This window comes from Embleya sp. AB8 (assembly GCF_049739465.1).
Lineage (GTDB): Bacteria > Actinomycetota > Actinomycetes > Streptomycetales > Streptomycetaceae > Embleya.
The window spans coordinates 114,120-160,891 of sequence record NZ_JBMHHY010000025.1; the positions used below are offsets into that span (position 1 = coordinate 114,120).

Consider the following 46,772-nt stretch of genomic DNA (forward strand, 5'->3'; position numbering starts at 1 on the left):
CGCCGCCCCGGCGCACCGCGGCCGCACCGATCCGCCGCGCCGTGTCCACCGAGAACACGGTCACCACCTCGGGGTCCGCGCCGACCACGAAGTCCTCGCTGCCCCGGTGCGGTTGCACCAGGTGCCCGACGTGCCCGACCGGCAGGCCGTGCCGGGTCGCCGCCGACAGACAGGCGGTATCCACCGCGACGACCGGGCCGAGGCCGGCCGCGATCGCCGTCCGGGTGACGTCGGGGTTGCGCCCGTACTGCTTGGCCATCACATAGGTGGCCAGCCCGCGCGCCCGCGCCGCCTCGGCGATGGCCGCGGCGTTCCGGGCCACCGTGTCCAGGTCCACCACATAGGTGTTGGCGAGCAGGCGGCCTTCCTGATGGGCCGTCAGCACGGCGTCGATCAGCGGACGGTTGTGCACGAGCAGTCGATCGAGGAACATCGCGGGGCCCTCCTTGGGACGAGCAACAACGGCAAACGACAAGGACAACCGGGTCAGGTCGGCACGGCCTGCGCCCGCGCCTGGACCTGAGCCTGGGCCTGGGCCTGGGTGACTTCCGGACCGCCCTCGCCGGGATCGTCCTCGAACACCCGCCCCATCGCGGCCAACACCTCCGGCCGCGACCGATGCGCCCACACCAGGTAGCCGGCGCCGAGCAACATCCAGCCGACGATCACGTACGGCACCAGGTTGTTCGGATGATCCGGCACCGGCCACAACTGCCCGTAGATCGGCAGCAACATCAGCAACACGGTCGCGCCCGGCAGGATCCCGTGCCGCACCATCGAGAACTCGGCCCGATGTTCGCGCAGGTAGAAGCGGATCACCGCGACGCTCATCAGGATGTAGATGAGCACCATGCCGAGCCCGAGGATCGTGCCCGCGAACCCGTACACGCCCAGCGGGCCCAGATCGCCGCCGAAGCCGCTGCCCAGGACCAGCGCGAACACCAGCGAGAAGCCCAGGTAGGCGGTGATCGCCGACTGCGGCACCTGGCGATCGTTGGTCCGCCCCAGGAAGCGCGGCAGCACGCCTTCGCGACCCATCGAGAACAACACCCGCACGGCCGCGTTCGACCCGGAGATCACGTTGGCGAACTGGCTGGCGATCACGGTCAGGGCCAGCACCCACGTGACGCCCCAGTACCGATCGACCAGCGTGGTCAGCGGCGCCGCATCGCCCGCCAGTTCCGAACCGTGCCCGGAACCGAAGCCGATCGAGGTCGAGTAGGCCATCAGTACATAGAACGTGCCGATCACCGCGACCGCCGTGAACAACGCGAGCGGAATGCTGCGCTTGGCGCCGCGCGCCTCCTCGCCCAGGGTGGCCACCGACTCGAAGCCGATGAACATCAGGATGCCCCACAACATGCCGGTGCCAAGCCCGCTGAACCCGTCGATCGAATTGGCCGGATCGAACGGCGCCACCGACAGGCCCGAGTCGCCGCCGTCGCCGAGGATCACCCCGGCCAGGCCGAGCAGTACGCCGACCTCCAGGACCAGGAAGATCAACGCGGTCTTCGCCGAACTGGACACGCCGAGCGAGTTGACCCCCCACACCACGGCGGCGAACACCAGCGACAACACCTGCCAGGGCACCCGGATGTCGAACTGACCGGCCAGGAAGTCGTGGCTGTACCCGCCGAGCGCGGCGAACAACATCGGCCCGACCATGCCGTAGGTCAGCAGCAACAACCACCCGGACAGGAAGCCGCCGGACTTGCCGAAGCCGTGGCTGTTGTACGTGTAGGCGAAGCCGGCCGCCGGCAACTTGCGGGCGAACGCGGCGATCGTGTTGGCCACCAGGAGGCTGGCCACCATGGCCAGCACGATGGCGAGGGGCAGCGCGTATCCCGCGCCCGCGGCGGCGGGTGGCGTGTTGAACGCGACGCTGGTGGCGGGGCCCATGAAGGCCATACACATCGCGACGGCGCCGAACACGGACAACGTGTTCCGGCGCAGGGACCCGCCTTTCGCGGGTTGTGCGGTGGACATCGGTGGTACTCCAGGCGGTTCGGTGGGGTGGGACGGACCCCGGAGGGTGCGGGGTGGGCGGGTCGCGCGGGGGAGGGCGACTCGCGGGGGGACCGGTCGGGGCGTCCGCGCCGGGGGGTCAAGGCGTCCGGATCGTGAGGGCATCCGGGTCGTCAAGGCGTCCGGGGGGTCAGGGCATCCGGGTCGTCAAGGCGTCCGGGGGGGCAGGGCATCCGAGTGGTCAGGGCGTCCGGGGGGTCAGGGCGTCCGGGGGGTGAGCAGCGCCGCCAGGTCCAGGTCGGCGCGGACCGCCGCCGCCGCGTCCGGCGCGACGTCGAAGCGCATCCGCAGCGCGGTCAGTCCGCGCGAGAGCGCGCCCAACGCGCCTGCCAGATCGGCCAGTTCGGAGTGGACCAGGTCGGGGCAGGCGGGCAATCGTCGGCGTACGCGCTCGCGCAGCCGGGTGGTCATCGCGGTGTCGATCGAGGCGGAGACCCGGCCGCCGAGCACGACCAGTTCGGGCTCGTAGGCGATGGTCACCGCGATCAGCGCGACGCCGAGCGCACGTTCGAATCGGTCGACCACGGCCCGGGCGGCCGGCTCGGCGGCGACTGCGACGAACACATCGGCCGCGGTGGCCACATCCAGGCCGGCTTCCCGGGCGGCCCGCATCAGGCCCTCGGCACCGACCAGTTCCTCCACGGTGCGGTCGTCGGCGTCCACCGGCAGGAAGCCGAACTCGCCGACCAGGCCGGTCGGTCCGCCTCGGACATGCCGGTCCACGGCCACCCCGGCGCCGAAGCCCGCGCCGACGGTGAACATCACCGCGGTGTCCGCGGTACGGGCGGCGCCGTGCCGCAGCTCGCCCTCCAGGGCCAGGTCGGCGTCGTTGCCGAAGGCGACCGTGCCGTCCAGGGCGCGGCGCAGCCGGCGGGTGAACAGGTCGCCCTCGATCTGCGGGAGGTTGGTGGCGCCGCGCACGGCCAGACCGTCCGCCGCAACCGCGCCGGGCAGGCCTATCACGCCCGCGCGCAGCACGTCGGGCGCGGGCTCGGGTCCGGCGTCGGATCCGACGTCGGTTCCGACGTGGGGCCTCGCGTACAGCGCGCGGACCCGCTCGGCGAGCCAGTCCGCGAGGTCGTCGGCGGCCAGATGCCGGGGGGTGGGCTCCTCGCGGTAGCGCGACGCGCGGCCGAGCAGGTCGGTGGCCAGGAACCGGCACGTGGTCCCGCCGAGGTCGACGCCGACCGCGACGCCGCGCTCGGCGGCCACCTCGATCACCACGGCCTGTCGGCCGCGCCGGCCGGTCTGCAGGACGGCGCCCTCGCGGACCAGGCCCTCGTCCAGCAGCCCCTCGACCACGCGCGACACGGTGGCGGCGCTGAGCCCGGTCTGTTGGGTGAGCCCGGCGCGGCTGTGTTGCCCGCCGGCCAACAACACCGCGAGCAGGCTGGAACGGTTGGCCCATCGGGCGTCCGCCGTCTCCGCCATGTTCACCTCTCAGAGTGAAAATATTTCAGAGTGAGAGCAAATTAAGCCCGCCTCGGAGAGGTGTCAAGGGTTCGTCAAGATCAAAAGGATCCGATCGATCGGTTCTACGTGAAACCACACTTATGCGTCGCGCCCGAGTATCCGCCGCCACACCGGCACACCGGCACACCGCCACACCGCCACCGAACAGACCACGGCCCGGGTCGGCAATCGCGCCGACCCGGGCCGTACCTGCGCCTGTACCTGCGCCTGTGTCTACGTCTTGTCTACGTCTTGTCTACGCCTGTGTCTACGTCGCCTATCCGCCGGATCCCCGGCCGCTCAGCCCTGATGCCGACCGGTCTCGAGGTACGCCCGCAGATGGTCGAGCCCACGTTCGAGCACCTCGCCCACGGCCAGGTCGGCGTCCGTACCGGTCTCGCGGTGTCGGGTCAGCGCGTCCACGGGCAACGCCTCGCGGCCCTGCTTGCCGCCGAACTGCCCCGCGTCGTGCAGACGCTCCCGTTCGACCGCGGCCAGGTCGAGCGGATCCTGCCCGTCGTCGACCATCACGGTGACGATGCTGTCGATGTCGCTCGGGCCGTCCTGGACGATCACGATGCCGGTGTACGAGGTGCCGCGCACGGCCCATTCGATCCGGGTTCCGGGGCCGTCCCGGTCCAGGTCGACCTCGACCGCGACGGAGTGTTCCGCCTCGCCGGCGGTCACCACGACCGCGCTGCCGGAGGTGGCCCGGACGGCGGTCACCGGCGGGAGGTATTCAGGGAGCTTGCCGGTGTCGGACAAGAGCATGTACACCCGGTCGGTGGACGCGGCGACCTGCACGGAACGCGTGTGAAGAACCATGCGCGTACTGCTATCCGTTAGACGACGGTTCCATTCGCGATCATGACCCGGCCCGGTCGCGATGACCCGGCCCGGTCGCGCACGTCGCCCGGTTCGCGGTCCTCGTCGGTGCGTACCGATGCACCGATCGGCCATTGCACATCGGCGAGCCGCAGGTGAAGCCTGAGTCCGCCGCGGCCATCGCCACCGCCCGGCGGCGGCGAACGCGGATCGGCGGACAACGGATCAGCGGACAAGGAGTCCCCGTGCCCCACACCCCACCCGGCCACCCCCGCCCCCTCGCCGTGTTCGACCTGGACGGCACCCTCGTGCGCGGCGACTCGTTCGGCCGCTTCACCCGCGCGCTGCTGCGCCGCAGCCCGTGGCGCGCCGTGGCCGCGACGTTGTGCGTACCGGTTCTCGCACCCCTTTACGCCTTCCATCGCACCCGGCGCCACGCCTTCGCCCTCCTCCTGCGAGTGGCCACCATCGGCCTGCCCGCGCGGCGATTCGAGTCACTGGCCGCCGAGTTCGCGATCGAACGCACGAGCGAGAGATACCGGATCACCGACACGGTCGAACGTGCCCGAGCCCACCTCGCCGCCGGCCACCGGGTCGTGGTCGCCACCTCGTGCGCCGAGCCGCTCGCCGGCGCGATCTGCCGCGAACTCGGCCTGGCCCCCGTCGACGTGGTCGCCTCCCGCCTGGTCCGGGGTCGGGCCGGGATGCGACCGCTGCCGGCCTGTCGGGGTGCCCGCAAGGTCGAACGAATCCGCGCGGCCGGCATCACCGACCCGATCACCCATGCCTACACGGACAGTTCCGTCGACCTACCGCTGTTGGCCGCGGCCACCCACCGCTACGTGGTCGACCCCTCCCCCGAACGATCGGCCCGGATCCGGGCCCGCCTCGGTGCCGACTTCGTGGTCCTGCCATGACCGCCGGCATGGGCATCCGAATCACGCCGGCCGAGGTCGCCGACGTCCACGACGGCCCCGACCCAACCATGGCGATCTTCCGCCGACCCGTCCCGACCGACGGGGCCTGGTCCCGCTGACCGGCGGTCCGCCCGATCGACCCCTTACCCTGCCACCCATGGATCTCAGCGCGCGTGCCGCCGGTGCCGTCGTCGGTTCGGCGGTCGGGGACGCGCTGGGCGCGCCGTTCGAGTTCGGCCTCCCGGGTGCCTTCGCGACCCGCTTCCCCGAGGCAGCGCCCGGGAGTTCGCGGTCCGAGGAGCGTTACGCCAACGAGATGTGCGGCGGAGGCGGCTGGGATGCCGGCGAGGCCACGGACGACACGCAGATGGCGGTGCACGTGGCGTACTCGCTGCTTGAGCGCGGCGGGTTGGACCTGCCCGACATGTTCGAACGTTTCCAGCGGTGGGCCCGCTCCGAGCCCAAGGACATCGGCATCCAAACCCAGGACGTGCTCACCAACGGCATGCCATGGGACCTCGCGGCGGCCATCCACTTCCAGGTCAACCTGCGTGCCGCCGGCAACGGTTCGCTGATGCGCGCGACCACGCCCGCCGTGTACTTCGCGCCCGACGGCCGCACGGCCACCATGGCCGCCGCTCGCCGGATCGCCGCATTGACCCACGGGGACCGGGCCGCGTGGGAGGGCACCGCGATCTTCCACGAGCTGCTCCGGGTGGCGTTGGCCGGCGGCGATCCGCTTGCCGCGCTGCCGGGGACGCTCGCCGAGGTGCCCGCCGACCACCGCGACCGCTACGCCGTCGTACTGGCACCGACCTGGCAGCCGACCGACGCGACCGAGTTCAACGGCGCGGTCTGGCCCTGCCTGGGCTCGGCGGTCTGGGCACTGCGCACGACGACTTCGTACCAGGACGCCCTGCGCGCCGCGATCGACCTCGGCGGCGACACCGACACGGTGGCCGCGGTCACCGGCGCCCTGGCCGGCGCCCGCTACGGCATGGCCGCGATCCCCGCCCGCTGGACCGACCGGCTGCACGTCCCGCTGCCCGGTTCGGCCGGCGAAGTCCTGCGCCTCCCCGAACTCCTGCGCCTGGCCGACGACCTGGTGAACCGCACACCACGCCGGGCCGCGGCCTGACCGGCACGCGCTGAGCCGGTGGACGTCGGCCGGCGGCGACCCGCACAAGCAACCCCGTGGGCCGCCGGCCGGGCGTGAGTGTCGAACTCGGCTCAGTCCGGGTTCGGTCGGGTCCGGCGGGCGTAGGCGCGGGCGGCGCGCACTCGGTCGCCGCAGCGGACCGAGCACCACTGGCGGGATGCGTGGGTGCGGATCAGGAAGCGGCGGCAGGGGGTGGCGCCGCAGGGGACCAGGCGGGGGGCGTCGGGGCCGGTGAGCAGGTCGGCGGCGTCGGCGGCCAGGATCGCGATCGCGTGGTTGACGATCTGGTCGATCGGGTGTGCCTGGGCCCGGTAGGGACCGCGCGTCTCGTCCCAGTACAGGAGCGCGGCCGACGGGGCGCTGGTAAGCGCGTCGTTGATCGCGCGGACCGCCGCGGCCGGCGCCGGGAGATCATCGATCCGAGCCGAGAGCAGTGTTCGCACTTCATCACGAAGGGCCCGCACCCGCCCCGCGCACACCTCGTACAGCCGGGTATCCGGCGGCACCAACTCCCGCTCGACCAGCCACTGTTTCACCGCCTCCGGCGAACCGAGCAGGTCGAAATCGCGACCGCCGGGCACGGCGAGATCGCTGTTGGCCAGATCGAGCGCCAGGTATTGCTCCGCCCCCGGTGCGGGCGGGGGCACGGCCGGCGCGGTGTCCTTCGTACCTCTCACCTTTCTCCCTTCGTACCTCTCACCTTTCTCATGTTAAGGGTTGCCGTTCGCCGTGAGAATGGGCTAGCTTTTCTCACGGCAAACACAACGATTACCCGTGAGGTGTTGCAGTGACCGGCATCAACGCCACCAACGAGCAGATCGCCATCCGCGTCTTCGGTGGCCCCTCCGCCCTGATCGAGTACGGCGGCCTCAGCTTCCTCACCGACCCCACCTTCGACGCGCCCGGCACCTACCCGGTCGGCGTCGACCGGTTCCTCACCAAGACCGCCCCCGCCACGATCGACCCGGCCGACCTGGGCCCGATCGACGTGGTGCTGCTCTCGCACGACGAACACCCGGACAACCTCGACCACTCCGGCCGCGCGCTGCTCGCCGACGTACCGCTCGTGCTGACCACCCCCAGCGGCGCCGGCCGGCTCGGCGGCACCGCCCGCCCGCTCGCCCCGTGGACCACGGTGGACCTGCCCCGCCCCGACGGCGGCACCGTCACCGTGACCGGCACCCCCGCCCAGCACGGCCCCGAGGGCTGCGAACCGATCACCGGCGAAGTGGTCGGCTTCGTACTGACCGCCGCCGACCTGCCCACCATCTACGTCAGCGGGGACAACGCGTCGCTGGCCGTGGTCGAGGAGATCGCCGCACGCTTCGGCCCGGTCGACACCGCCGTACTCTTCGCTGGCTCGGCCCGCACCATCCTCTTCGACGGCGCGCTGCTCACCCTCGACAGCGCCCAGACCGCCGAGGCCGCCACGATCCTGGGCGCACGCCGGGTCGTCCCGGTCCACTTCGACAGCTGGGGCCACTTCACCGAGGGCCGCGACGCACTGATCGCCACCTTCACCGCCGCGGGCCTGGTCGACCGCCTCCAACTGGCCTGACCCACCACCGGTCCCCGGGAACCCACCCCTCCCGGGGACCGGTTCGGCCGACCGCATGCCACCATGGCGGGCGTGAACCCGTCCCCTGGCACCACCGACAACGCCGCCCTGGTACACGAGCGTTGGCGCGCGCGGTTGGCACCGTACGGCGACTTCATCGTGTTCGGCGACGGCTCGCTGTCGGTGATGAGCCTGATGCGCTACGCCCACCCGGACCGCCCCGACGACCTGCGCACAGAGCGCTGGCACTGGTGGGAGGTATTGCGGGCCACCGCCTGGACCCCCACCGAATGGATGGACGTGGACGGCATGTTCGCATCCTGCTCCTACGCCGGCAGCCGCGCCCTGGCCGGTGAATCCGCCAACCACGGCAGCTACGGCTGGGTCGCCCTGACCCGGGACGACGTCGAGGACACCGGGGACACCGAAGGCACCGGCGCGGACCGCCGCTCCCTGCAATGGCTCGCGGTCTCCTGCGAGTCCAACCCCTTCGCCGAGGTCACCCTGGACAACACCTCGGTGACCGCCACCAGCACACTGGGCCGGATCTGGACCTTCCCCAGGGACAACCCACAGCAGGTGGAGATCACCGAGGACCCGGACTACCCCTGGCCGGGATAACGCCGAACACCCGACCGAGGCCGGGGCCGAGGCAGAGGCCCGGGCCGGGGCCGGAGCCGGCGCTGCGGCAGATGCCGAGGCAGCGGACTCCCCTGTCCCCCGAAGGCCCCCGCACCCCCATTACCCCCTTCACCTCTGGACGCCACGCGCCCCCGCCATGGACGATGAGGCCGGACCGGGGTGAGGGGGGAGAACATGACGAACGCCCGGCTGCCCGAACCACTCGAACCACCCGCACGACCCGAACGACTCGAACGACCCGAACGACTCGAACGACTCGAACGACTCGAACGACTCGAACGACTCGAACGACTCGAACGACTCGAACGACTCAACCACGATCGACCACCCGAGCGCCCCGAGCCACCCGGCCGGCTCGAACCGCCCGCCGCCACACGGGCGTTACCCGGGCGCAGGCCGCGATCCCAAACCCTCGTCGCACGTCCCGCGCCGGACCGCGTGCCCATGCCCTACCCGGGAACCCACGACATCGTCCCGCAACCCCACCGACCCGGCGAGTTCCCGCTCGACCCTTCACGGGTCCCCCGGCAACAGTGCTGGGACATGCTCGGACCGACCGTACGGGCCCGACTCGAGGAACGTGCCGGCTACCTCCTCGAGTGGTGGGCCTGGCTGGACCCGGACGGCCGACCCGCCGCCGTCGTCTTCGGACCACGCGGCCTGTGCCGAGCCGCCTCGGTGATCAGCAACGGCAGGCGGGTCTACCTCGTCGAACGCCTGCGCCTGGACCCCGCCACGCCGGCCCGCCGAACATTCGACCGCACCGCACCGACCGACCGGCCCCGAACCGTCGCCCGCCTCCTGCGCCGCACCCCGAGCACCGACGGCCCGACCCCGCCACCGGCCCACCCGCCGCCATTGGACCTGCACGACGAGGATCGGCGCATACTCGGGAACTTCCCCACCGACGTACGGGACTTCCTACAGCGCCCCTTCCTCCCCGACGACCGCGCGGTCACCGCCGACTGGTACCACGAGGAAACCGTCGAACTCACCCAGCGCAGGCTGATCGTGCTCTTCTGCCTGACCGCCGACCACAACGTCACGCTCGCCTCGGCCACCCGAACCGGGTCCCGAGCCCGCTCGGCCGGACACGCGAGGTGGACGATCCAGTGCTACCACGCCCGAATCCGCCGACCCCGCGCCACCCCACCCCCCGGGTAGGTGGGCCGCGACCCGGGGGGCGATCATGCCGAGATGACGAATCCATCCCCCGCGGGCTCCGCCTTCCCCACGGCGCGGCTCGCCACCTACACCAGGACCGAACAGCGCGAAATCCTGGGCGACTCCGCAGACCCCTACGGCGTCGCCGACACCGGCCTGACCTGGCTGCCCAAGAAGGAGCACTTCGGGATCCGGCACGAGGGCCGACTCGTGGCCCACACCGGCCTGTTGCGTCTGCCCATCTCGATCGGCGGCGTCGAGACGGAGGTGGTCGGCGTCGGCGGCGTGGCCGTCGCCCCCGACCTGCGCGGTCACGGCCTGGCCCGGGCGATCGTGGCCGCCGCCCTGGACCACGCCCGGACGATGGGCCCACAACACGCCATCCTCTTCTGCCGACCACCCCTCGTACCGCTCTACCGCCGACTCGGCTGGGAGCGAGTCGACCGAGACGGCGAGGTCGAGGTCGAGGTCGTGGTCGACCAGCCCGACGGCCCGGTCCCGATGCCGCTGCACACCATGTGGACGCCCCTGCGCGACGGCGCCGCATGGCCGACCGGGCCCGTCCGCCTACTCTCGCTCCCCATGTAGTGAGGTAGTGGGTAGTGAGGTAGTGGCTTGACGCTTGTCTTGACGCGTGTCGTGAGATCGTGGCTCGGCGCTGCGGTGTGTGATGACCGGTGCCGCTCAGCGAATGGCGCGGTCGATCCGCGCGGTGAGGGTGTCCCACGGACGGCAGTCGACGACGGGCAGCCCATGCCGCCGGGCCTGTGCCACCAGCCACCGCGAGTAGCGCACGCCGACCTCCGCGCGGTGCGCCTGAACCCCGCCCTCCGGCTCACGATCCGCGTAGTTCGCGGTTATCCGTACGGCATCGTCCTCGTGCAGAAACACCGCCCGCACGCTACGCCCGACCACGGCCCCCTCCCGAATCGCCCGCGCCGCGGCGGCCGGAGTGAGGTAGTCGCCCTCGACCACGGCCGGTACGTCGACCGTCAACCGATTGCGGACAACGCCGACGACAGCGGGCTCCAACGCCCGGGCGGTGGCGATCTGCAGTTCCAGAACCCGATCGACACCGAGTTCGGCGGTGTCCACGATCCCGTCGAAGAGATGCAGCCCGGGATGCCCCTCGACGCTGGTGATCTGCTGCACGGCACTCACCACGTCATCGAACTCGACCACGAACGCACCTGCCGCCAGGGCCAGTTCCCCCGCCACCCGACTCTTCCCGACCCCGGAAGCCCCACCCACCAACAACACGTCCCACGCCACCCCGGTCACCAACCGACCGTACCGCAGCCCCCACGACAACCGGCTCGCGCCTCCGACGATTTGATGGCCCGATGGAACGCATCGAGGTCGAACTGTTCACGGACGCGAGCAACGACGCCGTCCTCCGACTGCCGGGGCGTCGCCATCCCGGCGTACTCATCCAAGGTGACTCTCTGTCGATCCTCCGCGCCGAGGTCGCGAGCATCGTCGAGGCCTGCGATCAGGGCGACCCGACCGAGGCCCGGGAGACCGCCGCCCTGCTGCTCGGCGACCTCGACGAACTGCTGACGCGGTACGACACGGCGTTGGCGGCTCACGGCATCCCCCGCCCCTACTGAGCCTCCGACACCGAGTGCGAGGGGCTTGGTTGTCACGTAGCGTGTTCGATGGCGTTGCGTCTGTGATGTGGGGTGGTCCTCGCGGCACGGAGTGCGTTGCGCCATGTGGGGTTGGTTCGGCCGGTTGCCTGCGGCGATCCCGTCGCCCCATCGGTCCGGACGACCGCTGCCGATCGGCGACAGGGGATTCGAACTCGTGTTGTGCTCATCCTGCGGCGCCCGCTCGGCCCTGCCGGACCGCTGTACGAACTGCGGTGACCGGGAGTACGCCCCACCCGTCGAGGTCGTGCCGGCCTTTCGGTCGCTGCGCGGATGGGCCGCGGCGGTCCACGCTCTGCTCGGGGTCGCCGCCGTCGCGTCCCTGTACGCCGCCATCGCCTCCTTCCACCAGGCCGCCCTGATCGCCGACACGCTGCGGCACCGGCGGGCCGCTGCCGATCCCACCGCGGCGAATCACGCGATCGGGGTGTGGTGGGGGGCGACGGGCCTGACCGTGCCGGCCGTCGGCGTCGTGTTCGTGATCTGGTTCCACCGGGCCCGGCGCAACGTCGATACGTTCCCGCCATCGGTGCAACGCCTCTCCGGCGCCTGGGCGATCGGCGCCTGGTGCTGCCCCGGGCTCAACCTGTTCGTCCCGCCGCTGATCGCCCACGACATCTGGCGGGCCAGCGATCCGCGCACCGACACCCGCGGCGGACATCCCCTGGTGTGGGCCTGGTGGTGGACCTACCTGGCCGCGAATGCCATCCTCGTCCTCGCCCTGACCAGGCGCGCGACCGCCGGCGGCGACGAGTCCTACCGCGCCGCCGACACCGCCGCGGGCTGGGCCTTCCTCCTCCTGATCGCCGCCGCCGGCCTCGCCGGCACGGTCGTGGCCCGGATCACCGGACTCCAGACCGAGCGGAACCGGGCATCGTCGCTGCTCCCGAGGGCCAGGGGCCCGATGGAGTCGAAGCCGCCGGCACGGGCCGGGCGCACCATCCCCCGGCAACCGCCGCGCCGGCGCCCGCAACGCCCGCCGGCCCCCGGCTGAGCGCAGGGCCACGGAGTCGGAGCAACGGAACCCGACTCGACCACCGACTCGACCACCGACTCGACGTGCTGTCCGAGCGCCCCGTTAGTGTCGTCCTTCCGGTAATCGAACAAAGATTCGATCATCGATCAATCGGCGATCGATCGACTCTCCGCGTCGAGTTCTCGGAAAGGGCCCGCTGTGAAGGTTCGGATAGCACGAGATCGTCTCGTCGAAGGCATCACCTGGGCCGCGCGCGCACTGCCCGCACGGCCCGTGGTCCCCGCGCTGGCCGCACTCCGACTGGAGGCGGCCGGTGGGACGTTGGCGATCTCCGCGTACAACCACGAGGTATCGGCCGGCATCGAGGTCGCCGCCGCCGTCGATCGGCCCGGGGAGATCCTGGTCCCGGGTCGGTTGCTGGCCGAAATCGCCCGTTCGTTGCCCCGGGAACATTCGGTGGAACTGGTCGTCGAGCCGCATCGGGCCCGGGTGACCTGCGCCGGGTCCTACTTCACCCTGCCGCTGCCGGCCCTGGCCGACTATCCGGCCACACCGCTGTTCCCGGACCTCGCGGGCACCGTCGCCGCGTCCGTGTTCGCCGAGGGCGTCGCCCAGGTGGCGATCGCCGCCGCGCGGGACGAGACCGTACCCGTACTCACCGCGATCCGCATGGGGCTGACCCACGACGGCCTGATCCTGGCGGCCACCGATCGATATCGGCTGGCGGTACGGCGGTTGCCGTGGCGGTCGGTCACCGAGGACCCGACCCGTTCGATCCTGGCCCCGGCGCGTGTCCTGGCCGAACTGGCCAGGTACGCCGGGACCGGCGGCGGGGACCTTCGGCTCGCGCTCGGTGCCGAGGACGGCCGCCACGGCCTGCTCGGCCTGGCGGTCGATCGGCGGCAGGCGACGACCCGGCTCCTCGACTACGAGTTCCCGGGCTACGAGCGGCTGTTCGACAACGAGGTGACCGGCGTCGCGACGATCGACACGGCGGCGCTGATCGAGGCACTGCGCCGGGTGTCACCGGTGGTCACCCGCAACACCCCCGTCCGACTGTCGTTCGGGCGGGACTCGCTGCGGATCGAGGCGGGCAGCACGGACGAGGCCGAGGCGGGTGCGGCGCTGCCGGTCGAGCTGACCGGTGAGCCGACCAGGGCCGCGTTCAATCCGGCACATCTCCTGGACGGGCTGAGCGCGTTGCGGTCGCCGAGCGCGCGGATGTCGTTCGGTACGACGGGCAGGCCGACCGTGCTGACGGAGGGTTCGGATCGTGCGGATCATGCGGATCAGCCGAACGGTTCCGACACCCCCGACTATCGTTACCTGCTGATGCCGATGCGCGGCGCCTGAGCGGCGGCGCTGCCCGGCCCGGCCCGGCCCGGCCCGAGTCCCGTTACCGGGTCGGGGCCAGGAGCGCCGCCAACACCTCGTCGGTGTCGGCGAGATCGGTGAGGACGACGTCGGCCCCGGCCTCGGTCAGGGCAGCCGCGCTGGTCGTACCGGTCGCCACCGCCACACACCGGGCGCCCGCCGCACGTGCGGTGGCGACGTCGCGCAGGGTGTCGCCGACGATCACCGTGTCGGCACCGACGTGCCGCCGGCCGAGATGCTCCTCGGTACGCGCGAAGGCCCGCGCGGGCAGGTCGATCCGCTCGTACGCGTCGTCCCCGTACGCGCCGACCCGCAGGTCCACGTGCTCGGTGAGGCCGAACACGGTCAGCTTCAACTCGGCGAGCGCGTACAAATTTCCGGTCAACACCGACTGGCAGACGCCCGGTACGGCGCCGATCGCCGTCAACGCCTCCTGGGCACCTGCCAGGACCCGGCCCTCGGCGGCCAACTCGGCTTCCCGCTGTCGTAGTTCGGCCACGATCAGCTCCAGGAAGGCGTCCAGCATGCCGCCCTCCGTCGGGAGGCCGTGCGCCCGGAGCACCTCGCTCGCCGCGGCGAGTTCGGTACGCCCGTCGAACTGCCAGGGCTGGTCCAGCGAACGCCCCGAAACCTGCCGAAATGCCGCCGCGTACGCCCGCCGCGACACGGTGCCGCCGTCGATCAGGGTGTGATCGATGTCCCACAACACCAGTCGGGAGTCGGATCCAACAGTCGTCATGAACACTCCGATCATCGACAACCACCCCACGCGGCCGTTGTCCCGAGCATCGCATTCGGTCGGCGGGAGGCCGTCGACGGGGCAGTCGAAGAGGCGGCCGAAGAGGCCGTCGAAGGGCGGCGAGGGAACGCGGGACGACCGTGCGGCCCTCTTGTTTCGGATCCACATCGACTACAAAAGCCGGCTTACCTGCCCTTTAAGGTGATTTTCACTCCCGCTGCTCGGTCGATTTCCGGTCGATTTCCGGTCGATCGGAGCCTGCGGCGGGCTGCGGCGGGCCGCGGAAAGGGATTCGGGGCCGGGGCTGAGCTGGTTCAGGGTCGCATCGAAGGCGGTTCGCGGTGCTTCCCGAGTGACTCTCGCACGCCTTCCTCGGGCCACCTCAAATGGCCTTTGACCTGCAACTTGCATGGCGATCGGTAACGGGATCTGTCCGTGAGGATGTGCGGCTCTCTACAACCCAACGTGTTCGTTAGCCCGCATGGCTGTATGGGCGGGTGTGTGGGCGGGTGTACGGCGCGAACGACGGATGCCCGGAGTCGTGGGCGGTCGGAGCGATGGGCGAAACCACGGCGCGTGCGGTGGAGGCGCCGCTGGATCTCGCGGCGGCTCGCACGGTGGGTGTCGCGGCCGATGGCACGGTCGGTCGAGCGATGGGTCATGCGGTGGGTCGAGCGATGGGCCGAACGGCGGATCGCGCGCTCGATCGAGCACTGGATCTCGCAACGGAGCGCACGCTCGGCGTCTGGGTATTCATGCGTGACAGGGGATGGGCGGGCGTGTGGATCTTCCGACATGCAGATCGAACACAACGGCAATGCCTTATTTTCTGGGCTTTTGCGCCATTGTTGTGCCGGCTTCACTGCATCGAGCGACACGCCGACTCTCCTGACAGGAAGTTATTTGCCGGAGATCGCGATAGGCTTCGGTCGTTGACACGAAAGGACGGTCATGGCCACTTCCCGGGAGCGTTGGACCGTGGCGAGGCTCGCGGCCATCGCGGGTCTGCCCAGCAAGGTGGGCTACGAGGCACGGGACCGAAACGTGCTGCACCCGACGGTGCTCTCGCCCAGCGACGTCTTGCCCCTGCTCACCTTCGAGGCCCTGCGCAGGATCAGCTGGCCGGGTGAGAACTATGCGCGCAATACGCCGCAGCGCCTGCGCCTGTGGGAACACCTGGCCATCGAGCACTCACGGGTGGGCGACCTCGGCGACGTCGACCCGATGACCGGCCTCTACGTGCACCCCTCGGGTGCCGACCTGGCCGTTCGCCCCAGCGAACACGCGGCGCTCGCACTGCGGTTCGTCGAAGAGAACACGCCGTACCAGTACCTCACGCTCGGCGCGTGGGCCCAGCAGGCACTGCGGGCCCTGGCCGCCGAACAGGAGCAAGTCGGACGACGACACGGTGCGGCCTGACCGCCCCGGACGCTCGGCCGAGCAGATCCGATCAACGCACAAGTCCACACCGAAAAACGCCACAAAAGCAGAGCGAGTGGCCTAGGAGTCCAGCCCTAGTCCACTCGCTCGCAGCTCAGCGCCCCTAGGGACGCCGTCGGAGAAAGGAGGCCTGCCGGCCGCTTACACAACCGAACAGTGAGACCCAGCCGTTCCGGTACTTCCACGCGCCGAACGGTCGGGTCACCCCTACCTCTTTCTCTTCACCAGCTTCAGGAGCAGATCATACCTGCGATCCCCGAGGCAGGCCCAGTGCTGTCTTCAGCCAGGTCCTTGCCCTCTTCAAGTGTGCCCGAATCCTCTGGATTCACGATGCAGGCTCGGGTACGTGCCGCCTTGCGCGCGGCGCGAGTTCGCGTCGGCGGCGCGCGAGGCGTCGATCCGACCATGCCGGACTCGGTGCGCCGCGCCTCGGTCAAGGTCCCCCTGCGGGTGGTGACCGGCGAGGCGTACAGCGACCTGGCCTTCGTCTTCGCGGCCAAGGTCGGCCACCTGGCGGCCGGCCCGAACCAGCCCGGCTGCATCGCGGACCTGACCACCATCGCCCGCTACCTGGGCCTGACCGTGCGCTCGGTGACCCAGCCCGACGGCAAGGTCGCGCTCAAGGCCCCGTCGTCGCTGTACGCCGCGCAGAAGCAGCTCACCGCCGGCGAGGAACTCACCGTGGTCCGGCGCACCAAGCCGTCCGGGACCGGGACTTCGGCCGTTCGCCGACTGCGCACCCCGGAAAAGGGCGAGCCGTGGGTCATGGTGCCCGTCGCCCTGCTGGGCGCGGTACCACACCGGCATGCGCGGGCGTACGCGGTCATCTGCTACGCCCGGGCCCGCGGCCACCACCTGACCTACGCCGAACTCGCCGAGGTACTGCGACACCAGTCCGGCCGCCGGATCGGCGAGCCGGTGAGCGTCCGTGCCGCCCGCGGCGTGGTCTCCGACCTGGAGCGGTGGGGCTGGGTCGAGGTGGGCCGCCGCGAGGGATGGCAGGGACGCAACATGCTCGTACCACTACGGCCGTTCGAACCGGCCGGCGAAGCGGAGAGGGAGGTGGGAGAGAACTCCGAGGCGGATGGCGGGACCGGTATCGATATCGGTGCCGGTATCGGTTCCGGTGTCGGTTCCACAGATGTCGCTGCTGTTGCGGGTGTTGCGACCGAGGTCGTCGAGACGGTGGATCTTTTCGCGGCGGACATTCCCGAGGAGGCAGCGGAGGAGGTTGTCCGGGAGGTCGCTCGGGACGTCGCTCCGGAGACTGATCAGGAGACTCCTCGGGAGCCGGTCGGCGAGGTCGTCGAGACGGTTGGCGCGGTGACCTCGGAGGGCATCGTCGACAACCCGTCCGAGCCTGCGGAGAACGGCATTTCGGCAGGTGGGAGCCTATGTGCGGAGGGTCAATGGACGTCGGGTGCGCAGGGGGTTGGGACCTCCGTCACGTATAAGGAAGACACTCCGATTGACCTACAGGTGAACGCGTGCTTCCCGGGGGGTTCCGCCCGCAGGGCGCCTTCGGTGGTAGACGCGCGTGAGCCCGCGACGAACCCACGATCGGCCGGCTCGACGACCCCTGCGCACCAGGCGCCTGCGGCGGAACCCCGACGATCGCGACAGGTGACGGTTTCGAACCACCGGACCACCATCTCCGCGACGGCGGCGCGGGCATTCGCCGGAATCGGGCCGCTGGTGGCCAGGATGAGCACCGGCCAGCGGGTGCTCGCGGCCGGGCTGGTGGATCGGGCCGTGGCCGAAGTGGGCGACGCGGACCGGGTCTTCGCCCGGTTGGCGGACCGTTGGCGGACCCAGGAAGGGGCTGTACGGAGCCCGGTGGGCTGGCTGGGACGCCGTGGGCTGCCCCGACGGGGATGCGAGGACCCGAACTGCGAGGACGGCCGCCTGTGGTTGCCCACGGCCGGTCCGGGCGTGGGGGTGGCCGGTGACCCGTACGCGTGCCGCAACTGCGCCCGGCGGGACCAGGATCGGCGCGTGGCGGCGGACGGTCGTTTCGGGGCGGAGCGGCGGGCGGCGAACCGGGTTCGGCCGGTGGACGTGCCGGCGGCGCCGGTGTTCCCGGCGGCCGGCCCGGCGCCGATCGGTACCTGCGAGGACTGCGACCGGGCGGTGCGCGGGCTGCGGGCCGACGGGGTGTGCGCGGACTGCCGGGAGGATCGGGAGCTGGCTGCGGAGGCCGCCGGGGCTGCCGGTGCCGGAGCGACGCCTGGGACGCTTCAGGAGGCGTTCTGAGCGCCTGGGAGGGGCTGCGGCTCCGGTGGCGCGGCTCGTCGGACGTAATGCCGCCAGCGGGGCGCTCAGGGACTCGGAGATGGTGTGCCGATGGAATGTCGAAGCGGGCGAACTGGACTATTCGGCCGGGTGCTTCGGGTTCGCGGCAGGTCGGGTCGACGTGCCCGCACGCGGTGTCGTGCGGCGTACGCGGCCGGGGCCGCGGGGCCGGATCGTGCGGACGGGGCGGGTCGTGGCCGGGGATCGTGCCAGGGCACGGGGCTGCCGCGCGGTCCGCTTCGGGGCCGGGTTCGTGCCGTTCGGGGCCGGCTCGAAGGTGTGCCGTCGGCGGGCGCGGGGGACTGGATGGCCTCCGCGCCCGCCGACGGCGGGTTACTGCTGGGGCGAGAAGATCTCGGGGCGGCCGAGGGCACCCTCGGCGTCGAGGCGTTCGAGGAACAGTTCGACGGCCGCCGAGAACAGGTACACGACCAGACCGCGCTTCTCGGTCGCGGTGAGCTCGGTGTCCAGGTCGCGCGCGAGTTCGTACACGGCCGGGCTGACCCGATAGCTGGACGACTGGCTGGGGTCGGTGATGCCACCCCTGGCCCGCAGGAACGAGCGGATCATCTCGATCTGCTCGTCGTTGTCGTCGGGGAGTTCGAGCAACGCGGCGTTGAGGTAATGCCCCAGCGCCAAGCGCCGGTTCTGCGACGAGCGCTTGTCGGCGGTGAGCCGCTTGCCGAGGCGCGCCTTGACGTCGGGCAGGAGCCGGAACCCCCAGGTCTCCCAGCCCTTGGAGTTTATCCGGGCGTCTAGAAAGCTATCCAGCAACGACGCGTGCGCCGACCGCTCTTCGGCGGGGGCCGAGGCGGGAGTGTTGCGCCTGGACGTACGGGCCGCCGGGGCGGCCTTCGCGGGGGCGGCTGCCTTCGCGGGCTGGGCCCGGGTGGGCTCGGCGGCGCGGGGGGCGGGCTGGATGGCCGAGGGGAGGGTCTGCACCTCGATCGGGGCCGGTGTGGTCGGCTCCGGGGCGTGCACGGGCTCCGGAGCCGGCTCGGGTCGGCTCGGCTCGAGGTGGGGTTCCGGGGTGGGTTTGGGCTCCACGGGAGGCTGAACTTCCGCCTCGGGGCGGGGAGTCGGCGCCGCGGCCGGCGCCGGGATGGCGACCGGCTGCGGCGCCGGAGTGGGTTCGGACTCGACCACCGCTGCCGGAGCCGGTTCGGGGGTCGCCTCGGGGACCGACGGTGCCTCGACGCGCGGGGCCGCCGGGGCGGGGGTCTCCTCGACCGCGGGTGCGGCGGCGGCATGGACCGGCTCGGGCTCTGGGGTCGGGGCCGGTGTCGGCGCCGAAGTCGGAGCCGGAGCCGGTTCGGGCGCCGCGGCCGGGGCCGGTACGGCGGGCTGGGCGGCCTTGAACGGCGGCCCGGAGACCAGGCTCCCGGACCCGCCGCCGCCTCCGCCCATCTGTGCGAGCAACGCCGCCGTCGAGTCGGTGCCCGAATTGAGGAAGCTGCCGTTCATCGCGTCCTGGAGCGCCGCGGCCAGGACGGACGACTGGACGGCGGGTGCCTTTCGGGCTTTCGCCTTGGACTTGGGCGCGGGCTTCTCGTCGGTCATCAGGCTGCCTGCTTCACACGGTCGAACAGTTCGATGGCCAGCTCGGTGTAGGCAACGCTCGCGGCGATGTTCGGTTGCTCTATGCAGACGGGGCGCCCGATCTCGTACGCCTGCGAGATCCGGCTGTCCCGGCGGATCTGCGTCTGGAAGGGATCGAGCCCGTAGTCGGCCAACCGCTGCTCGACCTGGTCGTCCTCGCTGGTACGTCGGGACGGCGCGTTGGCCTTGTTGATCACGGTGCCGAGGAAGCGCGGCTCGCACTCGCCGAGGGTGCGCTCGGAGGTGGCGGCGGTCAGGCCCTTGATCACCGCGGCGCCCTGGACGGTCGCGTACAGCGGTTCGCAGACCGCGACAACGAAGTCCGCGGCGGCGAGTGCGACCGCGGACAGGGCGCTCACGCTGGGCGGCGTGTCGATCAGGATGATCGTCGGCGTCCGGCGGATCGGCTCGAGGATGCGCCGCAGGATTCCGGTGGTGGAGAAGTCCATCCCGGCGATCTTGCGCTCGGCGTCGACCATCGTGCTCTGTACCGAGCCGAACAGGCTGAGGCTGCCGGTGGTTTCGAACGACTTGAGCAGCTCGCTGCGGTCGAAGATCATCTCCGGCACGTCCGGCGTCATGCCGTTGAGCTGGGCGTAGAGCGCGAAGCCGACCGAACGCTGCGGCTGCGGCACCACACCGAGGGCGACACCGGCCTGGGCCTGCGGCTCGAGGTCGACCACGAGGGCGTGAAAGCCGTTGATCGCCAGCGCGCTGGCGAGGTTCACCGTCGTCGTCGTCTTCCCGGGACCCCCCTTCTGGCTGGCCACCGCCACAACTGCACCCATCGTGCGTCCTCTCGAAGTAGAGCAGCCGAACGCCTGCGGGAGCCGGGTCTCTGTCCGGTGGCCTGTCAGAGCCTGTCCACTGCACCTGACAGGGAAGACGACGTACCTCCGGGGTAGCTGCTCGATACTTCCGTCGGAAGCCCGAAAGCGCAACGAACCAGGATCTAGCGGGCAGAACCTTCAAGACGTCCTTGAGGGGTTCGACCTAAGTTTTGTCTGTCAGGTTAGCAGCGGAATCCCAAAATTCACTGTGACACTCGGAAAACCCGCCTCTATGTCCTGGTTAACCCGTTTGGTCGGGCGAATCAGCGCCCCCAACAGACTCTTTTGGCGCATGAATTGCATGTGCAACTCTCGTTTTATGAGGCACCTGTTCGACATGTCGAGACACCACTCGACCCGTGAACCGCATGGATCCTTGCCTCTGCCCCGGACGGGCCGGCGGGGGAGCACGTTCGGCGGCATCGGGTGGGCGGGGTGGGTGGTCCGGCGTGTCGGCGCGTCGGTGGGGCCCGGGTGGGTGCGGGCGAAGGCGGCCCGGGGGTACGGGGGTTGGGTGGGGTGATGGCGGGTTGGCGCGGTGGCTCGTGGGCGGGTTCGCTGTGCGCTGGGTGGCCGGGCGGGATGTCGGGGGTTCGGGCAGGTGGCGGGGCGGCCCGGCGAGAGGGCTGCCGATGGGGCGGATGCTGCCGTGGTTCGGGTAGTCGGAGTCGGAGTCGGAGTCGGGGCGACTCGGGTTTCGGTGGACCGGGGGCCGGTTGCTTTCGCGGTTCGCCGTTCGCCCCTCGCCGTTTGCCCTTCGTTGTTCGCCGTTCGGCGGCCATGGCGACGTGCGGGTGTGCCGACCTCGTGACCGACTTGCGGACGGGGGCGTGCGTGTGGTGCGTGGATGCCGGCTTGGGCCGATTCGTCCCGCTTCGCTTCGCCCGCGCTCCTCCCGCCTCGTCCGAGCCCACATCGAGCGAGCCCACATCGAGCGATTGGACGTTCGTCCGTGCGGACATGGGTTGTTTCCGCCGTTGGGCGCTCTTCGCGCGGCGATCGGCAAACGACCCGGGGCGCGACCGCTCCCTCGAGCGTGCCGCCCGGCCGGTTACCGGCGGACCGGACCGGGCGCCCGTCGTGTGGTTGTCCGGCGGAGCGCTCTGTCGGGCGTGAGAGCGCCGGAACCGTCGTTCGTTGCCTCGAGTGTGGGTTCCGACCGTTCAGGCCGCCAGAGAGCCACTGAGAGGCCGTTCCGACCGACGTTCCGTACGTCGCGGGATCCGAAGTGTCGACCGCACATCGCGCCGAAGACCGATCCGGCCGCGTGTACTTCCGCCCGGAGAGCGTCCGTCCGTATGCCCCGTAGCTCGTGTGTTTCGTCGTGCCGCCCGGCCGCAGCGCGGACCGCCCGCCGTGTCCACCGTCGGGCGCGCTGTAGCTTGATCGCTCGACCGATCGTCGGATCGCTCCACTGGCAGACCCGTCCGTAGCTGCGCCCACCGACCGCGCGCGGCACAGACCGACCGAGCGACCGACCCATCGAGCGAGCCGAAGACCCGGCCAGGCGGCCACCCACCCATCGAGGGTGCTGAACGCCCGCCCCTCCGGCCACACACCCGCCGCTGCGAACGCCCGCCGTTCCGCCCGGCCGCCTCTCCAGCGCGCTGCCCGGCCGAACGCCTGCCCATCGTTCCGCGCGCACGAACGCACAGTGTTCCGCCCGCCGTTCGACCCGCCCGCCGTTCGACCCGCCCACCGCTCGATCCACCCGCAGGCCCAGCCACCCCAACGCCCGACCGAACGCCCAGCCACCAACCCACCCGAAGACCCGCCCGTGCATCGTTTCGACCGTCTACCGACCCATCGATCCACCGGCCCACCCAGAGCAACACCCGTACGTCCAGCCGCCCAGCGCAAGACCCATCGGCCCACCCGCCGTTCCGACCGCCCGTCCGCACATCCATGTGCCCATCGTTCCATCCACCCGAACATCCGTCGTTCGAGCTACACACTCATCGTTTCGACCGCCCGCCCATCCGTAGGCACGCCCGTCCCAAGACCCACCCACCGTTCCGCATACAGACACACCCGAACCAACACCCGAACCAACACCCGAACCAACGGCCGCCCATCCACCGCTACGCCCGGCCGCACGCCCATAAATCCACCCGCACATCCAGCGGACCACCCGGCCGCACGCAGATCCATCGATCCGACTGCACACACCAACACCCATCCCCACATCCATCCGTAGATCTGCCCATCCAGCGAGCTACCCGTCCACCCACCCGAACACCCGCCGCAACATCCACCCGCACACCCGCCCGCACAGACGCCGTTTTAGTGTTGCAACTTGCCGAACTCTCTCCGTTCTATCTCAACGCACATGTTGAGTTGTAGAAGACAGAACATCTGCCGATGCAGTTCAGCGGACATAAGGTGATGCAGATGCTCGAACATTTCAACGGACATGTTGCTACACATACTCCGCTTCATATTACGCAACATCTCGCGTTGCATGAGTTGTGAACTTGTGAAACATGCAGGTCAGAAAGCCGAACCTAGCTAGAGTGGAGGGGTCGGTGTGCGTCTGGTCAGCCTCCTCAGTGAGCCACATTGCCGCCGGGTCACCTCCCCCATCCCATGCCGATTGACAGCGCATCCACCCGGCAGTAGCTGGAACCACGGTGCCGCCGCCACATCGACCACGATCCCACAGCAGTGCCTCGAGGTCCTCCGCCTGCCGGATTCGGCGATGAGCATCGGGATGTGGAATCTCCCCCAAGAGGAGGATCTACGTTTCGGACCGGCGCTACGGCCGAGCTTTCGAAAGGGTCGATCATGACGACGTTTGTACTGGTTCCCGGTCTCTATTTGGGTGGTTGGGCGTGGGATGTTGTGGCCGCCGAGCTGACCGGGCGGGGGCATCGGGCGGTTCCGGTGACGCTCCCGGGTCTCGGCGAGCGGGCCGACGAGGACGTTGCAGCCATCGGTCTTGCCGCGCACACGGATACGTTGACCAAGCTCCTCGACGCACAGGGGCCGGGAGTGATCTTGGTGGCGCACAGCTATGGCATCTTCCCCGCACTCGCGGCGGTCGACCGCCGGCCCGGGATGGTCGAGCGGGTGGTGTGTGTGGACACCGGCTTGCCCGAGTCCGGTGAGACGGTGGTTGACCAGATGCCGCACCTCCTGGAGGCCGTCGACAGTCACGTACTTGCCATCCCGGGCGAAATCGACGGGCGCCACGGCGTTCCGGAGGTGGAGTTGGCGCGCTATCGACGGCTGGCCACGCCGCATCCCGCGCGGACGGTTACCGAGCCCATCGCGCTGACCGGCGCGTGGCGCGACGTCCCCACCACCGGGATTCTCTGCCTCGCCAACGGCCTGAGTCTGGAGGTGGTCCGGGCCCTGTACGCCACCGGCGCCCCCAGGTTCGCCAAGCTCGCCGAGCCCGGCGTCACCTTCTTCGAACTGGCCACCGGCCACTACCCGATGCTCTCCGCGCCGACGGAGCTGGCCGACACGTTGATCCGCGCCGCAGCGGGCGAGGGTCGGGGCCTCCAGGATGACGACCAGCCGGCTGCTCGTTCCGACGTCGGCGGTCCTGTGCCGGGCGAGTGAGCGCAGGACTGTCCGAGCCGCCCGGTCGCCGCCCACTGCCGGAGCTGCCCGAGGAGTCATGCTGCGGCCCGCAGGGATTGCACCGTCTCTGCGGGCCGGGCCGGGCCGGGCTGGCCGGCTGCTGGAGCCGGACCCCGACGACCGAATCACCCCTGAAATCGAAGGCGAGGCCGCGATGTTTCAAGCCAACTGGTTAGTTCGCTTGGTAGCGAGAGAGGCTCTGTGGAAGGGCTGAATCCCGTGGGACCAATTCAGCCAGCAGACCCCACCTGACCTGCGCATTTACGAGAATTCGCGGGTAATACGCAATAAAGCACTACTTGGTGTGATTCCATGCGATCGTAGGCGTACGCCCCTTAGATCGCCGTCTGTGGCATCGTCGCAGGTCAGAGCCCTGGCTGCGGCTGGGTAGAAGCGTAGACCGAACTCGTTGTGGCTGAGCGTTTCAGTTGGCCCCTGAGCGTTGTACTTGGCCCGGCTGAGCGTGATGGTTGGCAGGCCGTTTCCTCGTTACTCCACGGCGCGGCCGATGAGTTTGTTGCTCCCGGTCGGTCCAAGCTCGAGACACTCCAGGAAAGGACACCGCCATGTCGGAGCTTCTTGTCGATTTCATCACCTCCCTCGACGGCCATGCATCGGGAGAGGGATGGCCCGGGTTCTGGGGCCTCGAGGGTCCGGAGTACCTCGCATGGCTCGGCGAGCAGCCCGAGGCCACCTATCTGATGGGAGCGAACACCTACCGCCTGATGTCGGGCTTCGCCGCAGGCGAGGTCCCGAATGGCCAGAGCGAGTTCAGGCCCGAGGAAGAGGCGTCCGTCGACGAGCTCACGCAGGCGTCCAAGGTGGTGTTCTCCTCCTCGCTCGAGGAGCCGCTGACGTGGGCCAACTCCACGCTCGTCCGCGAGGACGCCGTCGAGGCGGTCCGCGCCATGAAGTCGAGTGGCTCGGGGCTCCTCAGCACGATCGGCAGCCTCAGTCTGTGCCGGTCCCTGGTACGAGCCGGACTCGTCGACCGCTTCCGGGTCGTGATGTTCCCGGTGATCACCGGGGCCACGGGCGAAGAACGCATCTACGACGGCTATCCGGACGTCGCCCTCGAGATGATCGAGCACCGCACCTTCGACGGCCGCATCCAGTTGGTCGAGTACAAGCCCCGCGTGCTCGAGCACCCGCCGCTCGGCGTCCCTGCGTGACGTCGCCCCTCGGCGCCGGTCTGGACGGCTGCCAGGCCGGCGCCGACTGGCGCGGAGCAAGACCTTGGTAGGGGCGAACGGCCAACGTCAGGACGCCCGGCCCACCTGGCTCCGAACCGTCGCAGGTCAGCCCACGTACGCCCGCCCAGGCCGCAGTCTCCGCAAAGATCCACCTTCCGGATGTGGATGCGCCGCTGGACGCTTCCTTGGGCAGAGCCTCGCAAACTGAGCGCTCTACATGGCCAGTTGAGAAAGGTGGCGTGCCCACACCGTCCACCCAACCAACCCAGCTGTCAGGACTCTGTGTCAGTATGCGGACGCGTCCCAGAAGCGTGGGCCGCAGTCCACTGATTGCCAGGGGGTTGGGGATGGGCACGGGTACGGAGTCGGACGGCTCGTCCAGGTCCGACGACGAGTGGGAACGGTTTTTGCGCGAGTCGGTGGCGGGTGCCGCCGACTCGCCCAAGGAGCCGTCGGCACGCGCCCGCGAGGTGGCGAAGCGGCTGCGCGCGGAACCCGACCGTGGCCCGGAGGGCCCGCGCAACTACACGCCCGCGCGGCCCAAGCGGCGCATGGGCTGGTACGTGGTCGGGCTGCTGACCTCGCTGGTGCTGCTGGTGGTGGCGCTCGCACCGGGGCGGATGGTGGACCTGATTGCCGGCGAGGACACCGACTCCCCGTCGCCGGCCGAGACCGCCCGCCCGACCCGGATACCCCCGGCGGAGGCGGCCCAACGCCCCACCATGAACGAGCCGTTCCGCGGCTCGCCGGCGGCGGGCTGGGCGAGCGGAGCGGCGGGGATCACCGTGCCGAAAGCCGGGGCGGTCGGCTGGATGAGCGCGGCCGAGGTCGAGCGGGCCCTCGCCCTCAGCCGGGATTTCCTCGTTGCGTCCGGCTTGGACCTCGGGGTGCTCCGGGGCGAGCGTCCGGACAGGGCGATTGCGCTGATCAACCCGCACCAGAAGGACGTCCAAGACCTTCTGCAAACCGCTTTCCGTACCCCGAGCGAGAAGGACGACCCCCTCCTCCTCTTCAGCCGCTTCCAGCCCTCCCGCACCCACCTGGTCGGCGACGTCGTGAAGACCCGGGGCCTGCTTACCTACCGGGAGGGTGAGCGCGGCGCGGTCCAGGTGACCGCCGACGTTACCTTCGTCTACCCGGTCACCCGCGCGGACGCGGACGGCGACGGCGAGATCGTGCGCACGATCGTCCGGCGCGAGCTCGTCCTGAGCTGGGACAACCCTGACAAGGTGGTTACCGAGCCGGGCACGTTCTCGATTGTCTCGTACAAATACGACATGACCAACGGCGGCTGCGGCGCTCCCACGGGCTACTTCACCCCGCCCTTCGGCACGGACCGCCGGGTGGACCAGGCCGGTACGGAGGTCGACCCGTACGACCGCAACACGCCGATCGGGCGGGGCGAGCCATCCGGGGACGGCTGCGCGAGGGCGACGCGGTCCTAGCACGGCCTCTGGGAACAGCGATACAGCGGTTAACGCGAAGCCGATGATCATGGGCTCGCCAGGCCGGCGACTTCGGCTCCCTCCAGCGCGCCCAGCTTCTCCACGTTCAGCTTCACCCGGTTCTCCACGTTCAGCTTGACCCGGCCGCCCGGGTGGACATCGAGTGACACCTTCGCGTCCTTGCCCGCCGACTGAAGGCGCCCGGCCATCTGCTTCCAGCCCGCGTCCAGGGCCCGCACCAGCTCCGCCAGGCGTTCAGCGACGGGCATGTCCAGGCTCAGCCCGGCCGGCACGTCCTTGCACACCGCCCGCCTCCCGCGGGGCGACCTCCTCGACCGCCGCCGACGTACTGCCCACCTGAACGTATGCGCCGCAAGCGGCCTGCACGGCGACGAGCGGAGGGTTGCCCATGAAGCGGAGTGCGTGCGCCTCGTCGGCCTTGGCGCCACCTGCTTGCGCCGCGACGGGTCGGCGCTTGTTACCGGCGCGGGCTACGTGGTGGCGGTCGATCCGGAGGGAAGCGGGTTCTGCTTGAACTCGGCGATGGGGAACCTCACTCCGGTGAGGTCTTCGGAGACGGCCCACAGCCGCTGCTGGACGGCCACCTCGTACGACTGCGGGCTGGAGGTGACCAGCCGGGGGTGGCCCTTGACCTGGTTGCGTCCGCCGGGACCGTAGTACTGGCCGCCGAGCGCGGCGGGGTCGGTGGCGGCGCGCAGGGTCGGCAGCGCGCCCATCGCCGGCTTCTGGGCGATCAGCGGCGCGAGCAGGGTGAGCGGAAGCCGGAGGGCCGCGGGGGTGTTGCGGGCGAGCTCGGTGCCGGCCATGCCGGGGTGTGCGGCCACTGCGACGGTGGTGCCGTGCGTGGCGAGCCTGCGCTGCAGTTCGTAGGTGAACATGAGGTTGGCCAGCTTGGACTGACCGTAGGCGGCGGCCCGACTGTACGACCGCTCCCAGTGCAGGTCGTCGAAGTGGATCGCGGCCCGGATGCGGTGGCCGGTGCTGCTGACCGTCACCACGCGCGAACCGGGCACCGGCAGCATCAGATCCAGCAGCAGCCCGGTGAGCGCGAAGTGGCCGAGGTGGTTGGTGCCGAACTGCATCTCGAAGCCGTCCCGGGTGGTCTGCTTCGGGGTGTACATCACGCCGGCGTTGTTGATCAGCAGGTCGAGCCGGGCGAGCCGGGACCGCAGCGCCGCCGCCGCGGTCCGGACGGAGTCGAGCGAGGTCAGGTCCAGCGCCTGTACGGTCACGTCGCCGGTCATGCGGGCTGCGGCCTGCTCGCCCTTCTCGACGTTGCGCACGGCGAGCACCACGGAGGTCCCGCGCTCGGCGAGCGCCTTGGCGGTCTCGTACCCCAGTCCGGTGTTGGCCCCGGTCACCACGGCCACCCGTCCGCGCTGGTCGGGGATGTTTGTCGTCGTCCACTTCTTACTCATTTCGGACCCCCAATTAGTTACGTACCGAAGGTATCTTGCGTCTGCGACGTTAAAGTACTTTCGGTACGCTGTCAACGTACCGCAGGTACCTAAGCTACGATGGTGATCGTGACTTTCCAGCGGGCGCGAACCGAAGAGCAGCGGGAGGTGCGCCGACAGGCGATCCTCGACACGGCGTCGGCGATGCTCGACGAGATGCCCGTGGCCGCGGTCACCCTGAACGAGCTCAGCCGCCGGGTAGGCCTGGCGAAGCCGAACGTGCTGCGTTACTTCGAGTCTCGCGAGGCGGTGCTGCTGGAACTGCTGGACCGCTTCCTGCAGGAGTGGCTGACGGAACTGGCAGACGAGTCGGCCGCCGGCATCGACGAGAATCTGCCCATGGCCGAGCGAGCGGCAGCGGTGGCCGAGATCCTCAGCCACTCGCTCTCCGGCCGAGTGGTGTTGTGCGACCTCTTCGGCGCACAGGGCAGCGTCCTGGAACACAACGTCTCCGTCGAGGTCGTCGCACGCTACAAGCGCGCATCCCTGGACCGCCTGACAACCATGACCGCCCTGCTCCTGAAATACCTGCCGGAGCTGGGCGAGAACGCGACGCTGTTCAGCCTGCAAACCATGGTCATGGCCGGCGCGCTGTCGGCGTACAGCACACCCCCACCCAGTCTGCAGGCGGCCTACCGGGCCGAGCCCGACCTGGCCCGCTTCCACCTGGAGCTGAGGGACTACTTGAAGCTGGCTCTGACCGCAACCCTCCTGGGCGTGCTACCCCGCAGTTGACGTGCGTCGCACTGCTGGAACAGGCAAGAATCCTCTGCGCTTCTCGCGCCCTCGGACGGTGGAGGCCGGGGTGCCCGAACTCGGTGAGCCGTGCAGGTGACCCGATCCTTGGCGAGAGCGAAGCTTGGCGGGCACCGCCGACATCCGGAACTCCCGGACCAGGCCGTCCGCGCACGCCTGGACCGTGTACTCGGCGGCCCCGCCCGGCATTCCGGGCCAGAGCTCAAGCTCGGGCAGCAACACGGTCGACCGTTTCCGCCGGCGTGTCCCCGAGCCGAGGGCTAGGCCGTTTCGTTCGGATCAGCAGACGGAACCAAGAGCGGGTGACTGCCGAGGCCGGTCCGGTCCAGCTCACTTCCACCGCAGCAGACTGGAGTCATCCCGGGCCGGGCAGCTACTCCGCCGCCACGATGCGCTCCACTGCGGCCGTTACCAGTTGTTCACGCTCTGCCTCCGTGAAGACGTCCGGCAGGGTGAGCTGTTCAACGATCAGCCAGTTCAGCGTCAGCATGAGCAACTTGACCGCCGCGGTGTCGCCGGGGAGACCGGAAGTCTCGTGATAGGCGACGTTGGCGTCCACGTCGGCCCGGACTCGCTCCGTGAGGACCTTGCGCAGTTCGGGGCGGCGAGTGGCTTCGAGACGGAGTTCCAGCAGCGCCAGGTAACCGGTGCGGAAGGAGGCGATGCGGCCGACGAGTTCGCGCATCAGCTCTACGTAGGTGTCCCGGTCGCGGCCGGCCGCCTGCTGGCGGGCAATCGTGGCCTCGTCGGGCTGGAGTCGCTCGTAGACCCGGGCGCCGGCCTGAGTGAACAGGTCGTCGCGACTGGAGAAGTAGTTGGACGCCGTGCCGGCGGGAACGGCCGCCTCGGCGTCCACGGCCCGGAAAGTCAGGCCGCGCGCGCCTTCCCGGGCCAGCACCTCGATCGCCGCGTCGACGAGAGCCGCGCGCCGCTGGTCATTCCGTCTCGTCATTGACACCACTCCAGATATAGTACTACGTTCAAACCACTTCAAGCAGAGTACTACATGTGGGGGACATTTTGCGGAAGCTCGTGTACTACATCGGCGTCTCGCTCGACGGCCGGATCGCCGGTCCCGGCGGTGAGTTCGACTTCTTTCCGCAGGGCGACGAGCAGCAGGCCGTCGCCTATTCGACTTGGATGAACGCGCTGTACCCGGAGACCGTCCCGACCGCTTATCGCGCGGCCGTCGGCGTCGCCGACGCGCCCAACCGGCGTTTCGACACCGTCGTCATGGGCCTCGGTACCTACCGCCCAGCCCTCGACAACGGGATCACCAGCCCGTACGCGCACCTGCGCCAATACGTGGTGTCCAGCAGTCTCAAGCCGAACACCGACCCAGCCGTCACCGTCGTGCCGAGTGACCCGCTCGCCCTCGTCCGCGAGCTCAAGGGTGAGGTGGGCGCCGTGCTGGACGTCTGGCTCTGCGGGGGCGGCCGGCTCGCGGGCAACCTGATGCCTGAGATTGACGAGCTGCTGATCAAGACGTATCCGGTCATTGCCGGTACCGGAGTCCCGGTGGTCGACGGTGCCTTCGACCCCACGGTCTTCGACGTCGCCGAGCGCACCGCCTTCCCCAACGGGGTCACCCTCACCCGCTGCACCCGTCGATAGGCGGTTTCGGTTCAGCGGGCGGACCAGAGGAAGATGCCCGCGATGTGGAGTCCGGCCAGGTAGATGGTCGCCGTCTTCTCGTAGCGGGTGGCGATGCCGCGCCACTGCTTGAGGCGGTTGATGCGATGCACCGCTCGACGGTGTTGCGCTGCTTGTAGGCGTCGTGGTCGAAGGCCGGTGGTCTGCCGCCTTGTCTGCCGCGCCGCAGCCGGTGGGCCTGCTGGTCCGCCGGGACGGGGATCACCGTGCGGATCCCACGCTTGTGCAGGTATGCGCGGATCGCGCGTGAGGAGTACGCCTTGTCCGCCAGGACCACGTCCGGCCTGGTGCGGGGCCGTCCGCGTCGGCGCGGAACACGCAGACGTGCCATCACCTGGGTAAAAGCGGGTGCGTCGCCCGCCTGTCCGGCGGTGAGATGAAAGGTCAGGGGGCGGCAGCCGCCGTCGGCGGCGAGGTGGATCTTCGTGGTTAATCCACCGCGGGACCGGCCGATGGCGTGGTCGTCCGGCTCACCGACCGGGGCCCCTTTGTGCGGGCCCCGGCGGCGTGCTGGTGAGCGCGCACGATCGTAGAGTCCACCGACACGACCCAATTGAGGTCTTCGTCCGCGTCGGCCTGGGCGATCAGCGTGGTGAACACCCGCTCCCAGGTGCCGTCGCGGGCCCACATCCGCAGCCGGTTGTAGACGCCTCGCCAGTTGCCGAACTTCTCCGGCAGGTGGACCCACTGCGTTCCGGTCCGGAACTTGAAGGCGATCGCGTTGATCACCTGTCGGTGGTCTCGCCGGCGGCCACCCCGCTTCGGCGTCCGGTCAGGTAGCAAGGGCTCAATCCGCGCCCACTGCACGTCAGTCAACGGCACGCCCCGACAAACGATCCGATGATCCAAACGAAACGGCCTAGGTCCGAGCCTGCACGGTTGCACGGGATGTCGGGTTCGGCATGGTGGGCGTTGCCTGGCGTGCTGGCCGTCAAGGGGAAGGAGGCCGGGTATGCCGGAGCGGTTGAATCAGGCTATGCAGCACATCGAGTGCCGTCTTGACCAGGGCGGCGCCTCAGCCGTTGACGGCCTTCGCGATCTGCAGGGCGGCCTGGGCGGGCGTGAGTTGCGTGGTGTCGAGGACCTCGGCCTCGCCGTGCAGCCACGTGCGGGCCGCCTCGGCGTAGGGCTCGAGGTATTTGAGGCGGAATGGGGAGTTGGGGCCGAGAACAGTGTCGCCCGCGATGCGTCCGCGCAGGGTGTCCTGGTCGGCGTGGAGGACGAAGTGCCGTACCGGGATGGCATGTTGGGCGAGGCCCGAGCTGATCTCGCGCCAGTACTGCTCGACCAGGACAGTCATCGGCACCACCAGGGTGCCGCCGGTGTAGTCGAGTACGCGGCGGGCGGTTTCGACGACGAGCGGCCGCCACGGCGGCCAGTGCTGGAAGTTGTCCGTTGCCGGCAGCCCGGGCGTGATGTCCATGAGTGTCTCGCCGACCTTCTCGGCGTCGAACACCCGTGAATTCGGGAGGAGCGGCTGTACGAGTGCACTGGTCGTCGTCTTGCCCGCACCGTGGGTGCCGTTGAGCCATACGATCATGGGCTCGACGCTACTGGTGCCGCGCCCGGCGACGTTCACCCCGTCACGGAAGTCACAGAACGCGCCCGGCAAAAGACCGGGACGACGACAACTTTCGGACACCTGGGTGACATCCGACCCCGCTGGTTGACACCGCCCGGGCGGGCACGCGGTCGCCGACTTGCGACCCGGTGCGGGCAGGGGTGGGGCGGCATGCTGTGGTGGGGTTGCAGGTGTCGTTTCGGTTGGGTGGGTTGGGGTGGAGGGTGAGTTCGTGTCCGTGGTGTTGGTGAGTGGTGGGAACTCGGCGCTTGCCGCCGGGGCCGTCGTGGTCACGGTTGCCTGTGCGGGGGCCGTCGATGTGTCGGCGCTGCTGGTCGGGGCCGATGGCCGGGTTCGGGGGGATGCGGACTTCGTGTTCTACAACGCGCCGCGTGGGCCTGGGGTTTGGGTCGATGCCGAGGCGCGGCGGGTCGGGGTGGATACGGCGGCAGTGCCGGCCGACGTGGAGAAGGTTGTCGTCGTGCTGAGCCTGGACGGCTCGGGGGCGGCGGACTTCGGACGGGTCGGGGCGGTCGAGGCGGCCGTGCGTGATGTCGGGACGGATGCGGTGCTGGTTTCGTACGCGCCGAGCGGACTCGGTGTGGAGACGGCGCTGGTGTTGTTGGAGCTGTATCGCCGAGGGGCCGGGTGGAAGGTCCGGGCGGTGGGCCAGGGGTACGCGAGTGGGTTGGCCGGGATTGCCACCGACTTCGGGGTGGACGTCGGCGGCCCGTCGGATGCCGCGCCGCCGGTGGTGAATCTGGACGGGGGGCGGGTGAGCCTGGTCAAGGGCGGGTCCGTGTCCCTGGTGAAGACCGCTGCTCCGGCGTTGAGCCGGGTCGTGTTGGGACTCGGATGGGATCCGGCCGAGGCCGGGGCCTCGATCGATCTGGATTCGTCGTGCGTCGCGTTCGATGCGAATGGTGAGGTTCTGGACACCATTTGGTATCGCTGTCTGAGTGGCGGCGGGGGCTGGATCAGCCACTCCGGGGACAACCTGACCGGTGACGGTGGTGGTGACGACGAGCGGATCAGCGTGACGCTGGATCTGCTCGCCCCTGAGTATCGGGGGATCGTGTTCACGATCAACTCCTACAGCGGCCAGAAGTTCACCGCCGTCAAGAACGCATACTGCCGACTGGTCGACGGCGCCACCGATGCCGAACTCGTGCGCTACGAACTGTCCGAGACCGAACCGCGGACCGGGGTGCTGATGTGTGCGCTGATCCGGGACGGAGCGGCCTGGCGGATGACCGCGCTCGGCGAGTTCGCGGACGGCAGCACGGTCGAGGAGATGATCGACATCGCGCGGGCGGCGTTCCTGCGTAGTTGTTGATGGTTGATGGTTGATGGTTGATGGTTGATGGTTGATGGCTGGCGGTTGGCGGTTGGCGGGCCCGGCCGGCCGGCCGGGCGGCGCGGGCGGGCGCGCGGGCGAGGCGGTGTACCTCGCCTTGCCGATGGGTCCTCGTGAGTCCAATTGGACTCGGTCCGGCTGTGTGGGTCGGGTGTGTGGGTAGGGATCGGCCATGTGGGAGATGGGGGATGCCTCGGTCGGTGTGCGGGTTGCCCGGCTGGTGGATGCCGAGGCCGTTGGCATATTGACCGAGCGGGTCTATCGGGCCGGTGGGTGGGCGGGTGAGAGGTATTCCGCGGTGCTGCTGGATGGCGTGGCGCGGATCGAGCATGGTGTGACGTTCGTGGCGGTTGTCGACGGGCAGGTTGTCGGCACCGTGATGGTCGCCCTGCCCGGCACGCGGTTTGCGAATATCGCTCGGGACGGCGAGGGCGAGGTGCGGATGCTCGCGGTGGACGAGGATGTCCGGGGTCGGGGGGTGGCCGCGTTGCTGATGGATGCCTGCGAGCGGCGGATCCGGGACGAGGGGCTTGCCGCGGTTGTGTTGTCGACCGAACCCGATATGGCTGCTGCGCATCGGTTGTACGAGCGGCGTGGTTATCGGCGGCGGCCCGAGCAGGACTGGCGGATCGGCCGTGTCGAGTTGCTGGTGTATCGACGGGCGCCTTTGTGATCGGCCCGGAACGGCACAGGCCGCCCCGTACCTCGTGTCCGAGTGAGTCCAATTGGACTCGGTTGCACGTGCGGGCGAGGCGGGGCGGGGCGGGGCGGCCCGGGTGTACCGGCTACGGGCGGATTGCTACCGCGTCCACCTCGAAGAGCATGTCGGGGAGGGCGAGGGCAGCCACGCCGAGCAGGGTCTGGGCGGGGGGCTCGTTGCCCCAGATTCGGTTGATCACCGCGAGCAGGGCTTCGAGCCTGGCGTGGTCGTGGTCGACGATGTAGGTGCCCAGTCGGGCCACGTCCCGGAAGCCCAGACCGGCCGCCGCCAGGGCGGTGCCCAGGTTGGCGAAGGAGCGTTCGACCTGGGCCGCGAAGTCCGAGGAGTCGACTGCGCCGGTGGGGTCGGAGCCGTATTGGCCGGCGATGAAGACCAGGTCGGGGGCCGGCGCGTCGACGATGTGGCTGTAGCCGAAGGCGACCGGGTTGTGCAGGTCGGCGGGGTTGGTGATGGTGATCGAGCGGCTCATGGTTTGTTCTCTTCTCCCAGGTGTGGTGCTTCGCATATACGGGTTGTGTGGGTGCGCGGCTGGGGTTGTGCTGCTGCGCGGCTGCGTGGTGATGGTCAGTGGCCGGTCGGGCGGCGGGCGGCGCCCGCGGTCAGGGCCGTGAGGAGGGTGAGCGCGGCGGCCACCCACAGTGCGGCGGCCGTGCTCAGGCCGTCGACCGCGAGGGCGCCGAGGAGGGCGCCGAGTGCGATGGACAGGTTGAATACCGCGACGAACAGGGACGTTGCCGCTTCGGTGGCCTGCGGGGCGGCGGTGAGCATCCAGGTTTGGAGGCTCACCGGTACCCCGCCGTAGGCCACGCCCCACACGAGCAACAGCACGATGCCGGCCGCCGGTACGTCGTTCAGGACGGCGAGCAGGGTCAGTACGGCGGTCAACGTCGCGGTGATCGTGAGCAGCGTGCGGCGAGCGTCGCGGGAGGCTCGGGTGCCCGCCGCGAAGTTGCCCGCCACGCCTGCCAATCCGTAGCCGAGGAGCAGTACGCCGATCAGCGCGTCGTCGACGCCGGCCACGTCGCGCAGGATGGGGCGGACGAAGGTGTACGCGACGAAGTGGCCGGTGATCAGGAGGAACGTGAGGGCCAGGCCGGTGCGTACGCCTCGGTTGTCGCGGCAGAGGCGGGACAGGTCGAGGAACGTCATCGGTCGGGCCGACGGCGCGGCAGGCAGCGGGGGAAGCAGGACTACCAGGGCCACCAGGGCCACCGCGCCGAGTATGCCCACGGCCGCGAACGCCGGACGCCACCCGGTGAGTTCGCCCATCAGGGTGCCCGCCGGGACGCCCAGTACGGAGGCGGCCGAGACGCCGCCGAAGACGACGGCGGTGGCCCGGGCGACCCGCTCGGGTGGTACCAGGCGCAGCGCCAGGCCGCCCGCGATCGCCCAGAAGCCGCCGACGCCCACGCCGACCAGGACGCGCGCGATCAGCAGTACGGCGAAGTTCGGCGCGCCGGCGGCGGCCAGGTTGGCGACGCCGACCAGGGCGATCAGGGCGGCGAGCAGGATCCGGCGATCCAGCCGGTCGGCGGTGACGGCGATCACCGGTGCGGCGAACGCGGCCACGATCCCGGGCGCGGTGACCATCAGGCCGGCGGTGCCTTCGGCGACGTCCAGCGTGTCGCCGACGGGGGTGAGCAGGCCGACGGGCAGCAGCTCGGACGTCATGAGGGAGAAGATCCCGAGCGCGACGGCGGCCACCGCGAGCCAGGCTCGCGTCATGGATTGAGGTGGTGGCGATGGTGGAGGCGGGGACGGGGGTGTCGGGGGCGTCGGGGGAGGTGGTGGGGCCGGGGTTCGGGGCCGGGGTTTGGGCTTGGGCTTGGGTCGGGGCTTGGGTTGGGACTGTGGGTGAGGGATTTGCGTATTCAAGATAGTAGACATCCAGAATTCGATCCGTAGAACACCCCTCCCCGGCGGGAGGGGTGCACCTGATGGAGCTATCCTGGATAGAGATCATCCAGAATGCAAATCCACCGCCTCGTGCAGCCGGACCAGGGAGCGGCGCAACTCGCGCCTCGCTCCGACCGGCACGATGGCGGCTCGCCCCGGTACCCGGACACCGCCGGTCAGGGCCACCCGGGTTCCGCTCTCCCCCACCGGTGTTGCGGCCATCCCGATGATCACGAACCTGCTCTGCAGCCAGCACCACCCCGGCCGCAGGATGCCGTCGAAGCGGGCCCGCATCCCGTAGCGGCTGCGCGCGTACGCCTCGATCCGGTCGCCGTCGCGTCGGGTCACCCGCACGTGGCGCATGTCCGGCTGGAAGCGGCCGAAGCCCGCCTCCAGGTCGCCCATCACCGCCCAGACCGCGGCGAACGGCGTCGGGAGGACCGTCTCCACGACCCGGGCGCCGGGGATGCCGGCGGTCAGCGCGTACAGCCGGCCGACCGCGTCGACCGCGTCGATCGGGCCGACCGCGTCGATCGCGCCGACGGCCTCGCTCGGGCCGATCGCCTCCACCGCCTCCACCGCCCCGATCGCCTCGATGGCCTCGCTCGGCCCATGGTCGAGTGGCTCGGTCATGCCGTCCACATCCTTCGGAATCCCGCCCGGGCGCGATGCAGCCGGGACTTGACGGTGCCTTCGGGTACGCCGAGCAGGTCGGCGGCGGTCTGCTCGTCCAGGCCCTCGACGTCGCGCAGGACCAGTACGGCGCGATGCTCGGGAGACAGCCTGGCCAGTACGTCGTCGATGTCGGCGGCGAGCTGCGGATCCCCGGGGGCGGGCGGTTCGGCCCATTCGGTGGGGGTCTCGCGGGCTGCCCGGCGGGCGATCCGGACCGCCTCGCGCGCCGCGATGGCGCGGACCCAGCCGTACAGCGCCTCCGGTTCGTCCAGGGTGCGCAGCGCGCGGAAGACCACGACGAGGGTTTCCTGGACCGCGTCCTGGCGGGCGTCCAGGGCGATCGGGCCGCAGATGCTCGTGACGTAGGGGATCAGGTGGTCGAGCAGATCGCTCATCGCGAGGGTGTCGCCGCGGCGGGCGGCGCGGGCGAGGGCGATGCCTCGGCTGCGTCGCTCGGCGCTGCGGTCTTCGGTGGCGTGATCCGGCACGGTGGTGATCATCTCCCGATGACCCGGGTCGTCCACGTCCGGAGCCGTCGGCCCGCCGTCGGGCGCCGCGCTCCGCTTGCCGCGAGCCGCGCGGCGACGTAGCCGAAGCCGAGGCAAATCGGCGTGTAGAGGCCGAGGTTGAGCCGGTAGAACGGCTCCCCCGGGTCGGCTCCGATGCCCAGCGCCCAGACCAGGCCCACCGTGCCCCGTACCGCCAGGCCGGTGGCGACCGCCGCGGTGGCGAGCGCGGTGATCCGGCCGCCGCGCCCTCGGCTGTGCGCGTACACGCCGACGGCTGCGGTGGTGAGCAGCGCGCACAGCGGGAGCAGTACGCGTGGGGTGAACGGGACATCGGCGTTGAGCAGTCCGCGCGACAGGGCCCCGGTGTCGGTGGCGGGCCACGTCGCGCCGGTGGCCCAGAACGCGTGGGCGAGCCCGTCGGCGGCGAGCAGGGCGGCTACCGCGATACCGGCACGCCGACGGGCGACCGTGGTGGTGGCGGTGCCGACGGTCGTGACGTCGACGGTGGTGGTTCCGGCGGTGGTTCTCACGGCGGACTCCCGATTCCGGGCCGACGAGTTGTCGGCGGGTCGGTGGGAAGAGGACGCCGATATCGGAAACGTTCCGTGTGACGCCGCGCACATCCGGCCCGCCGGTTCCGGCTTGCAAGAACGTACGTAATTACGTAACTTCGAAGTATCGAGATTCGAAGTATCGAGACTTCGGATCCGACCGACACCGCGCGACTCGACTCGGGGAGCCCCCGCCATGCTCAACCAGAAGATCGGCAAGACCGCCTACCGGGCCTGCTGGGTCGCGTTCTTCGCGGTCCTGATCGGCGGGCTGTACTTCGGCTACTCCTGGCTGTGGAGCTGGCTGCCGCTGGGCCTGGCGATGCTCGTGCAAATCGTAGCGAACCGGTCCGTGAACCGGTCCGTGAACCGGTCGGCAAACCGGTCGACGGCGAGCGGTGATCCGGCTACCACCGGGGCCCCGGTCGAGGTCGAGGCGCCGGTGTTCGGGCGGTGGCGGGCGTTGAACAGCCCGGCGGACAAGGTGCCCAGCCACGGCACGCGTGCCTACGGGCAGGCGTACGCGATCGACATCGTCGGCGAGCCGGTGGAGGGGCGGCCCCGGCCGCGGTTCGGCTGGTGGCCGGTGGTGCGCCGCGCCGAGGCGTTCCCGGGATTCGGCGCTTCGGTGGTCGCGGTGGCGGACGCCACGGTGGTCCGGGTGGTCGACGGCCAACGCGACCATCTCAGCCGCAACTCGTACCCGGCGCTGACCTATCTGATCTTCGAGGGTGCCCTGCGGGACATGGCGGGCGCCGCTCGGCTGGTGGGGAACCACGTGATCCTCGACCTGGGCGAGGGGGTGTATGCCCTGTACGCGCACCTGCGGCGCGCCTCGATCACCGTACGGGAGGGCGAACGGGTGGGCGTGGGCGAGCTGTTGGGGCAGTGCGGCAACTCGGGCAACTCCACCGAGCCGCACGTGCACTTCCAACTGATGGACCACGCCGACCCGGAGCGGGCCCGGGGACTCCCGTTCACCTGGCGCGGGATCGGCGTGCCGGCGAACGGCGAGCAGTTCACCGTCGCCGACACGCTCAGCCGGCCCGGTGCGTCGTGATCCCGTCGCGGTCCTTCGTCGGCTCGGCTTCGAGGAGAGCGCGCAGTTCGGTGGTGTCGATCAGCTGGGCTCGGGACGGGAGTACGCGGCGGAGCAGTACGTCGTGCGCCTCGGCGTCGGGGTCGGCGACCGCGTCGGAGAGTACGTAGAGCCGGTAGTCGCGGTCGGCCGCGTCGAGCACGGTGGACAGTACGGCGCCGCCGGTGCTGAGCCCGGCGACGACGAGCGTGGTGATGCCGCGATCGCGCAGTCGGCGGTCGAGATCGGTGGTGGACATCGCGCCGTGGCGGGTCTTGCGTACGCTGATGTCGCCGGGCTCGGGGGCCAGTAGCGCGTGGTGGGCCGTGGCCGGATCCGGGTCGGGCAGCAGGCGCAGCCGGGCGATCGCCGCGAAGGACGTGTTGGCGGCCGGGATCGCCGCCCAGTCGTCCTCGGTGAAGCCGACCCGGACGTGCACGATGGTGCCGCCGTGCGCGCGAACGTCGGCGACGGCACCGGCGATCCGGGCCGGCAGCGCCTCGCGGTCCGCGCCTTCGGGCAGCGCCGCCAGGATCGCGGGCTGGAGGTCAAGGACGAGCAGGGCGATGGTCATGGGCGGGTGCTCCTTGCGGGTGCTGGGGTCCGGCTTCGGCTCGGCATCGGCATCGGCATCGAAACGCGGTCCCGAACAACCCCGCGTTGCCCGACGGACCGTACTCGGCGGCGGATCCCGGGATCAAACAACCGATCCCCAGGGAAGCACAACCACGAGTTGTGCTCGGAGCATGAGTGTGGGCATGGGCATGAGTGTGGGCGCGGGCGCGGGCGCGGGTGTGGGTGTGGGTGTGAGCATCAGCTACCGATTGAGCACGGGGTGTCGGCGCGTCAGGCGACCTCGGCCCCCGTCGGTGCCGGGAAGCGGGTGCGGAAGGTGAAGGCGTATGCCGTCGGGCCGTGTTCGCGCAGGTGGTCGAGGCGCTGCCGGCCCTCGGCGACGCTGGGGATGTGGCCGGCCGGGAGCCACCACAGGACCTGGGCGATCTCGGCGGTGTGCGCGAACCAGTCCTGGCGGCGGCGCAGGTATTCCAGGTGGCCGCTGCGGTAGACGAACTCCCAGAGCTGCTCGGGGGTTTCCCACACCGACATGGTCACGATCATGTCCGGGTCGTACGGGCGGATGTCGGTCGTCTTGGCGGCGCCCTCGTCCTCGCCCTTCAGCCGCCAGACGAATCCGGGCGTGCGGTCGGCGAGTTCGTTGACGGGATCGAGGCCGGCGACGAAATCGGCCATGGCGGGCTCCTCCAGCGGGACGAGCATGCGGGCGACGTTGAACTGGGCGATGTGATGTGTCGAGGGCATGGGATCACCTCACCAGGTCCCGCAGGGTATGTCAACGAATATTGTTTTTAGAGATTGGGTTCGACCACCACACAGCACCGCCCCGGCACCGAATCGAGCCTGGCTCGATAGTCGTGCACCCCCGCGCCGTCGAGCAGTCCCTCCAACAGCGCCAGATTCATCCCACACACCAGCGGCGGAAAGTCCTCGGCCAACTGATGGAACGGGCAGTTCCGAAGCAGAATCCGGGACGGCTCACCGACCTCGCCCGCCGGTTCCTGGCCGTGCTCCTCAACCTGTTCCTCAACCTGTTTCTCAACCTGCCGGTCGACCAGTTCGCCGACCTGCTCGTCGACCTGCTCGCCGACCGGTTCGTCGACCGGTTCGTACCCACGCGCCGTCAGCGCCTCGATCACCCGATCCCGCACATTTGCCGCCGGCTCCGCGCCGAGCGCCCGCCCGGCCGCGCGCCCGGTGTCGTAGGCCGCCGCGTGCACGGCTCGATGCGCCCCGACCCGCTCGACCGCGTCCGCGAGAATCTGCCCGGCCGTGTCGTACGCGCGCGGCGGCAGACTCACGCTCGTCTCGACCGCACTGCGCCGGTACAACTTGGCCGGCCGCCCGGCCCCCGGCCCACCCTTGCCCGCCGGCCGGGCGAACTCGACGTCCAGCAACCGCGCCTCGACCAGCTTGTCCAAATGAAAGGCCGCCAGCGTCCGCTGAATCCCCACCGCGTCCGCCGCGGCAGCCCGCCCGACGGCCCCCTCGGCCGCCACCACGTACCGATACAACGCCCGCCGCACCGGATCACCCAGCACCCCGACCGCATCGAGCGCATCATCACCGGGCGGAGGAAAACCATGCTCGAACACAACCGGAGTGTAGGCGACCCAAAACCCCCGACCACGAACCGCCCGACCACGCCCCCCGATTACGACCCCTTGGCCACGGACCCCCCGACCACGCCCCCCCGACCACGAACCTCCCGACCCGAACCAACGCGCCCGGCCGACGAAATTCACCCGCCCCACCATCCCCCAGCCGGGCAGGATGGGGCCGGTGAATCATGTATTGCACGGGATGGCCGGCAATCCGGCGCTGCCGGCCGAGTGGGTCGATCGGTTGATCGCGGTCGCCGGCGAGGACCTCGCGCAGGCCCTCGCCGGGCGGGCGGACCTCGATCCGGAGCAGGCGCGGATCCTGGCCGCGCGCTGCCCGTCGAGTGCTGTGCAACTGGTCTACGCGGGACGGTTGGCCGCCGCCGACGTGGATCCCGAGACACAGCCCGACGCCGCGCTCGCGCTGCTGGATCAGGGGGTCGGCCGCCCCGCCTGGGTGCACCGGTTCGCCGCCGATCCGATCGTCGCCCGGCGGGAGAAGCTCGCCGCCTGCCACGACCTGCCGCCCGACGCGGTGGCCACGCTCGCCGCCGACCCGGACGTGTCGGTCGTCGTCGAACTCGCGTACTGGACCAGGACACCGGAGGTCGCTGCGCGCCTCGCCGAGCATCCCCATGCCGAGGTACGCTGCGCCGTCGCGACCAATCGGGCCACGCCGCCCGCCGTCCTGGCCGCGTTGCTCGTCGGCGGCGGACCGGTACCGGCGCGGCGCTGCCTGGTGTGCGATCGCGAGCCGACCCCGTTCGTCCACCATCCCAACTGTCCGCGCCCGGACTGTGACCTACCCCCGGGGGCGGCCTGTAGCGGAGCACACGAGTCCACCGTCGAGCAGATACAGCTGCACGCCCTGGGCAACCCGGCCACCCCGGCCGAGGCCGCCGCCGGGCTCGTCGACCATCCGGGCATCTTGCTGCGGAGCGAACTCGCGGGCCGGGCCGATCTGTTGCCAGCGGCGGCCGAGCGGCTCGTCGAGGATCCGACGCTGTGGGTGCGGATCGTCCTGGCGGCGAATCCCGCACTGGCCGACGACCTGTGTCGCGCACTGGCCGCCGACCCCGATCCGGCGGTACGGCAGGCACTCGCGGGCAACCCGCGCGTACCACTCGACGTACTCTCGCGGTTGGCCGCCACCACCAGACTCGGCCCGGCCCCGCTGCCGCGCATCGTCGTCGCCTCGGCGGCCGAGATCGCGGAACTGGCCCGGTCGGCGAATGCGGCGGTGCGGATGTTCGTGGCCGGTCGTCGGGATCTGCCCGCCCCGATCCGCGATGCGTTGGCCGCCGACCCGGATGCCAAGGTGGTCGCGGCCGTCGCAGCGCATCCCGGGCTGGACGAGGCCCGACTGCGCGACCTGGTCGACCGGCACGGTGCGCGCGTGGCTGCCGCGGTGGCGGCGAATTTGGACGCGTCGGCGGCGCTGCTGGTGGACCTGAGTCGGCGTCAACCTCCGGTACGCAAGGCGCTTCGGGCGATCGCCCGGCATCGCAACGCGACCGCGCTGGCCCTGCTCGCCTGCCTGGCGCAACCCAAGGAACGGCGGATCGCCGCCGGGCATCCGGCCATGCCGCCGGCGGTGCTGGTCGAGCTGCTTGCGGACGAGGACTGGCAGGTGGCGGAGGCCGCGGCCGGCAATCCGGCGTTGCCGGTCGGCGTGATGGTGGCGCGGGTGGGTGTCGCGGTGGTGGAGGCGGGTGGGGTGTCGGGACCCTCCGGAGCGGGTGGTGGTGTGGGTGAACAGGCCTGTTGGGGGCCTGGATCGGATGGAGCTATCACCCACTGGCATCATCCCCGCCGGTGACAAGCGGGGACACACTCGGCTGACCGAAGTTCCCCGGTACGTCCCCCGGCGCCCCCCGCCGGTGGCCGGGGAACGCCGGCTCGAATGGAGTCCCCACATGAATCGCAGCAAGACCGTGTTCTCGGCCGTGCTCGGCCTCGGCCTGGCCGCCACGATGGTCGCGGTGCCCGCCACGGCCTCGGCCGCCTCCGCGCACCACTCCGTCGTCGGCCACCACGCGACGTCGTACTACGCCGGCTCGGCCGCCAAGCAGGCCGGGAACAAGGCGTTCTTCGAGGCCGTGTTGAAGTCGGTCAAGGCCAAGCAGGCCGCCCACCCCGGCCTGTTGAGCGTGACCATCACCTACGACGCCAGCGGGGCGCCGACCTACGCCTCCGAGATAGCCCAGAGCGCGCAGATCTGGAACAGCGCGGTGACCAACGTGCAGTTGGCCCCGAGCACCGGCGGCGGTGCGGACTTCTCCTACACCGAGGGCGACGACCCGCAGGGCTCCTACGCCCAGACCGACGGCCACGGGAAGGGCACCATCTTCCTCGACCACGCGCAGAACCAGGAGTACTACTCGGTCCGGGTCGCCGCGCACGAGACCGGCCACGTACTCGGTCTGCCGGACGACTACTCCGGCCCGTGCAGCGAACTGATGTCCGGCGGCGGCCCCGGCCCGTCCTGCACCAACACCCAGCCCGACGCCAACGAACGCGCCCAGGTCGACTCGCTGTGGGCCAACGGCCTGGAGAGCGTCACCGAACAGGCGCCGGTGCTCACGACGGTTCGCTGACCCCGAACGCCGACCCGACCGCAGCGACCCCCCCGCTGCGGATGAGACCTCGGCCCCCACGGCGACACCCGAGTCGTCGTGGGGGCCGAGGGCTTGAAGACACGCCCCGGGTCGGGTCCGGTGGCTCGACGCGTCGACTCGCACCGCCGCGCACGTCCCGGCGCGGGGAAGGGCGCCGGGACGTGCGCGCGGTCGTCGCGGTCGTCGCGGTCGTGCGGCCGGCGGTGCGGTGCGGTGGGGTGGCGTGGCGGTGTGGTGTGGTGTGGGGGCGGACGGCGCCGGCCCCCCACCGTGACGGTCAGCCGCTTACGCTCTCCCGGCCGTTCTCGATGTGGCCGGCCAGCCGTCGGGTGAAGCCGTCGGTGCCCTCCAACGTCACGGTCACGTCGTACCAGCCGTCCGCCGACCCCGTGGACCAGTGCACCGTGCGATCCCGGCCCGGCTTCAGGGTGATCGTGCGCTCGCGGTCGGCGCAGCCCACGCCGTAGGCGTTGGGGGTGAGCTTGAAGGTCACCGACTGCTTGCCGTGGTTGACCAGTTCGAGGTCGAGGACCCGGCCGGTGCCGCGCACCCGCGAGGTGACCTGGGCACCGCCGGCCGCAACAAGCGAGCCGGCGAACTCGCGGCGGAAACCGTTCGGGCCGATCAGCGTCAGGTCGTAGCGGTCGCCCTTGAGGGTGATCGTGTCCGAGCGTTTGCCCTGCACGTCGTAGTGCTTCGGCTTGGCCAAGTCCCCCGAGTACGGGAACAGTTGCAGGTGCACGCTGGACTGCCCGCCGTTGGCGAGGTCGAGCGTCAGCGTGCGGTTCGTGGCGTCCAGCCGGGCCGAGGCGTCGGGCTGGTACGGCAGCGGGCGGGCCGGGCGGCGACCACGCTCGGGTTCCGGCAACTTCTGGTTCGCCGGCGGCGCGGGCCGCCAGCGCGAGGTGAACGCGGGGGCCGGCGCCGGCCGCGGCGGCACGTGCGAGCGGCGTGCCCGGTCGAAGTCGAACACGCCGGTCAGGTCCCCGGACACGGTCCGCCGCCACGCGCTGATGTCGGGCGCGCGCACACCGGTCCAGGTCTCCAGGAACCGGGTCACCGAGGTGTGGTCGAAGGTCTCGGACGAGACGTAGCCGCCCACCGTCCACGGCGACACGATCATCATCGGCACACGCGCCCCGAAACCGATCGGCAGCCCGTTGTAGTACTCGTCCCTGACCTCCTCCGGCGGCGCGGGCGCCGGCACGTGGTCGAAGAAGCCGTCGTTCTCGTCGAACGTGAGGAGTACGACGGTCGAGTCCCAGATGTCCCGGTTGCTCGCGATCGCGTCGAGCACCTGGTAGGTGATCGTCGCGCTGGCGGCCGGGGACGAGGCGCTGGGGTGTTCGGAGTCGGCCGCCGAGGGCACCAGGTAGGAGACCTCGGGCAGGGTGCCCGCCGCGATGTCCGCGCGCAGCGTCTCGGCCAGCGAGTGTGGCCGGCCGCGGTGCAGCCCGCGGTCGTACAGCTGCCGGTCGGCGGGCGAGAGCCCGGCCACGCCCTGCGCCAACTTGGCCAACAGCGCGTTCTGTTCGGCCGCCGGCAGCCCGCCCAGCTTGCCGTAGAACGAGTCCAGGCTCTTGAAGTCGCCGACCGAGGCCAGCGCCCGGCGGGCGACCTGCTTGAACGAGACGTAGAACTCCAGGTTGTTGTCCTGGTAGTTGTCCCACTCCTGGTAGACCTTCCAGGACCGGCCCGCGCGCTGCAGCTGCTCGGCGTACGTACTCCACGAGTAGCCGGCGTGAGTGTCCTCGGAGTAGGCCGCGTTGTCGATCGCGCGTCGCGTACTGCTCCCGGGCTCGTAGCCGGTGTAGCCGCTGACCAGGTAGTTCCGGTTCGGCGAGGTCGAGGACGGAAGCGCGCAGTGGTACGCGTCGCAGATCGTGAACGTGTCCGCCAGCTCGTAGTGGAACGGCAGGTCGGTACGGTCGTAGTAGGCCATCGTGGCGGGCGACTTGGCGCCGATCCAGCCGTCGTACCAGCCGTCGTTCCAGGCCTTGTGCCCACCGTCCCAGCTGTGGTCGAGCGCGCCGATGTACTGGAGGTCCTTCGACGCGTCCTGCGCGGCCTTGCGCACCGGGAACGGCAGTACGTGGCCGGCGGGGCCGCCCGGCTGCTCGAACACGCTGCCCCCGTCGCGCAGCCGGATCGCGTTGCGGTCGCCGAAGCCCCGGACGCCGCGCAGCGTGCCGTAGTAGTGGTCGAACGACCTGTTCTCCTGCACCAGTACGACGACGTGCTTGATCGCCTTCAACCCGCCGCGTCGGGGCGGGGCGGCGAGCGCCTGCTGGACCGACGGCGGCAGCAGCGAGCCGGCGACGGCAAGACCCGCGCCGCCCGCGCCGAGCTGGAACAGGCGGCGGCGGGATACGCCGGAGGGAGGCTGGGGGGAGGCCGACACGAAAAGCCCTTTCGGAGGCGAAGGTGCGGAGAAGCGCGGATGCGCGCGGGGCCGGACGGGCGTCGGCCGAGGACGAGTCGACGGCGGCGTACGTACGGCTCAGGCAGTTCATCGCCTCGGTGCCTACCGGGGAGCGGATCGTGGGTGACGGGCAGGCAAACATCGGCTGGCGCGGTGCCTCATGTGCCGGCGGGCTGAGTGGTCTTCGCCTCAAGTGCCGGCGGGGCTGGGTGGCCTCAAGCGCCGGCCGGGCTGTTTCGCCTCAAACGCTGGCGGGGCTGAGTGGCCTCAAGCGCCGGCCGGGCTCTTCGCCTCAAACGCCGGCGGGGCTATTTGGCCTCAGGCGCCAGCCGGACTGTTTCGCCTCAAACGCCGGCGAGGCTGAGTGGCCTCAAGCGCCGGCCGGGCTCTTCGCCTCAAACGCCGGCGGGGCTATTTGGCCTCAGGCGCCAGCCGGACTGTTTCGCCTCAAAC

General features: G+C 70.5%; 45 protein-coding genes and 3 pseudogenes (1 of these 48 only partly in view). 23 read left to right on the top strand and 25 right to left on the bottom strand.

What is annotated here, in order from left to right:
• The 5 genes from ABIA38_RS32920 to ABIA38_RS32940 form a co-directional block, all read right to left on the bottom strand.
• Positions 1-433 carry the beginning of an alanine racemase gene (locus ABIA38_RS32920; protein ID WP_424642560.1) on the bottom strand. Its footprint begins 779 nt before the window's first position, so 433 of the gene's 1,212 nt are visible here — the first part of the coding sequence; the start codon lies at positions 431-433; the stop codon falls past the left edge of the window.
• Positions 434-486: 53 nt separating this feature from the next.
• Complete coding sequence (locus ABIA38_RS32925; protein ID WP_424642561.1) at positions 487-1,986, bottom strand: APC family permease; 1,500 nt, start codon at positions 1,984-1,986, stop codon at positions 487-489.
• Positions 1,987-2,223: 237 nt separating this feature from the next.
• Positions 2,224-3,456 (bottom strand): ROK family transcriptional regulator, encoded by a 1,233-nt coding sequence (locus ABIA38_RS32930; RefSeq protein ID WP_424642562.1) that lies wholly within the window; start codon positions 3,454-3,456, stop codon positions 2,224-2,226.
• 321 nt (positions 3,457-3,777) lie between these two features.
• Positions 3,778-4,302, bottom strand: a complete 525-nt coding sequence (locus tag ABIA38_RS32935) for an SRPBCC family protein (protein ID WP_424642563.1) — start codon at positions 4,300-4,302, stop codon at positions 3,778-3,780.
• 17 nt (positions 4,303-4,319) lie between these two features.
• A complete protein-coding gene (locus tag ABIA38_RS32940; protein WP_424642564.1) occupies positions 4,320-4,523 on the bottom strand; it encodes a hypothetical protein in 204 nt (67 codons plus the stop codon).
• Between the two features lie 24 nt (positions 4,524-4,547).
• On the opposite strand from ABIA38_RS32940, the gene ABIA38_RS32945 reads away from it, so the two are divergent.
• Complete coding sequence (locus ABIA38_RS32945; protein ID WP_424642565.1) at positions 4,548-5,219, top strand: haloacid dehalogenase-like hydrolase; 672 nt, start codon at positions 4,548-4,550, stop codon at positions 5,217-5,219.
• A 157-nt stretch (positions 5,220-5,376) separates the two neighbouring features.
• On the top strand, positions 5,377-6,357 hold the full coding sequence (locus ABIA38_RS32950; RefSeq protein WP_424642566.1) for an ADP-ribosylglycohydrolase family protein: 981 nt from the start codon (positions 5,377-5,379) through the stop codon (positions 6,355-6,357).
• Between the two features lie 92 nt (positions 6,358-6,449).
• Here the strand turns inward: ABIA38_RS32950 and ABIA38_RS32955 are convergent, their stop codons facing one another.
• Positions 6,450-7,055, bottom strand: coding sequence for an ABATE domain-containing protein (locus ABIA38_RS32955; RefSeq protein WP_424642567.1), 606 nt, complete (start codon positions 7,053-7,055; stop codon positions 6,450-6,452).
• Positions 7,056-7,165: 110 nt separating this feature from the next.
• Between ABIA38_RS32955 and ABIA38_RS32960 the strand changes: the two genes are divergently transcribed.
• Together ABIA38_RS32960 and ABIA38_RS32965 are read left to right on the top strand one after the other, a co-directional pair.
• Positions 7,166-7,936 (top strand): MBL fold metallo-hydrolase, encoded by a 771-nt coding sequence (locus ABIA38_RS32960; protein ID WP_424642568.1) that lies wholly within the window; start codon positions 7,166-7,168, stop codon positions 7,934-7,936.
• 72 nt (positions 7,937-8,008) lie between these two features.
• Complete coding sequence (locus tag ABIA38_RS32965; RefSeq protein ID WP_424642569.1) at positions 8,009-8,557, top strand: hypothetical protein; 549 nt, start codon at positions 8,009-8,011, stop codon at positions 8,555-8,557.
• Positions 8,558-8,686: 129 nt separating this feature from the next.
• Here the strand turns inward: ABIA38_RS32965 and ABIA38_RS32970 are convergent, their stop codons facing one another.
• On the bottom strand, positions 8,687-8,896 hold the full coding sequence (locus ABIA38_RS32970) for a hypothetical protein (RefSeq protein WP_424642570.1): 210 nt from the start codon (positions 8,894-8,896) through the stop codon (positions 8,687-8,689).
• A gap of 225 nt (positions 8,897-9,121) precedes the next feature.
• On the opposite strand from ABIA38_RS32970, the gene ABIA38_RS32975 reads away from it, so the two are divergent.
• A complete protein-coding gene (locus ABIA38_RS32975) occupies positions 9,122-9,742 on the top strand; it encodes a hypothetical protein (RefSeq protein ID WP_424642571.1) in 621 nt (206 codons plus the stop codon).
• A 33-nt stretch (positions 9,743-9,775) separates the two neighbouring features.
• Positions 9,776-10,330, top strand: coding sequence for a GNAT family N-acetyltransferase (locus tag ABIA38_RS32980; protein ID WP_424642572.1), 555 nt, complete (start codon positions 9,776-9,778; stop codon positions 10,328-10,330).
• A gap of 96 nt (positions 10,331-10,426) precedes the next feature.
• Here the strand turns inward: ABIA38_RS32980 and ABIA38_RS32985 are convergent, their stop codons facing one another.
• On the bottom strand, positions 10,427-11,023 hold the full coding sequence (locus ABIA38_RS32985) for a hypothetical protein (protein ID WP_424642573.1): 597 nt from the start codon (positions 11,021-11,023) through the stop codon (positions 10,427-10,429).
• Positions 11,024-11,085: 62 nt separating this feature from the next.
• Between ABIA38_RS32985 and ABIA38_RS32990 the strand changes: the two genes are divergently transcribed.
• From ABIA38_RS32990 to dnaN, 3 genes are all read left to right on the top strand, one after another.
• On the top strand, positions 11,086-11,352 hold the full coding sequence (locus tag ABIA38_RS32990; protein ID WP_424642574.1) for a DUF6959 family protein: 267 nt from the start codon (positions 11,086-11,088) through the stop codon (positions 11,350-11,352).
• Between the two features lie 196 nt (positions 11,353-11,548).
• Positions 11,549-12,385 carry a DUF4328 domain-containing protein gene (locus ABIA38_RS32995; RefSeq protein WP_424642575.1) on the top strand — a complete coding sequence of 279 codons (837 nt, stop codon included), beginning with the start codon at positions 11,549-11,551 and terminating at the stop codon, positions 12,383-12,385.
• A 180-nt stretch (positions 12,386-12,565) separates the two neighbouring features.
• On the top strand, positions 12,566-13,720 hold the full coding sequence (dnaN, locus tag ABIA38_RS33000; protein ID WP_424642576.1) for a DNA polymerase III subunit beta: 1,155 nt from the start codon (positions 12,566-12,568) through the stop codon (positions 13,718-13,720).
• 43 nt (positions 13,721-13,763) lie between these two features.
• Here dnaN and ABIA38_RS33005 read toward each other — a convergent pair whose 3' ends face one another.
• Positions 13,764-14,480, bottom strand: coding sequence for an HAD family hydrolase (locus tag ABIA38_RS33005; protein WP_424642577.1), 717 nt, complete (start codon positions 14,478-14,480; stop codon positions 13,764-13,766).
• Between the two features lie 795 nt (positions 14,481-15,275).
• Here ABIA38_RS33005 and ABIA38_RS33010 point away from each other — a divergent pair.
• The 3 genes from ABIA38_RS33010 to ABIA38_RS33020 all read left to right on the top strand — a co-directional run bounded on the left by ABIA38_RS33010 (position 15,276) and on the right by ABIA38_RS33020 (position 18,173).
• Positions 15,276-15,416 carry a hypothetical protein gene (locus tag ABIA38_RS33010; RefSeq protein ID WP_424642578.1) on the top strand — a complete coding sequence of 47 codons (141 nt, stop codon included), beginning with the start codon at positions 15,276-15,278 and terminating at the stop codon, positions 15,414-15,416.
• Positions 15,417-15,431: 15 nt separating this feature from the next.
• Entirely contained in the window at positions 15,432-15,899 is a 468-nt protein-coding gene (locus ABIA38_RS33015; protein ID WP_424642579.1) for a hypothetical protein, read from the top strand.
• Positions 15,900-16,325: 426 nt separating this feature from the next.
• A complete protein-coding gene (locus tag ABIA38_RS33020; protein ID WP_424642580.1) occupies positions 16,326-18,173 on the top strand; it encodes a hypothetical protein in 1,848 nt (615 codons plus the stop codon).
• A 372-nt stretch (positions 18,174-18,545) separates the two neighbouring features.
• Here ABIA38_RS33020 and ABIA38_RS33025 read toward each other — a convergent pair whose 3' ends face one another.
• A complete protein-coding gene (locus ABIA38_RS33025; protein ID WP_424642581.1) occupies positions 18,546-19,772 on the bottom strand; it encodes a hypothetical protein in 1,227 nt (408 codons plus the stop codon).
• Positions 19,772-20,599 carry a ParA family protein gene (locus tag ABIA38_RS33030; RefSeq protein WP_078980120.1) on the bottom strand — a complete coding sequence of 276 codons (828 nt, stop codon included), beginning with the start codon at positions 20,597-20,599 and terminating at the stop codon, positions 19,772-19,774. The genes ABIA38_RS33025 and ABIA38_RS33030 overlap by 1 nt, the downstream gene beginning before the upstream one ends.
• A 2,826-nt stretch (positions 20,600-23,425) precedes the next feature.
• On the opposite strand from ABIA38_RS33030, the gene ABIA38_RS33035 reads away from it, so the two are divergent.
• The 3 genes from ABIA38_RS33035 (at position 23,426) to ABIA38_RS33045 (ending at position 26,867) form a co-directional block, all read left to right on the top strand.
• The gene (locus tag ABIA38_RS33035) at positions 23,426-24,208 is read left to right on the top strand and encodes an alpha/beta fold hydrolase (RefSeq protein ID WP_424642582.1); all 783 of its coding nucleotides are present in this window, start codon (positions 23,426-23,428) and stop codon (positions 24,206-24,208) included.
• 587 nt (positions 24,209-24,795) lie between these two features.
• Complete coding sequence (locus ABIA38_RS33040; RefSeq protein ID WP_424642583.1) at positions 24,796-25,401, top strand: dihydrofolate reductase family protein; 606 nt, start codon at positions 24,796-24,798, stop codon at positions 25,399-25,401.
• 368 nt (positions 25,402-25,769) lie between these two features.
• Complete coding sequence (locus ABIA38_RS33045; RefSeq protein ID WP_424642584.1) at positions 25,770-26,867, top strand: hypothetical protein; 1,098 nt, start codon at positions 25,770-25,772, stop codon at positions 26,865-26,867.
• Between the two features lie 58 nt (positions 26,868-26,925).
• On the opposite strand, the pseudogene ABIA38_RS33050 reads toward ABIA38_RS33045, so the two are convergent.
• Positions 26,926-27,241, bottom strand: a pseudogene (locus ABIA38_RS33050) (hypothetical protein); the annotation flags it as partial.
• Between ABIA38_RS33050 and ABIA38_RS33055 the strand changes: the two are divergent.
• Positions 27,165-27,341 (top strand): annotated as a pseudogene (locus tag ABIA38_RS33055) (hypothetical protein); the annotation flags it as partial. The pseudogenes ABIA38_RS33050 and ABIA38_RS33055 overlap by 77 nt on opposite strands.
• Positions 27,342-27,358: 17 nt before the next feature.
• Here ABIA38_RS33055 and ABIA38_RS33060 read toward each other — a convergent pair.
• Positions 27,359-28,306: an SDR family NAD(P)-dependent oxidoreductase gene (locus ABIA38_RS33060; protein ID WP_424642585.1), complete on the bottom strand. Its 948-nt coding sequence runs from the start codon at positions 28,304-28,306 to the stop codon at positions 27,359-27,361.
• A 108-nt stretch (positions 28,307-28,414) separates the two neighbouring features.
• On the opposite strand from ABIA38_RS33060, the gene ABIA38_RS33065 reads away from it, so the two are divergent.
• Entirely contained in the window at positions 28,415-29,080 is a 666-nt protein-coding gene (locus ABIA38_RS33065; protein WP_424642607.1) for a TetR/AcrR family transcriptional regulator, read from the top strand.
• 394 nt (positions 29,081-29,474) lie between these two features.
• On the opposite strand, the gene ABIA38_RS33070 is transcribed toward ABIA38_RS33065, so the two are convergent.
• Positions 29,475-30,053 (bottom strand): TetR/AcrR family transcriptional regulator, encoded by a 579-nt coding sequence (locus ABIA38_RS33070; protein ID WP_424642586.1) that lies wholly within the window; start codon positions 30,051-30,053, stop codon positions 29,475-29,477.
• Positions 30,054-30,121: 68 nt separating this feature from the next.
• Here ABIA38_RS33070 and ABIA38_RS33075 point away from each other — a divergent pair, with 68 nt between their 5' ends.
• Entirely contained in the window at positions 30,122-30,715 is a 594-nt protein-coding gene (locus tag ABIA38_RS33075; protein ID WP_424642608.1) for a dihydrofolate reductase family protein, read from the top strand.
• A gap of 11 nt (positions 30,716-30,726) precedes the next feature.
• Here ABIA38_RS33075 and ABIA38_RS33080 read toward each other — a convergent pair.
• Positions 30,727-31,591, bottom strand: a pseudogene (locus tag ABIA38_RS33080) (IS5 family transposase).
• A gap of 178 nt (positions 31,592-31,769) precedes the next feature.
• Complete coding sequence (locus tag ABIA38_RS33085) at positions 31,770-32,294, bottom strand: ATP-binding protein (RefSeq protein ID WP_424642587.1); 525 nt, start codon at positions 32,292-32,294, stop codon at positions 31,770-31,772.
• Between the two features lie 253 nt (positions 32,295-32,547).
• Here ABIA38_RS33085 and ABIA38_RS33090 point away from each other — a divergent pair, with 253 nt between their 5' ends.
• Entirely contained in the window at positions 32,548-33,651 is a 1,104-nt protein-coding gene (locus ABIA38_RS33090) for a TerD family protein (protein WP_424642588.1), read from the top strand.
• A gap of 193 nt (positions 33,652-33,844) precedes the next feature.
• A complete protein-coding gene (locus tag ABIA38_RS33095; protein WP_424642589.1) occupies positions 33,845-34,345 on the top strand; it encodes a GNAT family N-acetyltransferase in 501 nt (166 codons plus the stop codon).
• Positions 34,346-34,457: 112 nt separating this feature from the next.
• Here ABIA38_RS33095 and ABIA38_RS33100 read toward each other — a convergent pair whose 3' ends face one another.
• The 5 genes from ABIA38_RS33100 to ABIA38_RS33120 all read right to left on the bottom strand — a co-directional run bounded on the left by ABIA38_RS33100 (position 34,458) and on the right by ABIA38_RS33120 (position 38,003).
• Positions 34,458-34,862: a RidA family protein gene (locus ABIA38_RS33100; RefSeq protein WP_424642590.1), complete on the bottom strand. Its 405-nt coding sequence runs from the start codon at positions 34,860-34,862 to the stop codon at positions 34,458-34,460.
• Between the two features lie 95 nt (positions 34,863-34,957).
• Entirely contained in the window at positions 34,958-36,118 is a 1,161-nt protein-coding gene (locus ABIA38_RS33105) for an MFS transporter (protein WP_424642591.1), read from the bottom strand.
• Positions 36,119-36,352: 234 nt separating this feature from the next.
• Positions 36,353-36,922, bottom strand: a complete 570-nt coding sequence (locus tag ABIA38_RS33110) for a hypothetical protein (RefSeq protein WP_424642592.1) — start codon at positions 36,920-36,922, stop codon at positions 36,353-36,355.
• Positions 36,919-37,464, bottom strand: coding sequence for an RNA polymerase sigma factor (locus ABIA38_RS33115; RefSeq protein WP_424642593.1), 546 nt, complete (start codon positions 37,462-37,464; stop codon positions 36,919-36,921). The genes ABIA38_RS33110 and ABIA38_RS33115 overlap by 4 nt, the downstream gene beginning before the upstream one ends.
• Entirely contained in the window at positions 37,461-38,003 is a 543-nt protein-coding gene (locus tag ABIA38_RS33120; protein WP_424642594.1) for a DUF3995 domain-containing protein, read from the bottom strand. Before ABIA38_RS33120 ends, ABIA38_RS33115 begins: the two co-directional genes overlap by 4 nt.
• Positions 38,004-38,220: 217 nt before the next feature.
• Between ABIA38_RS33120 and ABIA38_RS33125 the strand changes: the two genes are divergently transcribed.
• Positions 38,221-39,084 carry a M23 family metallopeptidase gene (locus ABIA38_RS33125; RefSeq protein ID WP_424642595.1) on the top strand — a complete coding sequence of 288 codons (864 nt, stop codon included), beginning with the start codon at positions 38,221-38,223 and terminating at the stop codon, positions 39,082-39,084.
• On the opposite strand, the gene ABIA38_RS33130 is transcribed toward ABIA38_RS33125, so the two are convergent.
• From ABIA38_RS33130 to ABIA38_RS33140, 3 genes are all read right to left on the bottom strand, one after another.
• The gene (locus ABIA38_RS33130) at positions 39,062-39,676 is read right to left on the bottom strand and encodes a cysteine hydrolase family protein (RefSeq protein ID WP_424642596.1); all 615 of its coding nucleotides are present in this window, start codon (positions 39,674-39,676) and stop codon (positions 39,062-39,064) included. The genes ABIA38_RS33125 and ABIA38_RS33130 overlap by 23 nt on opposite strands.
• A 272-nt stretch (positions 39,677-39,948) precedes the next feature.
• Positions 39,949-40,422 (bottom strand): DUF3291 domain-containing protein, encoded by a 474-nt coding sequence (locus ABIA38_RS33135; protein ID WP_424642597.1) that lies wholly within the window; start codon positions 40,420-40,422, stop codon positions 39,949-39,951.
• 47 nt (positions 40,423-40,469) lie between these two features.
• Positions 40,470-41,273: a helix-turn-helix transcriptional regulator gene (locus ABIA38_RS33140; RefSeq protein ID WP_424642598.1), complete on the bottom strand. Its 804-nt coding sequence runs from the start codon at positions 41,271-41,273 to the stop codon at positions 40,470-40,472.
• A gap of 187 nt (positions 41,274-41,460) precedes the next feature.
• Here ABIA38_RS33140 and ABIA38_RS33145 point away from each other — a divergent pair, with 187 nt between their 5' ends.
• Both ABIA38_RS33145 and snpA read left to right on the top strand, forming a co-directional pair.
• Complete coding sequence (locus ABIA38_RS33145; RefSeq protein WP_424642599.1) at positions 41,461-43,098, top strand: hypothetical protein; 1,638 nt, start codon at positions 41,461-41,463, stop codon at positions 43,096-43,098.
• A 97-nt stretch (positions 43,099-43,195) separates the two neighbouring features.
• A complete protein-coding gene (gene snpA / locus ABIA38_RS33150) occupies positions 43,196-43,876 on the top strand; it encodes a snapalysin (RefSeq protein WP_424642600.1) in 681 nt (226 codons plus the stop codon).
• A 298-nt stretch (positions 43,877-44,174) separates the two neighbouring features.
• On the opposite strand, the gene ABIA38_RS33155 is transcribed toward snpA, so the two are convergent.
• Positions 44,175-46,298, bottom strand: a complete 2,124-nt coding sequence (locus tag ABIA38_RS33155) for a phosphocholine-specific phospholipase C (protein ID WP_424642601.1) — start codon at positions 46,296-46,298, stop codon at positions 44,175-44,177.
• Positions 46,299-46,772: the final 474 nt, after the last annotated feature.

What these genes read in the sequence shown, in the direction of transcription:
- ABIA38_RS32925 (WP_424642561.1), bottom strand. Translation starts at nt 1,986, where the DNA reads ATGTCCACCGCACAACCCGCGAAAGGCGGGTCCCTGCGCCGGAACACG.
- ABIA38_RS32930 (WP_424642562.1), bottom strand. Translation starts at nt 3,456, where the DNA reads ATGGCGGAGACGGCGGACGCCCGATGGGCCAACCGTTCCAGCCTGCTC.
- ABIA38_RS32935 (WP_424642563.1), bottom strand. Translation starts at nt 4,302, where the DNA reads ATGGTTCTTCACACGCGTTCCGTGCAGGTCGCCGCGTCCACCGACCGG.
- ABIA38_RS32950 (WP_424642566.1), top strand. Translation starts at nt 5,377, where the DNA reads ATGGATCTCAGCGCGCGTGCCGCCGGTGCCGTCGTCGGTTCGGCGGTC.
- ABIA38_RS32975 (WP_424642571.1), top strand. Translation starts at nt 9,122, where the DNA reads ATGCTCGGACCGACCGTACGGGCCCGACTCGAGGAACGTGCCGGCTAC.
- ABIA38_RS32980 (WP_424642572.1), top strand. Translation starts at nt 9,776, where the DNA reads ATGACGAATCCATCCCCCGCGGGCTCCGCCTTCCCCACGGCGCGGCTC.
- ABIA38_RS32990 (WP_424642574.1), top strand. Translation starts at nt 11,086, where the DNA reads ATGGAACGCATCGAGGTCGAACTGTTCACGGACGCGAGCAACGACGCC.
- ABIA38_RS33005 (WP_424642577.1), bottom strand. Translation starts at nt 14,480, where the DNA reads ATGACGACTGTTGGATCCGACTCCCGACTGGTGTTGTGGGACATCGAT.
- ABIA38_RS33010 (WP_424642578.1), top strand. Translation starts at nt 15,276, where the DNA reads ATGCAGATCGAACACAACGGCAATGCCTTATTTTCTGGGCTTTTGCGC.
- ABIA38_RS33015 (WP_424642579.1), top strand. Translation starts at nt 15,432, where the DNA reads ATGGCCACTTCCCGGGAGCGTTGGACCGTGGCGAGGCTCGCGGCCATC.
- ABIA38_RS33020 (WP_424642580.1), top strand. Translation starts at nt 16,326, where the DNA reads ATGCCGGACTCGGTGCGCCGCGCCTCGGTCAAGGTCCCCCTGCGGGTG.
- ABIA38_RS33025 (WP_424642581.1), bottom strand. Translation starts at nt 19,772, where the DNA reads ATGACCGACGAGAAGCCCGCGCCCAAGTCCAAGGCGAAAGCCCGAAAG.
- ABIA38_RS33030 (WP_078980120.1), bottom strand. Translation starts at nt 20,599, where the DNA reads ATGGGTGCAGTTGTGGCGGTGGCCAGCCAGAAGGGGGGTCCCGGGAAG.
- ABIA38_RS33035 (WP_424642582.1), top strand. Translation starts at nt 23,426, where the DNA reads ATGACGACGTTTGTACTGGTTCCCGGTCTCTATTTGGGTGGTTGGGCG.
- ABIA38_RS33040 (WP_424642583.1), top strand. Translation starts at nt 24,796, where the DNA reads ATGTCGGAGCTTCTTGTCGATTTCATCACCTCCCTCGACGGCCATGCA.
- ABIA38_RS33045 (WP_424642584.1), top strand. Translation starts at nt 25,770, where the DNA reads ATGGGCACGGGTACGGAGTCGGACGGCTCGTCCAGGTCCGACGACGAG.
- ABIA38_RS33060 (WP_424642585.1), bottom strand. Translation starts at nt 28,306, where the DNA reads ATGAGTAAGAAGTGGACGACGACAAACATCCCCGACCAGCGCGGACGG.
- ABIA38_RS33070 (WP_424642586.1), bottom strand. Translation starts at nt 30,053, where the DNA reads ATGACGAGACGGAATGACCAGCGGCGCGCGGCTCTCGTCGACGCGGCG.
- ABIA38_RS33085 (WP_424642587.1), bottom strand. Translation starts at nt 32,294, where the DNA reads ATGATCGTATGGCTCAACGGCACCCACGGTGCGGGCAAGACGACGACC.
- ABIA38_RS33095 (WP_424642589.1), top strand. Translation starts at nt 33,845, where the DNA reads ATGTGGGAGATGGGGGATGCCTCGGTCGGTGTGCGGGTTGCCCGGCTG.
- ABIA38_RS33100 (WP_424642590.1), bottom strand. Translation starts at nt 34,862, where the DNA reads ATGAGCCGCTCGATCACCATCACCAACCCCGCCGACCTGCACAACCCG.
- ABIA38_RS33105 (WP_424642591.1), bottom strand. Translation starts at nt 36,118, where the DNA reads ATGACGCGAGCCTGGCTCGCGGTGGCCGCCGTCGCGCTCGGGATCTTC.
- ABIA38_RS33110 (WP_424642592.1), bottom strand. Translation starts at nt 36,922, where the DNA reads ATGACCGAGCCACTCGACCATGGGCCGAGCGAGGCCATCGAGGCGATC.
- ABIA38_RS33115 (WP_424642593.1), bottom strand. Translation starts at nt 37,464, where the DNA reads ATGATCACCACCGTGCCGGATCACGCCACCGAAGACCGCAGCGCCGAG.
- ABIA38_RS33125 (WP_424642595.1), top strand. Translation starts at nt 38,221, where the DNA reads ATGCTCAACCAGAAGATCGGCAAGACCGCCTACCGGGCCTGCTGGGTC.
- ABIA38_RS33130 (WP_424642596.1), bottom strand. Translation starts at nt 39,676, where the DNA reads ATGACCATCGCCCTGCTCGTCCTTGACCTCCAGCCCGCGATCCTGGCG.
- ABIA38_RS33135 (WP_424642597.1), bottom strand. Translation starts at nt 40,422, where the DNA reads ATGCCCTCGACACATCACATCGCCCAGTTCAACGTCGCCCGCATGCTC.
- snpA (WP_424642600.1), top strand. Translation starts at nt 43,196, where the DNA reads ATGAATCGCAGCAAGACCGTGTTCTCGGCCGTGCTCGGCCTCGGCCTG.